General features: G+C 69.7%; 53 protein-coding genes and 1 pseudogene (2 of these 54 running past the window's edge). 37 read left to right on the forward strand and 17 right to left on the reverse strand.

Annotated features, from left to right (window positions below):
- Window positions 1–813, forward strand: the 3' portion of a protein-coding gene (gene otsA, locus E8D38_RS18645) for an alpha,alpha-trehalose-phosphate synthase (UDP-forming) (RefSeq protein WP_140634284.1). 585 nt of this gene lie to the left of the window's left edge; only the last 813 of its 1,398 coding nucleotides appear in the window; the start codon falls outside the window, past its left edge; the stop codon is at window positions 811–813.
- Between the two features lie 12 nt (window positions 814–825).
- On the opposite strand, the gene E8D38_RS18650 is transcribed toward otsA, so the two are convergent.
- Window positions 826–2,355 carry a DUF4832 domain-containing protein gene (locus E8D38_RS18650; protein WP_140634286.1) on the reverse strand — a complete coding sequence of 510 codons (1,530 nt, stop codon included), beginning with the start codon at window positions 2,353–2,355 and terminating at the stop codon, window positions 826–828.
- A 316-nt stretch (window positions 2,356–2,671) separates the two neighbouring features.
- Between E8D38_RS18650 and E8D38_RS18655 the strand changes: the two genes are divergently transcribed.
- The 4 genes from E8D38_RS18655 (at window position 2,672) to E8D38_RS18670 (ending at window position 6,144) form a co-directional block, all read left to right on the forward strand.
- A complete protein-coding gene (locus E8D38_RS18655; RefSeq protein WP_140634288.1) occupies window positions 2,672–4,075 on the forward strand; it encodes a DEAD/DEAH box helicase in 1,404 nt (467 codons plus the stop codon).
- Window positions 4,076–4,196: 121 nt separating this feature from the next.
- A complete protein-coding gene (locus tag E8D38_RS18660; protein WP_140634290.1) occupies window positions 4,197–4,439 on the forward strand; it encodes a hypothetical protein in 243 nt (80 codons plus the stop codon).
- Window positions 4,440–4,643: 204 nt separating this feature from the next.
- On the forward strand, window positions 4,644–5,564 hold the full coding sequence (locus E8D38_RS18665) for a ParA family protein (protein ID WP_140634292.1): 921 nt from the start codon (window positions 4,644–4,646) through the stop codon (window positions 5,562–5,564).
- A 13-nt stretch (window positions 5,565–5,577) separates the two neighbouring features.
- Complete coding sequence (locus E8D38_RS18670) at window positions 5,578–6,144, forward strand: peroxiredoxin (protein ID WP_140634294.1); 567 nt, start codon at window positions 5,578–5,580, stop codon at window positions 6,142–6,144.
- A 10-nt stretch (window positions 6,145–6,154) separates the two neighbouring features.
- On the opposite strand, the gene E8D38_RS18675 is transcribed toward E8D38_RS18670, so the two are convergent.
- The 3 genes from E8D38_RS18675 to E8D38_RS18685 all read right to left on the reverse strand — a co-directional run bounded on the left by E8D38_RS18675 (window position 6,155) and on the right by E8D38_RS18685 (window position 7,274).
- Window positions 6,155–6,487: a hypothetical protein gene (locus E8D38_RS18675; protein WP_140634296.1), complete on the reverse strand. Its 333-nt coding sequence runs from the start codon at window positions 6,485–6,487 to the stop codon at window positions 6,155–6,157.
- Window positions 6,488–6,573: 86 nt separating this feature from the next.
- The gene (locus tag E8D38_RS18680; RefSeq protein ID WP_140634298.1) at window positions 6,574–6,783 is read right to left on the reverse strand and encodes an oxidoreductase-like domain-containing protein; all 210 of its coding nucleotides are present in this window, start codon (window positions 6,781–6,783) and stop codon (window positions 6,574–6,576) included.
- Between the two features lie 50 nt (window positions 6,784–6,833).
- A complete protein-coding gene (locus tag E8D38_RS18685; RefSeq protein WP_425462792.1) occupies window positions 6,834–7,274 on the reverse strand; it encodes a cupin domain-containing protein in 441 nt (146 codons plus the stop codon).
- A 130-nt stretch (window positions 7,275–7,404) separates the two neighbouring features.
- Between E8D38_RS18685 and E8D38_RS18690 the strand changes: the two genes are divergently transcribed.
- The 3 genes from E8D38_RS18690 (at window position 7,405) to E8D38_RS18700 (ending at window position 9,169) form a co-directional block, all read left to right on the forward strand.
- The gene (locus tag E8D38_RS18690) at window positions 7,405–7,878 is read left to right on the forward strand and encodes a hypothetical protein (RefSeq protein WP_140634300.1); all 474 of its coding nucleotides are present in this window, start codon (window positions 7,405–7,407) and stop codon (window positions 7,876–7,878) included.
- A 129-nt stretch (window positions 7,879–8,007) separates the two neighbouring features.
- Window positions 8,008–8,421 carry an MmcQ/YjbR family DNA-binding protein gene (locus tag E8D38_RS18695; RefSeq protein ID WP_140634302.1) on the forward strand — a complete coding sequence of 138 codons (414 nt, stop codon included), beginning with the start codon at window positions 8,008–8,010 and terminating at the stop codon, window positions 8,419–8,421.
- 103 nt (window positions 8,422–8,524) lie between these two features.
- Window positions 8,525–9,169, forward strand: a complete 645-nt coding sequence (locus tag E8D38_RS18700) for an SDR family oxidoreductase (protein WP_246099560.1) — start codon at window positions 8,525–8,527, stop codon at window positions 9,167–9,169.
- Window positions 9,170–9,200: 31 nt separating this feature from the next.
- Here E8D38_RS18700 and E8D38_RS18705 read toward each other — a convergent pair whose 3' ends face one another.
- The 3 genes from E8D38_RS18705 to E8D38_RS18715 form a co-directional block, all read right to left on the reverse strand.
- On the reverse strand, window positions 9,201–9,566 hold the full coding sequence (locus tag E8D38_RS18705) for a PspC domain-containing protein (protein ID WP_140634305.1): 366 nt from the start codon (window positions 9,564–9,566) through the stop codon (window positions 9,201–9,203).
- 45 nt (window positions 9,567–9,611) lie between these two features.
- Window positions 9,612–9,797, reverse strand: a complete 186-nt coding sequence (locus tag E8D38_RS18710) for a hypothetical protein (RefSeq protein WP_140634307.1) — start codon at window positions 9,795–9,797, stop codon at window positions 9,612–9,614.
- 143 nt (window positions 9,798–9,940) lie between these two features.
- Window positions 9,941–11,038 carry a substrate-binding domain-containing protein gene (locus E8D38_RS18715; protein WP_140634309.1) on the reverse strand — a complete coding sequence of 366 codons (1,098 nt, stop codon included), beginning with the start codon at window positions 11,036–11,038 and terminating at the stop codon, window positions 9,941–9,943.
- 141 nt (window positions 11,039–11,179) lie between these two features.
- On the opposite strand from E8D38_RS18715, the gene E8D38_RS18720 reads away from it, so the two are divergent.
- From E8D38_RS18720 to E8D38_RS18745, 6 genes and pseudogenes are all read left to right on the forward strand, one after another.
- Window positions 11,180–11,656: a formate dehydrogenase subunit gamma gene (locus E8D38_RS18720; protein WP_140634311.1), complete on the forward strand. Its 477-nt coding sequence runs from the start codon at window positions 11,180–11,182 to the stop codon at window positions 11,654–11,656.
- Window positions 11,656–13,188, forward strand: coding sequence for a formate dehydrogenase beta subunit (locus E8D38_RS18725; protein WP_140634313.1), 1,533 nt, complete (start codon window positions 11,656–11,658; stop codon window positions 13,186–13,188). Before E8D38_RS18720 ends, E8D38_RS18725 begins: the two co-directional genes overlap by 1 nt.
- A pseudogene (gene fdhF, locus E8D38_RS18730) lies at window positions 13,185–16,111 on the forward strand (formate dehydrogenase subunit alpha). The gene E8D38_RS18725 and the pseudogene fdhF overlap by 4 nt, the downstream one beginning before the upstream one ends.
- On the forward strand, window positions 16,108–16,932 hold the full coding sequence (fdhD, locus tag E8D38_RS18735; protein WP_246099561.1) for a formate dehydrogenase accessory sulfurtransferase FdhD: 825 nt from the start codon (window positions 16,108–16,110) through the stop codon (window positions 16,930–16,932). Before fdhF ends, fdhD begins: the two are co-directional and overlap by 4 nt.
- A gap of 13 nt (window positions 16,933–16,945) precedes the next feature.
- A complete protein-coding gene (locus tag E8D38_RS18740; protein WP_140634317.1) occupies window positions 16,946–17,191 on the forward strand; it encodes a formate dehydrogenase subunit delta in 246 nt (81 codons plus the stop codon).
- A 100-nt stretch (window positions 17,192–17,291) separates the two neighbouring features.
- Window positions 17,292–18,509, forward strand: coding sequence for a DUF805 domain-containing protein (locus E8D38_RS18745; protein ID WP_140634319.1), 1,218 nt, complete (start codon window positions 17,292–17,294; stop codon window positions 18,507–18,509).
- Window positions 18,510–18,512: 3 nt separating this feature from the next.
- On the opposite strand, the gene E8D38_RS18750 is transcribed toward E8D38_RS18745, so the two are convergent.
- Window positions 18,513–20,933, reverse strand: a complete 2,421-nt coding sequence (locus E8D38_RS18750; protein WP_140634321.1) for a proprotein convertase P-domain-containing protein — start codon at window positions 20,931–20,933, stop codon at window positions 18,513–18,515.
- Window positions 20,934–21,076: 143 nt separating this feature from the next.
- Here E8D38_RS18750 and E8D38_RS18755 point away from each other — a divergent pair, with 143 nt between their 5' ends.
- On the forward strand, window positions 21,077–21,931 hold the full coding sequence (locus E8D38_RS18755; protein ID WP_140634323.1) for a formate/nitrite transporter family protein: 855 nt from the start codon (window positions 21,077–21,079) through the stop codon (window positions 21,929–21,931).
- A 73-nt stretch (window positions 21,932–22,004) separates the two neighbouring features.
- Window positions 22,005–22,463, forward strand: a complete 459-nt coding sequence (locus E8D38_RS18760; protein ID WP_140634325.1) for a universal stress protein — start codon at window positions 22,005–22,007, stop codon at window positions 22,461–22,463.
- Between the two features lie 43 nt (window positions 22,464–22,506).
- Here E8D38_RS18760 and E8D38_RS18765 read toward each other — a convergent pair whose 3' ends face one another.
- Both E8D38_RS18765 and E8D38_RS18770 read right to left on the reverse strand, forming a co-directional pair.
- Window positions 22,507–23,373, reverse strand: a complete 867-nt coding sequence (locus E8D38_RS18765; RefSeq protein ID WP_140634327.1) for an amidohydrolase family protein — start codon at window positions 23,371–23,373, stop codon at window positions 22,507–22,509.
- Window positions 23,370–25,082: a tannase/feruloyl esterase family alpha/beta hydrolase gene (locus E8D38_RS18770; RefSeq protein WP_140634329.1), complete on the reverse strand. Its 1,713-nt coding sequence runs from the start codon at window positions 25,080–25,082 to the stop codon at window positions 23,370–23,372. The genes E8D38_RS18765 and E8D38_RS18770 overlap by 4 nt, the downstream gene beginning before the upstream one ends.
- Before the next feature lie 229 nt (window positions 25,083–25,311).
- Here E8D38_RS18770 and E8D38_RS18775 point away from each other — a divergent pair, with 229 nt between their 5' ends.
- From E8D38_RS18775 to E8D38_RS18820, 9 genes are all read left to right on the forward strand, one after another.
- Complete coding sequence (locus E8D38_RS18775) at window positions 25,312–26,121, forward strand: crotonase/enoyl-CoA hydratase family protein (protein WP_140634331.1); 810 nt, start codon at window positions 25,312–25,314, stop codon at window positions 26,119–26,121.
- Window positions 26,122–26,126: 5 nt separating this feature from the next.
- Window positions 26,127–27,980: a feruloyl-CoA synthase gene (locus tag E8D38_RS18780; protein WP_140634333.1), complete on the forward strand. Its 1,854-nt coding sequence runs from the start codon at window positions 26,127–26,129 to the stop codon at window positions 27,978–27,980.
- Between the two features lie 16 nt (window positions 27,981–27,996).
- Window positions 27,997–28,761 carry an SDR family NAD(P)-dependent oxidoreductase gene (locus tag E8D38_RS18785; protein WP_140634336.1) on the forward strand — a complete coding sequence of 255 codons (765 nt, stop codon included), beginning with the start codon at window positions 27,997–27,999 and terminating at the stop codon, window positions 28,759–28,761.
- A gap of 67 nt (window positions 28,762–28,828) precedes the next feature.
- Complete coding sequence (locus E8D38_RS18790; protein ID WP_140634338.1) at window positions 28,829–29,821, forward strand: Bug family tripartite tricarboxylate transporter substrate binding protein; 993 nt, start codon at window positions 28,829–28,831, stop codon at window positions 29,819–29,821.
- A 6-nt stretch (window positions 29,822–29,827) separates the two neighbouring features.
- The gene (locus E8D38_RS18795; protein ID WP_140634340.1) at window positions 29,828–31,561 is read left to right on the forward strand and encodes an acyl-CoA dehydrogenase family protein; all 1,734 of its coding nucleotides are present in this window, start codon (window positions 29,828–29,830) and stop codon (window positions 31,559–31,561) included.
- A 229-nt stretch (window positions 31,562–31,790) separates the two neighbouring features.
- Window positions 31,791–32,264 (forward strand): MarR family winged helix-turn-helix transcriptional regulator, encoded by a 474-nt coding sequence (locus E8D38_RS18800; protein ID WP_140634342.1) that lies wholly within the window; start codon window positions 31,791–31,793, stop codon window positions 32,262–32,264.
- A gap of 8 nt (window positions 32,265–32,272) precedes the next feature.
- Window positions 32,273–32,737 carry a hypothetical protein gene (locus E8D38_RS18805; protein ID WP_140634344.1) on the forward strand — a complete coding sequence of 155 codons (465 nt, stop codon included), beginning with the start codon at window positions 32,273–32,275 and terminating at the stop codon, window positions 32,735–32,737.
- Window positions 32,738–32,830: 93 nt separating this feature from the next.
- Entirely contained in the window at window positions 32,831–33,865 is a 1,035-nt protein-coding gene (locus E8D38_RS18810) for an endonuclease/exonuclease/phosphatase family protein (RefSeq protein WP_140634346.1), read from the forward strand.
- A 445-nt stretch (window positions 33,866–34,310) separates the two neighbouring features.
- Complete coding sequence (locus E8D38_RS18820; protein ID WP_219851794.1) at window positions 34,311–35,051, forward strand: CE1 family esterase; 741 nt, start codon at window positions 34,311–34,313, stop codon at window positions 35,049–35,051.
- An 8-nt stretch (window positions 35,052–35,059) separates the two neighbouring features.
- On the opposite strand, the gene E8D38_RS18825 is transcribed toward E8D38_RS18820, so the two are convergent.
- The 4 genes from E8D38_RS18825 to E8D38_RS18840 form a co-directional block, all read right to left on the reverse strand.
- Entirely contained in the window at window positions 35,060–35,911 is an 852-nt protein-coding gene (locus E8D38_RS18825; protein WP_140634348.1) for a ParB N-terminal domain-containing protein, read from the reverse strand.
- Window positions 35,912–35,989: 78 nt separating this feature from the next.
- Window positions 35,990–36,286, reverse strand: coding sequence for a hypothetical protein (locus E8D38_RS18830; RefSeq protein WP_140634350.1), 297 nt, complete (start codon window positions 36,284–36,286; stop codon window positions 35,990–35,992).
- A gap of 10 nt (window positions 36,287–36,296) precedes the next feature.
- Window positions 36,297–37,547: a XopAJ/AvrRxo1 family type III secretion system effector zeta toxin gene (xopAJ, locus tag E8D38_RS18835; RefSeq protein WP_246099562.1), complete on the reverse strand. Its 1,251-nt coding sequence runs from the start codon at window positions 37,545–37,547 to the stop codon at window positions 36,297–36,299.
- A 148-nt stretch (window positions 37,548–37,695) separates the two neighbouring features.
- Complete coding sequence (locus tag E8D38_RS18840; protein WP_140634352.1) at window positions 37,696–39,519, reverse strand: sigma-54-dependent Fis family transcriptional regulator; 1,824 nt, start codon at window positions 39,517–39,519, stop codon at window positions 37,696–37,698.
- Window positions 39,520–39,791: 272 nt separating this feature from the next.
- Here E8D38_RS18840 and E8D38_RS18845 point away from each other — a divergent pair, with 272 nt between their 5' ends.
- The 3 genes from E8D38_RS18845 to E8D38_RS18855 all read left to right on the forward strand — a co-directional run bounded on the left by E8D38_RS18845 (window position 39,792) and on the right by E8D38_RS18855 (window position 43,116).
- Complete coding sequence (locus E8D38_RS18845) at window positions 39,792–41,270, forward strand: benzaldehyde dehydrogenase (protein ID WP_140634354.1); 1,479 nt, start codon at window positions 39,792–39,794, stop codon at window positions 41,268–41,270.
- Between the two features lie 22 nt (window positions 41,271–41,292).
- Entirely contained in the window at window positions 41,293–42,060 is a 768-nt protein-coding gene (locus E8D38_RS18850) for a coniferyl-alcohol dehydrogenase (protein WP_140634357.1), read from the forward strand.
- A gap of 105 nt (window positions 42,061–42,165) precedes the next feature.
- Window positions 42,166–43,116 carry an alpha/beta hydrolase gene (locus E8D38_RS18855; RefSeq protein WP_140634359.1) on the forward strand — a complete coding sequence of 317 codons (951 nt, stop codon included), beginning with the start codon at window positions 42,166–42,168 and terminating at the stop codon, window positions 43,114–43,116.
- Window positions 43,117–43,334: 218 nt separating this feature from the next.
- Here E8D38_RS18855 and E8D38_RS18860 read toward each other — a convergent pair whose 3' ends face one another.
- Complete coding sequence (locus tag E8D38_RS18860) at window positions 43,335–44,228, reverse strand: TauD/TfdA dioxygenase family protein (protein ID WP_140634361.1); 894 nt, start codon at window positions 44,226–44,228, stop codon at window positions 43,335–43,337.
- A gap of 14 nt (window positions 44,229–44,242) precedes the next feature.
- Entirely contained in the window at window positions 44,243–45,223 is a 981-nt protein-coding gene (locus tag E8D38_RS18865; protein WP_140634363.1) for a tripartite tricarboxylate transporter substrate binding protein, read from the reverse strand.
- Window positions 45,224–45,418: 195 nt separating this feature from the next.
- Here E8D38_RS18865 and E8D38_RS18870 point away from each other — a divergent pair, with 195 nt between their 5' ends.
- The 7 genes from E8D38_RS18870 to E8D38_RS18900 all read left to right on the forward strand — a co-directional run bounded on the left by E8D38_RS18870 (window position 45,419) and on the right by E8D38_RS18900 (window position 53,253).
- Window positions 45,419–46,852 carry an FAD-dependent oxidoreductase gene (locus tag E8D38_RS18870; RefSeq protein ID WP_140634365.1) on the forward strand — a complete coding sequence of 478 codons (1,434 nt, stop codon included), beginning with the start codon at window positions 45,419–45,421 and terminating at the stop codon, window positions 46,850–46,852.
- A 70-nt stretch (window positions 46,853–46,922) separates the two neighbouring features.
- A complete protein-coding gene (locus E8D38_RS18875; protein WP_140634367.1) occupies window positions 46,923–47,729 on the forward strand; it encodes an IclR family transcriptional regulator in 807 nt (268 codons plus the stop codon).
- A 25-nt stretch (window positions 47,730–47,754) separates the two neighbouring features.
- Window positions 47,755–49,050 carry an aconitase X gene (locus tag E8D38_RS18880; protein ID WP_140634369.1) on the forward strand — a complete coding sequence of 432 codons (1,296 nt, stop codon included), beginning with the start codon at window positions 47,755–47,757 and terminating at the stop codon, window positions 49,048–49,050.
- A 71-nt stretch (window positions 49,051–49,121) separates the two neighbouring features.
- Complete coding sequence (locus E8D38_RS18885; protein ID WP_342779579.1) at window positions 49,122–49,532, forward strand: aconitase X swivel domain-containing protein; 411 nt, start codon at window positions 49,122–49,124, stop codon at window positions 49,530–49,532.
- Between the two features lie 60 nt (window positions 49,533–49,592).
- Window positions 49,593–50,558, forward strand: a complete 966-nt coding sequence (locus E8D38_RS18890) for a Bug family tripartite tricarboxylate transporter substrate binding protein (RefSeq protein WP_140634373.1) — start codon at window positions 49,593–49,595, stop codon at window positions 50,556–50,558.
- Between the two features lie 19 nt (window positions 50,559–50,577).
- Complete coding sequence (ilvD, locus tag E8D38_RS18895) at window positions 50,578–52,275, forward strand: dihydroxy-acid dehydratase (protein WP_140634375.1); 1,698 nt, start codon at window positions 50,578–50,580, stop codon at window positions 52,273–52,275.
- Window positions 52,276–52,281: 6 nt separating this feature from the next.
- Window positions 52,282–53,253, forward strand: coding sequence for a Bug family tripartite tricarboxylate transporter substrate binding protein (locus tag E8D38_RS18900; protein WP_140634377.1), 972 nt, complete (start codon window positions 52,282–52,284; stop codon window positions 53,251–53,253).
- Window positions 53,254–53,327: 74 nt separating this feature from the next.
- Here E8D38_RS18900 and E8D38_RS18905 read toward each other — a convergent pair whose 3' ends face one another.
- Window positions 53,328–53,807, reverse strand: a complete 480-nt coding sequence (locus tag E8D38_RS18905) for a VOC family protein (protein ID WP_140634379.1) — start codon at window positions 53,805–53,807, stop codon at window positions 53,328–53,330.
- Window positions 53,808–54,072: 265 nt separating this feature from the next.
- On the opposite strand from E8D38_RS18905, the gene E8D38_RS18910 reads away from it, so the two are divergent.
- Both E8D38_RS18910 and E8D38_RS18915 read left to right on the forward strand, forming a co-directional pair.
- Window positions 54,073–54,942 carry an endo alpha-1,4 polygalactosaminidase gene (locus E8D38_RS18910; RefSeq protein WP_140634381.1) on the forward strand — a complete coding sequence of 290 codons (870 nt, stop codon included), beginning with the start codon at window positions 54,073–54,075 and terminating at the stop codon, window positions 54,940–54,942.
- A 360-nt stretch (window positions 54,943–55,302) separates the two neighbouring features.
- Window positions 55,303–55,426 carry the beginning of a helix-turn-helix transcriptional regulator gene (locus E8D38_RS18915; protein ID WP_140634384.1) on the forward strand. Its footprint extends 554 nt past the window's final position, so 124 of the gene's 678 nt are visible here — the first part of the coding sequence; its start codon is at window positions 55,303–55,305; its stop codon lies off the right edge, out of view.

Genomic DNA, 55,426 nt, shown 5'->3' on the forward strand with positions numbered 1-55,426 from the left:
GACCTGGCGCACTTCTCGCGCTACGTGCAGAACGAAGGCGGGGCACGGCCGCTCGGCGACGACCTCTACCTCGCGTTCAACCGCACGCTGCGCGCCCGCGCCGTGCCCATCGGCATCGACGTGGGCGAGTTCGAACGCCTGGCCCAGAGCCGCGACTCGCGCGAGACCTTCGAGCACATGCGCCAGGAATATGCGCAGCGCCGGCTGCTGCTGGGCGTGGACCGGCTCGACTATTCCAAGGGCCTGCCGCAGCGCATCCGCGCCTTCAAGGAACTGCTGGTCAACTACCCCGAGCACCGCAAGAGCGCCACGCTGATCCAGATCGCGTCGCCCTCGCGCGAGGACGTGGACGCCTACACCGACATCCGTCGCGAGCTCGAAGGGCTGTGCGGCGAGATCAACGGCGACTACGGCGAGCTCGACTGGATGCCGGTGCGCTACATCCACCGCACGGTCGCGCGCAAGCGCCTGCCGGGCCTGTGCCGCGTGAGCAGCGTGGCCCTGGTGACGCCGCTGCGCGACGGCATGAACCTGGTGGCCAAGGAATATGTGGCGGCACAGGACCCGGCCGACCCGGGCGTGCTGGTGCTGTCGCGCTTCGCCGGCGCCGCCGAGCAGTTGCGCGACGCGCTGCTGGTGAACCCGTACGACATCCAGGGCACCGCCCAGGCGATCCAGCGGGCGCTGCAGATGTCGCACGAGGAGCGCTGCAACCGGCATGCGGTGCTGCTCGACAACGTGCGCAAGTACGACGTGCACTGGTGGTGCACCACCTTCCTGCAGTACCTGCAGGAGGTGCCGCGGCACGCATAGGCTTCTAGGGCGCTAGGGCGCTCCCACGGTGATCGTGGTGCCCAGGCGAAACGCCCCGAGCGCAGCGTCCCAGCCCTGTCCGGCAGCCGGCACGTCGGCGTTGGCCGGGCGCACCGCGTAGCGCACGTCGCCGGCGAGGCTGGCCGCCGCATCCGGCATGGCGAGGTAGACGTCGTAGGTGCCGCTCGCCATGGCGGCGGGCAGGCTGACGTTGCCGCCGGTGGCGACGTCGGCACCGGGCAACCAGTCGCGCACGTCGACGCCGCCGACGGGCAGGCGAGACACCTGCGCGCTGCCGCGGTGGCGCAGCACCAGCACCACCGGCCTCGGGTTGTGGGCGCGGGCCCAGCCCACGTTGCGCACGGTGAAGCCGATGGAGCCGGTGGCACCCGCCGGCAGCGCGCTCGCATGCTGCACGCTCACCAGCTGCAGCCGATAGCCCATGCTGCGCCGGACCTCGGCCATGCACCCCTGGGCCTGCCAGTTGTTGTGGAAGGCGTCCCGGTAGTAGTCGTCGTTGAGGTAGGTGAGGCCGTAGGCGCGGCCCTCGCGCAGGATGTCGTCGCAGCTGGTGCGGGGCTGGGCGCCCTGCTCGTCGACCGGGTTGCAGGTTTCGCCGCCGAAGGGCGCCGTGCGCGACAGCTGCTGCACATAGGCGCGCTGGTTCTGCCGCGTGGCGGCGTCTTCGCTGTAGGTGCCGACGTCGGTGGCCGAGGCCAGGAAGCAGTCGTTGTGCATGCCGATGCGGGCGCTCGAGCCCGGCTGCGGCGACCAGTCCATCAGGATGCCCGGGTAGCGCACCTGCAGCGAGCGGGCCGGCGGCAGGGCGTCGAGCAACGCGTCGCGCACCGCCGCCATGCTGGCGGGGCTGGTGAGGTTGTTCGACGAGGTGTGCCACTCGCCCCAGGCGCCGATGAAGCCGGCCTGCAGGTAGGCCATGACATCGGCATTGGCCGAGAACACCGGCTTGAGCTGCGCGAGGTGCCCCTGCAGCACCGCAAGCGGCGCATCCTTCGCGTCGCGGTACTGGGTCTCGGTTTCGGGGTAGTTGTAGACGAAGCGCAGCACCACCTTGAGCCCCGCCTGCCTCACCGCCCCGAAGGCGGCCGACAGGTCGCTGATGACGCCGGCCGGCAAGCCGGCCGCCTTGTAGGCGTCGAGCCGGACCAGCCCGTAGACCAGCCGGTAGCCCCTGGCGTAGACGTCCTGTGCGTCGGCCGCGGTGATCTTCAGGAAGTCGTCACCGGCCCAGACGTAGAAGCCGCGCTCCGGGTTCGCCAGTTCGGCCGAGCTCGGCACGAAGGTCGCCTGGGCGACGGGTGCGGGGCTCGGTGCGGGCGTCGGTGCCGGCGTCGGTGCGGGCGTCGGCGTGGGCTGCGGCGTCGGCGTGGCAGTGGGCGCCGGAGTGGGCGTTGGCGCCCCCGCGCCGCCCTGCGCAGGCGGCGGCCCGTCCCCGGCACCACCGCAGGCGGCCAGGCCCACCGCGGCGGCCAGCAGCCAGCCCTGGAGGCACCAATCGGTGAGCTTCGTTCGTGATCGCATGATGACGGCGGGGCAGACGAGAGGCCGGCATTCTCGGAAGAGCCGCAGCGGCGCCGTGCAGCTGTGACCAACTGTTGCATTCAGGGCCGCGGACTGTGGATTTCAGGCCACTGGAGGCAACTTGTCGCGCAGACGCCGCCCTGCCGAGGCGCCCTGCCCCTACAATCCGCCGCGCAGCGTGCAGTTCCAGTCCATGCGCTGCAGTCGATTCCGACCTCTCCTCCCCCATCTGCCTCCACGACTGGCGCCCGTGAAAACCTCACGCGGCGGCAGGCCGATCTTGACGTCGCCGGCAAAGCCTGCGCGCCACACATCCATGTCATTCGATACCCTGGGACTCGCCGAGCCCCTCCTGAAAGCCTTGCGCGATCAAGGCTATGACCAGCCCACGCCCATCCAGCAGCAGGCCATTCCCGCCGTGCTGGCCGGCGGCGACCTGCTGGCCGGTGCGCAGACCGGCACCGGCAAGACGGCCGGCTTCACCCTGCCGCTGCTGCACAAGCTGGCCGGCTCCCACCCGCTGAAGGACAACCGCGGCCGCTACGCGATCCGCGCGCTGATCCTCACGCCCACGCGCGAGCTGGCCGCCCAGGTCGAGGAAAGCGTGCGCAACTACGGCAAGTACCTGAAGCTCAGCTCGATGGTCATGTTCGGCGGCGTCGGCATGCAGCCGCAGATCGACCGCCTGAAGCGCGGCGTCGACATCCTGGTGGCCACGCCCGGCCGCCTGCTCGACCACCACCAGCAGGGCACGCTCGACCTGTCGCACGTGCAGTACTTCGTGCTCGACGAAGCCGACCGCATGCTGGACATGGGCTTCATCCACGACATCAAGAAGGTGCTGGCGGTGCTGCCGCCCAAGAAGCAGAGCCTGCTGTTCTCGGCCACCTTCAGCGACGAGATCAAGGCCCTGGCCGAGCGGCTGCTCAACAAGCCGGCCGTCATCGAGGTGGCCCGCCGCAACGCCACGGCCGACACCATCGCGCAGAAGGTCCACCCGGTGGACCGCGAGGCCAAGAAGGACCTGCTCACCCACCTCATCAAGTCGCAGGACTGGCACCAGGTGCTGGTGTTCACCCGCATGAAGCACGGCGCCAACCGGCTGACCGAACACCTGGTGAAAAGCGGCATCACCGCCATGGCGATCCATGGCAACAAGAGCCAGGGCGCCCGCACCAAGGCGCTGGCCGACTTCAAGAGCGGCGAGCTGCAGGTGCTGGTGGCCACCGACATCGCCGCCCGCGGCATCGACATCGACCAGCTGCCGCACGTGGTGAACTACGAGCTGCCCAACGTGCCCGAGGACTACGTGCACCGCATCGGCCGCACCGGCCGCGCCGGCGCCCAGGGCGAGGCGGTGTCGCTGGTGTGCGTGGACGAGCTGGCCTTCCTGCGCGACATCGAGAAGCTCATCAAGCGCCCGATCCCGAAGGAAGTGGTGGCCGGCTTCGAACCCGACCCGCATGCCAAGCCCGAGCCGATCCAGATCGGCCGGCGCACGCTCAACGGCGGCCTGGGCCGCTCGGGGGGCGGCGGTGGCGGCGGTGGCGGCAACCGTCCGCCCCGGCCTGCGGGCCAGGGCAAGCCGCAGCAGCATGCACGCGGCGGCGCCAACGGCCAGCAGCAACCCAGGCCCCGTTCCGGCGGCCAGGGTGGCGCGGCCAAGCCGGCCCGTACCGGCGGCGCGCCGCGGTCCGCCGGCTCGCGCGGCGGCCGCTGAACCGGCCCGACGCAAACCCCTTGCCTCGCGAGGGGCCGCCATTTGGCGGACCATGACGCCTCCCCGGCCCGGGCTGCCTGCCCGGGCCGTTGTTCCTTCCGAGTCAACGCAGGAGGCATGCATGGACACCCGGCTGCATCTGCTCGAGAGCTTCAGGGCGCGCGGCAGCGACGGCGCGACCTACAAGGTCATGGCCTATGAGCACCTGGCCCGCGACCCCAGCCTCACCACCCTGGCCGAAGCCCATTGGGAGCCCACCGGCCAATCCGAATACCGCCTCGAAAGCGGCGAATGGGTGGACGTGAGGGGTGACGGATCGATGGAGATCGCGGCCACCCACGTGGAGCTGCAGCGCGACGCCTGACCGTCGCGGCCGTGCGTTTTCGCACCGGCTGCACACATCCGCTCACACTTGTGCGGCGCACCAACGACGCGGCGCGAGGCTGCGCGTGTAGCCTTGCCTGTCGTCAAAGAGCAACGATGGCGCGCCGTATCCACGGCGCGCTTCGCCTGGACGACCGAGAATTCGGCACCTCCTCGCCCGCGGCGCCCGGCAGTCAAGACCTCCATGCCCGTTATCGCAGTCGTCAATCGCAAAGGTGGAAGCGGCAAGAGCACGCTGGCCACACACCTTGCCGCCTTCTGCGCCAACGCGGGACTGCCGGTCATGCTGGGCGACGTGGACCGCCAGCAGTCCACCCAGGCCTGGCTCAAGCTGCGCCACACACAGGCGCTGCCCTCGACCTGCGCGCCCATCGTGGGCTGGGCCATCGACCCGAAGAACGTGCTGCGGCCGCCTGCCGGCATCCGCCACGTGGTGCTGGACACCCCCGGTGGCCTGCGCGACTTCGACCTCGCCCGTGTGGTCGCATTTGCCGACGCCATCCTGATGCCGGTCTGTAATTCGGTGTTCGACCGCGAGTCGGCGGCCGAGTGTCTGGCCGAACTGAAGGCACTGCCGCGCATCGCCGGCGGGCGCTGCAAGGTCGCCGCGGTGGGCATGCGGCTGGATGCGCGCACCAAGGCCGACGAGGTGCTGCAGGCCTGGGCAGCGAAGCAGGACGTGCCCTTCCTGGGCGTGCTGCGCGAGACCCAGGCTTACGTTCGCAGTGTCGAGCGGGGCCTCACGCTGTTCGACCTGCCCGCTTCGCAGACGCAGGTCGACATGGCCCAGTGGAAGCCCATCCTCGAATGGCTGGAGCCGGTGCTGTACCAGGCGCCGGTGGCCGTCGAGGAAAAAAGCCGCCCGGTGGTCCAGCCGGCGGCACGCCCGGCGGTGTCGCTGGCATCCAGGCCGGTCGCAGTGTCCGCGCCCGCCGCGGCGGCTTCCACGCCGGCCATGGTGCGGCCTTCGCAGCCGGTGTCGCGACCGCGCCCGCGTGTGCAGCCCACCTTGCTGGAGCCTGCCGTCGCGCCCGGGCTGGGTGCCCGGGTCGGCCGCTTCCTCGAGGCCCTGTCGATTCCCCGTTTCTTCACGCGCCAGCCTTGACCGGAGGGACGCCATGCGCCTGACTGCCGACCTGCGCCGCCGCACCGCGCTTTCGCTCGGCCTCGCCGTGATCGCCTGCACCTTGCCCGTTCCGGCTGCCGCGGCGCTGGCCGTGGGCCAGAACGCGCCCGACTTCACCGTGCCCGTCGCGCTGGGCGGCAAGACCTCCACCTTTTCGCTGGCCGAGGCGCTGAAGAAGGGGCCGGTGGTGCTGTACTTCTATCCGAAGGCCTTCACCAGCGGCTGCACCATCGAAGCCAACGCCTTTGCCGAGGCCACACCGAAGTTCGAGGCACTGGGTGCCACGGTGATCGGCATGTCGAACGACGACATCGAGACGCTGAAGAAGTTTTCCGTCGAGGCCTGCCGCAACAGGTTCGCGGTGGCCGCCGATGCGGGCGCCCGCATCACGGCGCAGTACGACGCCGCCTTGTGGGTCAAGCGCGACATGGCCGACCGCATTTCGTACGTGATCAGCCCCGAGGGCAAGATCGCCTACGTGCACTCGAGCATGAGCCCGGAGGGGCACGTGACGAGCACCCTGAAGGCCGTGGAGGAATGGAAGCGCGCTCGTCGATGAGCGCCTGCTCCTACTGGTAGGAAACCACCGGCGGCTGCAGCACCAGCGGCTCGACCGCCTGCGCTTCCTCGCCCGCTCCCACCTGCACGCGCTGGCGCAGGCGCGTGTCGAACAGCATGACCAGCAGTTCGGCCGAGGTGTCCTCGACCGCGATGCCCTGCTCCTCGGCAGTAACGCGGCGCAGCAGCCGGCCGATCGCACAGGCGCCGCCGGCTGCTGCCGCGAGTTCTCCCTCCGTCATGTGCCATTGGGCCGCCAGCTGCGCGAGCAGCAAGGTGAACTCGCGCACGCGCTCGTGCTGCGTGGTCGCCGGTAACGCTTGTTGTTGGTTGGAGCAGTCCATCGCCATCCCGCTTGATGCCGGCATTGTTGGCGAGCGTGCTCAAACGGTGTGCCTGACCGGCACGTAACGAAGCTTGCAGGGCGGGATTACTTCTCGGAATCCCGCGCCGTTGCAATTGGCGCGGCACCGGCCTGGCGCTGCTCCCACTCGCGCATGGCGACACGATGGCGTTCGCGCGCTTCGTAGTAGAGGTCGTAGACGCAGGGGTCGCAGCCGCTGCCGCAGCACTCGCCGTCCTGCGGCGGCTCGGGCGCCACGGGCGGCGGGTCGTTTTCGGCGAAGGACAGCGGGGACATCACGACAGGCATGCAGGCAGCGGCAGGCTGCCGATGATATCGGCCCGCACTCACAGCACCGGCGGCTGGTAGGGCAACACCTTGTCCTGCTCCGCAGGGTCGTTGCGCGCCACGATGGCGCGCGCCGGTTCGGTGTCGCTCAGGTTGAGGGCCTCGTGCGGCACGTCGGGCGGTATGAACAGGAAGTCGCCCGCCTCGCTGACCACCGAGTGCTCGAGCTGCCGGCCCCAGCGCGTGCGCACCCGGCCCTCGAGCACATAGATGCCGGTTTCGTAGCCCTGGTGCGAATGCGGCTCGGAACGCCCGCCGGGCGGGATGACCACCAGGTGCATCGACAGGCCCGATGAAGCCACGGTGCTGCCCGAGATGCCGACGAAATACGGCAGCCTCTGCCGGGTGAGCACCTCGCGTTCGGGACGCACCGCCTGCACTTGCGCCATGTCTGCCTCCAGCACCCGACGACGGGCCGCCGCATCGTAATCCGGCCGCATGGCGTGCTTCACGCAGCTTTACATGGCGTTTGCACAACCCGGTGAACAGCCGCCGTGCCCGCCTCGTTGTCGGTGTACGGCCGCGCCCACTTCACCTGGAGGTGCCGGCCGCACCCAAGGAGATGAGTTCATGAGCAAGAGCAAGCTTCTGATCACCGCGGCCCTGGCCTCGACCGGCGCGCTCGGCACCGGCATGGCGCAAGCCCAGGGCGCAGACGTGCAGTGGTCCGTCACGATCGGCACGCCAGCGCCCGTGGTGCGGCACTACCCGCAGCCGGCGGTGGTGGTGGCACCGCAGCCGGTGCTCGTGCACGATGAGCCGCACTATCGCCATCGCGACGAATACGACGACCGCCGCGATTACCGCCGCGACTACCGCCACGACTACCGCCGCGGATACCACCACGGCTACTACCATCCGACCCGCTGGGACAGCGACGGCGATGGCATCCCGAACCACCACGACCGCCTCTACAACCCGCGCTGGGACCGCGACGGCGACGGCATCCCGAACCATCACGACCGCTACGACAACCGCCGCCACGACCGCGACGGCGACGGCGTGCCGAACTGGCACGACAGCCGCGACGGCCGACGCGGCTGAGCGCCGGCCACCGCCTTGCAGGACGCCACGCGAACGCGTGGCGTTTTTGCTGGTGGCGTGTGAGGCTCCAAATAGCGTTAACAGGCCCTAGACTGCCGCGCTGCACACCACCAGCGAGCGAAGGCGTCCATGAACCCATCGAAGCGACTGGAAGTCCCCGCCCTCGTCCTCGCGAGGTTGCGCGAGGCCTGCCTCGGCCTGCCGGACGCGCGCGAGGAAGCCGCATGGGTCGGTACGCGCTGGCGCATCAGGCAACAGACATTTGCCCACGTGCTGATGGTCAACGAGGCCTGGCCGCCGGCGTATGCGCAGGCGGCCGGCTCCAACGGGCCGCTGTGCGTGCTGACCTTCCGCTCGCCGCTGCCGCAGTTCGACCTGCACGCCTACACCTGGGCGCCGTTCTTCCGCCCGGTCTGGTTTCCGGACATCGTGGGCATGCGCCTGGACGAGGCCGACACCGACTGGGACGAGGTGAGCGGCCTGCTGCGCGCGAGCTACCGGCACCTCGCCCCGAAGGCACTGGCGGCGTTGCTGGATGCCTGAGCGACTCAGCTGGCACCATGCTCGAGGACTGCATCGCCATCGTCACCGGCGCCAGCCGTGGAGCCGGCCGAGGAATCGCCGTGGAGCTGGGCGCGGCATCGCGGTGCGCTGCGACCACACCAGCGAACCGGAGGTGGCGGCGCTGTTCGAACGCATCTCGCGCGAGCAGCAGGGCCGCCTCGACCTGCTGGTGAACAACGCCTGGGGCGGGCAAGAGACCTTCGACGGCGTGTTCGACGCGCCCTTCTGGCAGCACCCGCTCTCGCACTGGGACTCGTTCTTCGACCGCGGCGTGCGCAACCACCTGCTGGCCAGCCGGTTCGCCGCGCCGATGATGGTCCGGCGCAAGCGCGGCCTCATCGTCACCACGACCTTCTGGGACCGCGACCGCTACATGCGCGGCAACCTGTTCTACGACCTGGCGAAGGCCACCATGACCCGCCTGGCGTTCGGCATGGCGCAGGAACTCAGGCCCCACGGAGTGGCGTCGCTCGCGGTGTCGCCCGGGTGGATGCGCACCGAGCTCGTGCTGGCCGGCCACAAGACCGACGAGACGCATTGGCGGGAGGCGCCTGCGCTGGCCCGCACCGAGTCGCCGCGCTATCTGGGCCGTGCGGTGGCCGCGCTGGCGGCCGATGCAAAGGTGATGGACAGGACGGGCGGCGTGTACCGGGTGGGCGACCTCGCCCGCGAATACGGCTTCACCGACATCGACGGCCGACAGGTGCCGCCGTTCGAGATGGAGTGAGGCGGCCGCGGCAGGCGCGACCGCCGGCGGCTCACTGGTGAGCCTCTTCCTGGCGTACGCCTGCAGATGGCACCGGCGGTGCCTCGGGCACGAAGATCCACAGCAGCAGGTAGGCCACGACGCTCGCGCCGGCACAGAACACCGCCAGCACGAACAGCAGCCGCCAGATCCAGCTGGCGACGCCGGTGGTGGCGGCCAGGCCGCCGCATACGCCGCCGAGCCAGCGGTCGTCGCGGCTGCGGACCAGGCCGTTGACGGCCGACACCGCAGACGGCGTGCTGCGCGGTGCCGGCTCACCGGCCAGCACCCGGGCCTTGGCCCGTGCGTATTCGTCGTCGGACAGCGCGCCGCGCTGATGCAGCTCTTCGAGCTTGGCCAGTTCGTCTGGAAGTGACATGGTGCCGGGGCTCCGCAATGTCGTCGTGTCGTGCGACCTTGCCGCTCAACCCTGGGCTTGCGGCAGTCGCTTGGCAGAGATCTCGACGCGCGGCAGTTCGACGGTGCGCACGACCTTCACCGGCGTCTCGACCGCAGCGGCCTGATCTTGGCTCACTTCGAAGGCGAAGGCCAGCGACGCGGTGGCGAACACGGCGAAGGTGGCGGCGAAGGCGGTAAGGCGGCTGATCATGTCGGGCTCCTGCGGGTTGCTTGTCTGCTTGCGATGGAGCGAACTCTAGGCAGCGGGTGGGCCGCCTCCAACCGGCTTGCGACGAGTTGCAGCGGAACCGGGACGAACTGCAGGCGAGCCGGATGGACCGTCCGCCCAGGCGGTCAGCGGGGCCCGCCGCGCCGCGGCCTGTAGGCCGGGAACGCCTGCCGCAGCGTCTCGATCTGCCCGCATTTGTGGGCCTGGTAGCCCGGCAGGCTGTTCACCGCACGCTGGAAGGCCTCGCTGCGCAGGATGTCGAGCGTGGCCTGGATTCCCGGCTTGGCGAGCGACAGCTCGTGGCACAGCAGGAAGTAGCACTCGGTGGCGATCGGCAGGAAGTCGAGCTTGAAGTGCCGCGCCGGCGTTTCCACGCCCAGGCCCACATCGGCCATGCCGCTGGCCACGTAGGCGGCCACCGCGGCATGCGTGAGCTCGCCCTGTTCGAAGCCGGCGATGCGGGAGGCATCCACGCCGTCGCGCTCGAGCAGGCAGTCGAGCAGGAAACGCGTGCCCGAGCCCCGCTGCCGGTTGATGAAGCGCACGCCGGCTCGCGCGAGGTCCCCCACGTCGTAGATCTTCTTCGGGTTGCCCGGCGCCACCATCAGGCCCTGGCGGCGGGTCGCGATGTGGATCACCCGGCTCGCGCGGAAATCGAACCAGCGCGCGTAGTGGGCGACCGCCCTCTCCTCGAATTCGCCCAGCGGGATGGGCAGGCCGGCCAGGTCGCAGGCGCCGTCGTGCAGCGAGGCGGCCGCCTCCTGGCTGCCCACGTACTTGCGCTCCACCGCCACCTGCGCCTGCGCGAGCGCGTCGAGCAGCTTCTCGATCGAGAAGCCGTGGCTGGCATGCACCCGCACCATGGCCGGCTGGCCGGCGCCGATCACCCGCTCGATCTCGACCTCGAGCTCGGAGGCCAGCGTGTCCAGCACCGGCGACAGCCGCGCGACGATGCGGTGGCCGGCCCACACCAGCTTTTCGCCCAGCGGCGTGAGCCTGGAACCCTTGCCGCGCTCCATGTGCAGCAGCGGCACGCCCAGCTGCTGTTCGCCCTGGCGCACCAGGTCCCAGGCGTGGCGATAGGAGGCCCCGGTGTGCTGGCAGGCCGCCGACAGGCTGCCGAACTCCTGCACCTGCGCGAGCAGTTCGAGCAGGCGCGGCGACAACTGGTGGCCGCTCGGCTGGCGGATGGTCCACTGCGGCTGGATCGAAACCTTGTGCATCTACGGGTTGGCCCTTTAGGCGGCCGACAGCATAAGGCACATGCGGCCGGGCGCCATATTGCGTCTGCTGCCCGGTGCTCGTAGATTGGCGTGCGAGGCCCGGGCACTTTATGCCCGTCCCACATAACTGCACACCCATCGATGAACACCGAAACCCCCTGGCTCGACGACGTGGTCGAGCCCCTGGTCGGCCGCTTCCGGCAAGTGCCGGGCGGCCTGCTGCCGCTGCTGCACGCGGTGCAGGAGGCGCTCGGCCACATCCCGCCCGACGCAGTGCCCGCCATCGCCGCCGGCATGAACCTTTCGCGCGCCGAGGTGCACGGGGTCATCAGCTACTACCACCACTTCCGCAGCGAGCCGCCCGGGCGCACGGTGGTGCAAGTGTGCAAGGCCGAGTCGTGCAAGGCCTGCGGCGCCGACGCGCTGCTCGCCCATGCGGAGCGCACGCTGCACTGCCAGGAGCACCACACCCGCGGCGACGGCGCCTACACGCTGGAGCCGGTGTACTGCCTGGGGCTGTGCGCCGTGTCGCCGGCGGTGATGGTGGGCGACCGGCTGCATGCCCTGATGACGCCGGCGAAGTTCGACCGCGTGATCGCGGCGCTGGAGCAGCCCTGATGAACACCCGCGTCCATGTTCCTCGCGATGCCACCGCCCTGGCCCTGGGCGCCGACGCGGTGGCCGACATGCTGCAGGCCGAATGCGCCCGGCGGGGTCTGGCGGTCGAGCTGGTACGCAACGGGTCGCGCGGCCTGTTCTGGCTGGAGCCGCTGGTGGAGGTGGACACGCCCGCCGGCCGCATCGCCTACGGGCCCGTCGCGCCCGAGGACGTGCCGGCGCTGCTCGATGCCGGGCTGTTGCAGGGCGGCGCACATGCCCTGTGCCACGGCCCCACCGAGGCCATCCCCTACCTCGCCCGGCAGCAGCGCCACGTGTTCAGGCGCATGGGCGTGACCGATCCGCTGTCGCTGGCCGACTTCGAAGCCCACGGGGGCTGGGCCGGCCTCCGGCGCGCCCTGGCCATGGAACCCTCGGCCATCGTGCAGGAGGTGTTCGACTCGGGCCTGCGCGGCCGGGGCGGTGCTGCCTTCCCGGCGGGCATCAAGTGGAAGACGGTGCTCAACACACCGGCCCCGCAGAAGTACGTGGTGTGCAACGCCGACGAAGGCGACTCGGGCACCTTCTCCGACCGCATGACGATGGAAGGCGACCCGTACATGCTGATCGAGGGCATGACGATCGCCGCCCTCGCGGTGGGTGCCACGCAGGGCTACGTCTATGTGCGCTCCGAATACCCGCATGCGGTGGCGACCCTGACCGAGGCCACGCGGCGCGCCGCCTCGGCGGGCTGGCTGGGCGACGACGTCGCGGGCTCCGGCCGCGCCTTCCATCTCGAGGTGCGCATGGGGGCCGGCTCCTACGTCTGCGGCGAAGAGACCGCCATGCTCGAAAGCCTGGAAGGCAAACGCGGCATGGTGCGGGCCAAGCCGCCGGTGCCGGCCATGGCCGGGCTCTTCGGGCAGCCCACGGTCGTCAACAACGTGATCACCTTCTCCAGCGTGCCGATGGTCATGGAGCACGGCGCCGCCGCCTACAAGGCGCTGGGCATGGGCCGCTCCACCGGCACCCTGCCCTTCCAGCTGGCCGGCAACATCCTCCGCGGCGGGCTGGTCGAGGTGCCCTTCGGCGTGACGCTGCGCGAGCTGCTGCACGACTTCGGCGGCGGCAGCCGCTCCGGCCGCCCGATCAAGGCGGTGCAGGTGGGCGGCCCGCTGGGCGCCTACGTGCCGCCCGACAAATGGGACGTGCCGCTCGACTACGAGGCCTATGCCGCGATGGGCGCGGTGCTCGGGCACGGCGGCATCGTCGTGCATGACGACACGGCCGACATGGCGCGGCTCGCGCGCCATGCGATGGAGTTCTGCGCGGTCGAGTCGTGCGGCAAGTGCACGCCCTGCCGCATCGGCTCCACCCGCGGCGTGGAGGTCATCGACCGCATCACGTCCGGCAGCCAGCGCACCCAGCAGGTGGCGCTGCTGCGCGAGCTGTGCGACACCATGGAACAGGGCAGCCTGTGCGCGATGGGCGGCATGACGCCCTACCCGGTGCGCTCGGCGCTCGACCACTACCCAGAGGACTTCGGGCTATGAACGAGATCGAGATCGACTACGGCACGCCCAGGAGCAGCTCCGAGCAGCAGGTGACGCTGCAGATCGACGGGCGCGAGATCACCGTGCCGGCCGGCACCTCGCTGATGCGCGCGGCCGCCGAGGCCGGCATCGGCGTGCCCAAGCTGTGCGCCACCGACAGCCTCAAGGCCTGGGGCTCCTGCCGCCTGTGCCTGGTGGAAATCGACGGCCGCCGCGGCTTCCCCGCCTCGTGCACGACGCCGGCCGAAGCCGGCATGGTGGTGCGCACCCACGGCGAAAAGCTCGACAAGCTGCGCCACAACGTGATGGAGCTGTACCTGTCGGACTTCCCGCCCGAGGCGCTGCAAGGCCCCGAGACGGAGATGCTCGACATGGTGAAGGCCACCGGCGTGGACACGGTGCGCTACGGCCTCGCCGGGCAGAACCACCTGCATGAAGCCAAGGACGAGTCCAACCCCTACTTCGTGCACGACCCGGCCAAGTGCATCGTGTGCAACCGCTGCGTGCGCGCCTGCGAGGAAACCCAGGGCACCTTCGCCCTCACGATCGAAGGCCGCGGCTTCGAGTCGCGCGTGGCGGCCAGCCAGCACGAGCCCTTCATCGACAGCGAATGCGTGAGCTGCGGCGCCTGCGTGCAGGCCTGCCCGACCGGCTCGCTGATCGAGAAGAACGTGGTCTCGCTCGGCATGCCCGAGCGCAGCGTGCTGACCACCTGTGCCTACTGCGGCGTGGGCTGCGGCTTCAAGGCCGAGCTCAAGGCCGGCCAGGTCGTGCGCATGACGCCCTGGAAGAACGGCAAGGCCAACGAAGGCCATGCCTGCGTGAAGGGCCGCTTCGCCTGGGGCTATGCCACCCACCAGGACCGCATCACCCGGCCCATGATCCGCCGGAAGATCAGCGACCCGTGGCAGGAGGTGAGCTGGGACGAAGCCATCACCTACGCCGCCGGCGAGTTCAAGCGGCTGCAGGCGAAGTACGGCCGCGACTCGATCGGCGGCATCACCTCGTCGCGCTGCACCAACGAAGAGACCTACCTGGTGCAGAAGCTGGTGCGCGCCGCCTTCGGCAACAACAACGTGGACACCTGCGCCCGCGTGTGCCACTCGCCCACCGGCTACGGCCTCAACCAGACCTTCGGCACCTCGGCCGGCACGCAGACCTTCAAGTCGGTCGAGCATGCCGACGTGATCATGGTGATCGGCGCCAACCCGAGCGACGCGCACCCGGTGTTCTCGTCGCGCATGAAGCGGCGCCTGCGCGAGGGCGCGAAGCTCATCGTGGTGGACCCGCGCCGGATCGACCTGGTGAGCGGCACGCACGTGAAGGCCGACTTCCACCTCGCACTGCGGCCCGGCACCAACGTGGCGGTCATCACCGCGATGGCGCACGTGATCGTGACCGAAGGCCTGGTCGACGAGGCCTACGTGGCCGAACGCTGCGATGCGAAGAGCTTCGGCGAATGGCGCGAGTTCGTGGCACGCGCGGAAAACTCGCCCGAAGCGCTGGAAGCGGCCACCGGCGTGCCCGCTGCGCTGGTGCGCGGCGCCGCGCGGCTGTACGCCGCCGGCAATGCCGAGGGCCACCTGGGCGACAGGCGTCCCAACGGCGCCATCTACTACGGCCTGGGCGTGACCGAGCATGCGCAGGGCTCCACCATGGTGATGGGCATCGCCAACCTGGCCATGGCCACCGGCAACGTCGGCCGCGAAGGCGTGGGCGTGAACCCGCTGCGCGGCCAGAACAACGTGCAGGGCTCCTGCGACGCCACATCTCGGACAGCACCGTGCGTGCGCAGTTCGACGCAGCCTGGGGCGTGACACTCAACCCCGAGCCGGGCCTGCGCATTCCCAACATGTTCGACGCCGCGCTCGACGGCAGCTTCAAGGGCCTGTACTGCCAGGGCGAGGACATCGTGCAGTCCGATCCCAACACACAGCATGTGACAGCAGCCCTCTCGGCCATGGAATGCCTGGTGGTGCAGGACATCTTCTTCAATGAGACGGCCAAGTACGCGCATGTGTTCCTGCCCGGCTCGTCCTTCCTCGAGAAGGACGGCACCTTCACCAATGCGGAGCGCCGCATCTCGCGGGTGCGCAAGGTGATGGAGCCGCTTTCGGGGGTGGGCGACTGGGAAGCGACGATGAAGCTGTCCAATGCGCTGGGCTACCCGATGGCCTACGAGCACCCGTCGCAGATCATGGACGAGATCGCCGCACTCACGCCCAGCTTCGCCGGCGTGAGCTTCGACAAGATCGACCGCCTGGGCAGCGTGCAGTGGCCCTGCAACGAAACCACCGTGGAAGCCGGCACCGCGGTCATGCACGTGGGCCGCTTCGTGCGCGGCAAGGGGCGCTTCTTCATCACGCAGTACGTGCCCAGCGAAGAGAAGGTCACCCGCAAGTACCCGCTGCTGCTGACCACCGGACGCATCCTGAGCCAGTACAACGTGGGCGCGCAGACGCGGCGCACCGCCAACAACCGCTGGCACGACGAGGACCGGCTGGAGATCCACCCGCACGACGCCGAGGACCGCGGCATCAGGACGGGCGACTGGGTCGGCATCGAAAGCCGCGCCGGGCAGACGGTGCTGCGCGCCGTGGTGAGCGAGCGCATGCAGCCGGGCGTGGTTTACACCACCTTCCACTTCCCCGAGTCGGGCGCCAACGTCATCACCACCGACAGCTCCGACTGGGCGACGAACTGCCCTGAGTACAAGGTGACGGCGGTGCAGGTCATGCCTGTCGCTCAACATTCGCAAGCCAGCGCAGGGCCGTCCCGAGCTGCCGGCACCCCCTCGGGGGGCGACCGGCGCGCAGTGCCGGTCTGGGGGCAGTCAGAATGGCAACGCAGCTACGACGCCTTCAACCACCAGCAGCTCGACCTGCTGGCCCGTGCCTCCAAGGAAGCGGTGGCCAACAAGTGACACCCATCGAGAACCAGCCGGCCGTCGTGCCGGCCGACGTGACCGCCTACCGCGACGGCAAGGCCCGCCGCGTGAGCGACCGGCTGGCCGAGGAGACGCCGGTGGCGCTGGTGTTCAACGGCATCTCGTTCGCGGTGATGCTGGCCTCGCCCGCCGACCTGGAGGACTTCGCACTCGGCTTTGCGCTCACCGAGGGGCTGCTGCAGCGGCCCTCCGAGCTGTATGGCGTGGAAGTGGAACCCACCGCCGAGGGCATTGCGCTGCAGCTGCAGGTTGCCAGCGCCTGCGAATTCCGCCTGAAGGAGCGGCGGCGCAACCTCGCCGGCCGCACCGGCTGCGGCCTGTGCGGCGCTGAAAGCCTGGAGCAGGTGCAGCGAACGCTGCCCTCGCCGGTGAATGCCGGGGTCGAGGTCCAGCCGGGCGCGGTGCGGCAGGCCCTGGGCTCGCTGGGTGATGCACAGGCGCTGCAGCAGGCGACCGGCGCAGTGCATGCGGCCGCCTGGTGCAGCCCAACGGGTGACGTGCAACTGATGCGCGAGGACATCGGCCGCCACAACGCGCTCGACAAGCTGGTGGGCGCCATGGTGCGGGCCGAGGTCGATGCGGCCCGGGGCTTCTTCTGCATCACCAGCCGCGCCAGCTTCGAGATGGTGCAGAAGGCCGCGATGGCCGGCGCCTCCATGCTGGTGGCGGTCTCGGCCCCCACCGCGCTGGCGGTGAACACCGCACGCTGCGCGGGCCTCGCGCTCGCCGGCTTCGCCCGCGGCCAGGATTTCGTGGCCTATACCTTCCCCGAACGTTTCGGGCTCCCATCGGCATGACCCGCCTGATCTCATGGACGTGAACAACCTCGTGCACATGGCCAACCGCATCGGCGAGTTCTTCCAGGCCATGCCGGACCGCCAGGAGGCCATGCAAGGCGTCGCCACCCACATCCGGAAGTTCTGGGACCCCCGCATGCGCCGGCAGCTGCTGGCGCACGTGGAGCAGCAGCGCGGCGAGGGCCTGTCCGAGCTGGTGCTCGCGGCGCTGCAGGAGCACCGCGCCACGCTGCAGGAGGCCGGCCACATTCCGCGGTGATATTTCTCGTTCGGACGGGGATCCCCCCCCACCTTCCGGGGGGCCTTCGTCGCCAGGGCGGCCGGGATAATCCGCCGCCATCGCGACCGGCCCCCATCCCATGAACGACACCGTGCAGCTCGTCTTCTTCGGCGAGATCCTCCAGGGCTTCCAGCGTGACGAGGTGCAGCGCCGCCTGGGCGAACTGCTGCGGCTCGACGAGACGAAACACGCCCACCTGTTCTCCGGCGAGCGCCGGGTGCTCAAGCGCTCGGTGACGCGTGCCGAGGCCGAGCGTTACGTGCAGCACCTGGCGCAGCTGGGGGCCAGGCTGCATGTGGAGCCCGAGGCGGCGCCGGCACCGGTACCGACGCAGGCACCGGCACCGGCCGAAGAAGAGATCGTCTGCCCCAACTGCGGCGAGCGGCAGTCCAGGCGGATCATGTGCCGCGCCTGCGCCACCAACATGCCCATGGGCATCGCGGCCAAGGAAGAGGCCGAGCGCGAGGCCCGGGAGGCCCGGCGTGCGGAGTGGCGAGCGAGAAGAGGTCTCGCCCCGGCGGGTGACATGGCAGCCGGCAGCACCGGCGCGAGCGGGGAATCGGCCGCCACCTGGGGCCTCGGCCTCGCAGGCCGCATCGGACGGCGGCGCTACATGACGGCCGGGTTCGTGCTGTTCACGGTCATGGTGATGCTCGCCCAGCTGCTGATGAAACACACGAGCATCGGCGGCTTCCTGTTCTTCGGCGCCGGCATGCTGGGTGTGCTGTTCATGTCGATGCGCCTGGCCGTGCTGCGCCTGCACGACTTCAACCGCAGCGGATGGTGGAGCCTGGTCATGCTCGTGCCCTACCTGGGCGGCGTGGCAAGCCTGGTGGTGGCCCTGCTGCCGGGCACCGAGGGTTCGAACGAACATGGCGACGTGCCGCGCAAGGGCAGCTGGGTGCGCCTGGGCCTGTCCGTGGTGGTGTTCTGCCTGGCGCTCGGCTACACGCTGCAGTCCTTCCTCGCCTTCTACAGCGCCAGCGACGGCCTCGGTGGCCTCGGCGACAACCCGGCGCTGCCGCAAGGGCAGGCGCCGGCAGCGGCCATGGCAGCCGCCATGCTGCCTTCAGGCGATGCCCGGGCGGCATTCGAGGCGCAGTACCAGGCGGCAGCGGCGAACAAGGTGTTCGCCGTTTCGTCGCACGGCGGCTGGGGGCTGGCCGTGGGCAAGCCTTCGCTCGAGGACGCTCTGGAGGGCGCCCTTTCGGACTGCGAGTCGCGCCGCCCGCCCTACACGCCGGAATGCCGCCCGGTCAACGTCAATGGGCAATGGGGCAGGTTCGAGGAGCAGTGATGCTCAGTTCAGGACCAGCCGCAGCGCCCAGCGGTTGAGCTTGCCCTCGTCCACCGCCTCGGCGTCCACGACCCGAAGCTTCCACGTCCCCTGTGCCGGGAGGCCGCGCAAGGCCTGCAGTGCCGGCTGCGTGGCCGAGCCGTAGCGCATCACGAGGTTGTCGCTGCCGCCGCCCGCGCGGTCGTGCAGCAGCACTTCGGCGCCGCCGGGCGCCACCAGCGCGATGCGCAGGTCGCCGACGTAGGTATGCGTGATGTCGAGCGCGACCTCGACGTCGGCAACGCGCCCGGCAGCATTCACCGCCAGCGTGCGTTCGATGCCGGCCGGCTGGTTGTCGGGAATGCGCGTCCCCGGCGACTCCTCGACCTCCACGACGCCGCCGGAACGCGGCACGAGTTCCAGGCTCCAGCGCCTGAGCACGCCTTCATCGACCGGCGCGAGATCCTGCACCACCAGCACCCAGCGTCCGCGCATGTTCTGCCCTGCCAGCGCCGCGAGGCCCGGCGTGCTGCTCGCGTCCCAGCTGCGCTGCAGGTTGTCGGCGTCGCCGCCTTGCCGCTGGTGCAGCACCACCGTGCTGCCCGACGGCGCAGTGAGCGAAACCACCAGGTCCCCGATGAAGCTGTGCGCGATGTCGACCGCCACGGTCACCGACACCAGGGTCGCGTCGTCCGGCACGTCGATCTCGTGCCGCACGCCGGCGCTCGCGTTGTCGGGGATGGCCAGCCCGGGCTCGGCGCTGCGCCGCACCACCTCGCCGGTGCTGCCGCCCTTGCGGCGCACCGCCTCGGCCACCGCCGCCGCGGCGTTGATGCGGCCGAAACCGAACCATGGCGAATGGCCGCGCCCGTCGTAGGCGCCCAGGCGCGTGCCGAGCTGCGCATCGGTGCTGCCGTCCTCGATCCGGTCGGCGGTGGACTGCAGCACCTCGCGCACCTCCTGCGCCGTGAGCGCGGGGTTGGCACTGATGACCAGCCCCGCGGCGCCCGCCACCGTCGGGCAGGCGCTGGAGGTGCCTCCGAAGTCGCGGGTGTAGTCGCTGGCGTGGTAGCCGCTCGGGCCCACCCGGTCGGTGGTCACGATGCCGCGGCCCGGTACCGGCGACGTGATGCGGGGGTAGGTGCGCGGCCGCACGTTGTTGCTGGGCGCGCACACCGATATCTCGGCGCCCCAGTTGCTGTAGGCCGACTTGGTGGCGAGGCTGCTGCAGGCGGCCACCGCCATCACGTCGGGGTGAGCCGCGAAGCCGTTGTGCCATGCCGTGGGTCCGCTGGGCTGGTTGTTGGGCCAGCCGGTTTCGTCGACCGTGCCGTTGACGGGCCGGTTCTCGTTGCCCGCGGCAAACACCAGCACACACCCCTTGCCGCCGCGCCCTACCGTGGCCGCGCGGTGCAGCGCCTCGCGCATGCGCAGGGTGAGCGGGAAGCGCCGCGCCGCGGCCGACCAGCTGCACGACAGCACCGCGGCGCCATGCTCGATCACCCAGTCGCACAGGTCCTCGATGGAGCCGTCGTCGATGAAGCCGCTGGTGCGTATGGGCATCAGCGCGCAGCCCGGCGCCACGCCCACCGTGCCGGTGCCGGTTTCCTCGGCCACCGCCACCCCGCAGCAGGCGGTGCCGTGGTTGTCGTCCGCCAGCTCGGGCAGCGGGTCGAAGTCCTGCCCTGCGAAGTCGCGCGGGAAGACGATCTTGCCGGGGCCCTGGAAGTCGACGTGGCCGGTGTCGCAGGAGTCGTCGGCCACCGCGACGACCACCGAACGGTCGCCGCGCGTCACGTCCCATGCCTGGGCTGCCCGGATGTGCGAGGCGGCCGACAGCTGCGGCCCGCCGGTGTTGAACAGGTGCCACTGCTCCGGGTAGAGCGTGTCGGTTGGCGTGTACAGACGCTGGGAGGCCACTGCCATGTTGGGCTCGCTGCTGAGCACGTCCGCCGATTCGAGCGCCAGGCGGTTGGCGATCTTGATCGGGTTCTCGCGCGCCTGCGGGCCGACGCGGAACACGAAGGCGCGCGGCACGCCGCGCACTTCCTTCTCGAGCAGCAGGCCGTGCTCGGCCATCAGCTGTTCGATGCGCGCATCGCTCACCTCGGGCCTGAACTGCACCGTGATCTGGTCGGTGAGGTAGAGCTTGCTGCCCGGCTCATCGGCCGGCGCATACACGTGCGAGGCGAACTCGGTATCGGCACGGCTGCGCACCGCGGCCATCACCGCGTCGCGCTCCGACGAATCGACCGAGAACTCGTCGAGGTCGAGCCGCCTCAGGTGCCGCTCGTGTGCGCTGCCGTGGCTGCGTGCCACACGCTCCGGCGGGCTGCCCCGCTTCATTCGCACCGTGAAGTGATCGGGCGTTTCGACGATCGCCACCTTGCTGCCGCCGCGCCAGAAATAGGCGCCGAGGTCGGGGGTGTTGCTGGTGCTGGCCATGGGATCTCCTGACTGAGGGGGCAGTCCCAGTTATAGGAGCTGCGGCCCGGTTGCGTATCCACCAAGCTAGGGAGCCACGGCGGCAGAGCCGGCTTTGATGCCGGTCAAGCAGCCGCCGCACCGGGCAGTGCACCCTGCGCTTCATGACACAGCCCGGCACCCCGACCACCGACGCCTACGCGCCTCGGGAGGTGGCGCGCCGGGTGGAAGAGTTCTGCATCGTCAAGGCCCGCATGCCGCTGCTGCCGCTGGCCATGCTGGGCGTGCTGGCCGGCGCCTTCATCGGCCTGGGCGCCATGCTCTACACGCTGGTGGCCGCCGACGCACGCCTCGGCTTTGCATCCTCCCGGCTGCTGGGCGGCCTGTGCTTTTCGCTCGGGCTGGTGCTGGTCACGGTGGCGGGGGCGGAGCTGTTCACCGGCAACAACCTGCTGGCCATGGCCTGGGCCGACGGCTGCGTGACCCTGCGCGAGGTGCTGCGCAACTGGGCCGTGGTGTGCACCGCGAACTTCGTCGGCGCGGTCGGCCTGGCGCTGCTGGTGTGGTGGTCCGGCCAGGCCGGCCTGCACGACGGGCAGGTGGGAACGGCCGCGATGCGCGTCGCCCTCGCCAAGGCACGGCTCGCGCCCGGCGAGGCCTTCTTCCGGGGCGTGTTGTGCAACCTGCTGGTGTGCATGGCGGTGTGGATGGCGATGGCCGGCCGCAGCGTGGTCGACAAGGTGGTGGCCATCGTGTTTCCCGTCACCGCCTTCGTGGCCGCCGGCTTCGAGCATTCGATCGCCAACATGTACTTCATGCCGCTGGGCATGCTGCTGGGCGCGCCGCTGGGGCCGGCCGACCTGCTGCGCAACCTGCTGCCGGTGATCGCCGGCAACCTGGTGGGCGGCAGCGTGCTGGTGGCGCTCGTCTACTACGTGATCTACGTGCGCACGCCGGCCACCCAGGCGCCAGCCGCCGCGCGGCCGGCCGACACCGCCGGCCCGACGGGCCCTGGTTGATCCGCATCAAGCCCCTGCGCCGCCGCCTTGCCTACGCTGCACATCGCACGCACAACAGACCACGGAGCAGCGCATGTACAGCAAGATCCTCGTGCCGGTGGACGGCAGCCCCACTTCCAATCTCGGGCTCGCGGAAGCCTGCAAGCTGGCCAGGCTCGCCGGCTCGCGCCTGCGGCTGCTGCATGTGGTGGACATGATGTCGGTGACCATGTCCGTCGAGTCGAGCATGGCCGCCACCCCCACGGTCTTCGAGATGCTGCGCGAAGGGGGCCAGGCGATCCTCGAGAAGGCCAGGTCCCTGGCAGACGCCGCCGGCGTCCCTGCCGAGACGTCGCTGCTCGAGTCGATGGCCGGTCGCGTCTGCGACGTGGTCGCCGAAGAGGCTCGCCGCTGGGGCGCCGAACTGGTGGTCATCGGCACGCATGGCCGGCGCGGCGCGGGCCGCGTGCTGATGGGCAGCGATGCGGAGCTGATCGCCCGCGTGTCACCCGTGCCGGTGCTGCTGGTGCGCAGCCCGGCCGACCGGCGATAGCAGGGCAGGACCGAAGACCCTGGGGCAGCGCCCGGCGTGTGCGTCAGGTCTCCAGCTTCAGCAGCCGCATCGCGTTGTTCTTCAGGATCCCCGGCTTCACCTCGTCGCGAAAGCCGGCCTCCTCGAAGTCCTTCATCCAGCGGTCGGGGGTGATGAGCGGGTAGTCGCTGCCGAACAGCACGCGGTCCTTGAGCAGGGTGTTGGCGTACTGCACCAGCTGCTGCGGAAAGTACTTCGGGCTCCAGCCTGAAAGGTCGATCCAGACGTTGGGCTTGTGCATGGCCACGCTCAGCGCCTCGTCCTGCCAGGGCCAGCTCGGGTGGGCGATGACGATCTGCATGTCGGGGAAGTCGATCGCCACGTCGTCGAGATGGATCGGGTTCGAATACTCGAGCCGCAGGCCGCCGCCGCAGCGCATGCCGGAGCCGATGCCCGAATGCCCGCTGTGGAAGATGGCCGGCAGGTTGTGCTCGGCGATCACCTCGTAGATCGGCCAGGCCATCTTGTCCTGCGGGTAGAAGCCCTGCACCGTCGGGTGGAACTTGAAGCCCTTGACGCCGTGTTCCTCGATGAGCCGGCGGGCCTCGCGCGCGCCCATCTTGCCCTTGTGCGGGTCGATCGAGGCGAAGGCGATCATCACGTCGGGGTTCTTGGCCGCGGCTTCGGCGATCTCCTCGTTGGGGATGCGGCGACGCCCGAGGTTGGCCTCGGCGTCGACCATGAACATCACCAGGCCGATCTTGCGTTCACGGTAGTAGTCGATCGACTCCTGGATGGTGGGCCTGCGGCTCGAGCGGAAGTACTTGTCGGCCGCGCGGTCGTATTCCTCGCCGTACTTGTCGAAGGGGTTCCAGCAGGACACCTCGGCATGGGTGTGGATGTCGATGGCAATGAGTTCGTTGGCGTTCACGGTTTCGGCTCTCGGCAAGTGAAGTTGTCGGCGCTTTCGATGTCGCCGCTGCCCTTGTAGGCGGCGACCTGGGGGTAAGGGCACAGGGGCCGGGTGCGGGCAGGCGACCAGTGGGCCGGCAGCTCATTGTTCACCCCGCCGGGGTTGCCCGGGCCACGCACGCCGGCAACGACCGCATCGGGTGCCCGGCCTTGTTCGACCCAGCCCACCAGCGCGCCCAGCATGTCGAACTGGTCGGTGGCCGGGCCGCCGCGGCAATGGTTCATGCCGGGCACCGGGAAGTAGCGGGCGAAGCCCGCGGCGCTGCCGCCGTGGCGCCGGGCCAGTGCGTCGTACCAGGCGGCAGTGTCGTCGGACGAGAACACCGCGTCGCTCGTGCCGTGATAGACGAGCAGCTTGGCGCCGCGGTTCTTCAGCGCCGACAGGTCGGTCGCATCCGGCGGCGTCATGAAGGCCATCGACGACTCGGTGAAGGTCTTGTCGCTGGCGAATATCTTCGGCCCGTCGCGCCCGATGTCGAAGGCCAGGGCGAATGCCTTGGGGTCCTGGGCGGCGCTGGCATCGGCCGGCGGCGTCTGGAAGACGTAGGCCACCGCCACCGGGTCGCGGTTGGTCACCGAATACACGAACTCCCAGTTCGCCCAGTCGGTGCCGGTGATGCCCGCATCAAAGGGGAAGCTCGCATACAAGGGCTGCCCGGCCGCATTGCGCATGCCGCCGAACACGCGTGCCAGCACCTGCTTCTGGCCGGCCGACAGGCAGCTGCCGTCGCGGCCGCCCGCACAGGTGGGCACGTCGCGGGCGAGGTCGAAGGCGCGCTGGCAGGCGGCGCCTGCGGCGACGATGCCGTCGGGCGCGCCGTCCAGCGCGTCGCACCGGGCCAGCACCGCATCGGCCACCAGCTTGCGCTCGGCCGGTGAGAAGGCGGTGGCGAGGTCGGGCCCGGTGGCCAGCGTGGCGTACTGCTGCGCGCCGTAGAGCTGCGCCACCGCGGCCTTGGGCAGGTTGAAGCCGGGGTTGCCGGCCAGCACGCCGTCGTACTGGTCGGCAAGACGCGAAGCGGCCACCATCGCATGGCGTCCGCCGTTGGAGCAGCCGCCGATGTACGACCGGTCGGGGGCCTTGGCATAGGCTGCCCGGATCAGCGACTTCGCCATCGGCGTGAGCTTGCCCACCGCCTGGTAGCCGTAGTCGAGCCGCGCCTGCGGGTCGAGGCCGAACAGCGGCAGCTGGCTCACGTTGTGGCCGGCGTCCGAGCTCAGCACCGCAAAGCCCTGGTGCAGCGCATGCGTGAGCGGGCCGCCGCCGCTCACCGCGCCGACGGCAGGCTGCACGAAGCCGTCGAGCCCGCCGTTGCCCTGGTGGAAGAAGCGGCCGTTCCACTCGCGCGGCAACCGCATCTCGAAGCCGGTCGCATAGGTCTTGCCGTCCACCGGGCTGGTGCGCTCGAACATGCGGCCGGTGACGAGGCAATGCTCGGCCACGTCGCGCCCGCCCACTTTCTGTGCTCCAGCCGGCACGACCGAAGCCGCGGTGAGGGTGGTGTGGGCGAAGCTGAACTGCGACGGCAGTTCGGTGCAGGCGCGCAGCGTGGCCGGGGTGGCGGGTGCAAGCTGCGGAGCTTGCTGGCGCGAGGGCGTGCCGCAGGCGGCCAGCAGCCAGGCGACGGCCAGGATGAGCCCCAGGCCTGCACTACGTCGTATCGTCATGTCCGTCTCCTCGGCCTGGTGTTGCCCCGGGTGTCGTTCGCACCAGGTTGTTTAAGTTAGTTAATCAAAATGATGTCGACTTTCCGGGGTTTCCCTGAGTGGACCACCCCGCCGTGCGATCCACGAATCTCCTCTAAGTGCACAGCCTGATCGATGCGGGTTTACCCGCAAAGCACACCCCACCCAATTGATTAGCATTGTTAACCAATTGAAGACTGAGCTCGTTCACATGACTTCCGCTTCCGCCCCCAACTCGCTTCTTTCCGCGCTCGACCTGCTGAAGATCGAACTCGACGGCGCCATCGCCCACGTGCGGCTCAACCGCCCGGTCAAGCGCAACGCGGTGAACGACACGCTGGTCACCCAGCTGCACACCTGCTTCATCAACCTGCCCGAGGCCGTGCGAGCGGTGGTGCTCTCGGGCGAAGGCGAACACTTCTGCGCCGGGCTCGACCTGTCGGAGCTCGGCGAACGCAGCGTGTTCGAAGGCGTGGCGCATTCGCGCATGTGGCATGCGGCGCTCGACCAGGCGCAGTTCGGCCGCGTGCCGGTGGTGGCGGTGCTGCATGGCGCGGTGGTGGGCGGCGGGCTCGAGATCGCGAGCGCCTGCCACATCCGCGTGGCCGAATCGAGCACCTTCTACGGCCTGCCCGAAGGCCAGCGCGGCCTGTTCGTGGGCGGCGGCGGTTCGGCCCGGGTGCCCCGCCTCATTGGCGCCTCGCGCATGGCCGACATGATGCTGACCGGCCGCGTGCTCGACGCCGAGGAAGGCCAGGCGGTCGGCCTGTCGCACTACCGCGTGGCCGACGGCGCCGGCGTCGCCAAGGGCATCGAGCTGGCCCGCAAGATCGCCACCAATGCGCCGCTGTCCAACTTCGCGGTGATGCAGGCGCTGCCGCGCATCGCCGACCTGTCGCAGCCCGACGGGCTGTTCGTCGAATCGCTCATGGCCGCCATTGCCCAGGGCGATGACGCCGCCAAGCAGCGCATGCGCGACTTCCTCGAAAAGCGCGCGGGCAAGGTAGCCAAGCAGGGATGAACGCGATGGCCGCTCCGAAATACCGTGGGTCGCGTGTTGGCGGCTGTGTAGGCGCCACGCTGGAAGAACGACCCGGCGGGGTGCAGGTGCTGCGCTCCACCGAACCGCTGGGAGCCTACCCCCAGCGCCTGACCGACAAGCTGGTGCACTGGGCCGCCGAAGCACCCGACCGCACCTTCGTGGCCAAGCGCCGCAACGGCGGCGACTGGGAACGCATCAGCTATGCGCAGATGCTGGAGCGCGCCCGTGCGGTGGGCCAGGCGCTGGTGCAGCGCGGGTTGTCGGTCGAGCGGCCGATCGCGATCCTGTCCGACAACGACCTGGAACACCTCACGCTGGCCCTCGGCGCCATGTGGGCCGGCGTGCCCTATGTGCCGGTGTCTCCCGCCTATTCGCTGGTGTCGCAGGACTACGGCAAGCTGAAGCACATCGTGGCCACGGTGACGCCGGGGCTGGTGTTCGCCAGCGGCCCGGCCTACGGCAAGGCCATCGCGGCGGCGGTGGCGAACGACGTGGAAGTGGTGCTGACCCTGGGCTCTCTCGAAGGGCGCGAGGCCACGCCATTCGCCGCCCTGCTCGACACCGAGCCCGGCCCGCAGGTCGATGCGGCGCAGGCGCAGGTCGGCCCGGACACCATCGTCAAGTTCCTGTTCACCTCCGGCTCGACCAAGGCGCCCAAGGGCGTGATCAACACCCAGCGCATGATCTGCGCCAACCAGCAGATGCTGCGCCAGAGCATGGCCTTCCTGGCCGACGAGCCGCCGGTGCTGGTGGACTGGCTGCCGTGGAACCACACCTTCGGCGGCAACCACAACGTGGGCATCACGCTCTACAACGGCGGCACGCTCTACATCGACGAGGGCAAGCCCACCGCCACCGGCATGGCCGAGACGCTGCGCAACCTGCGCGAGATCTCGCCCACCGTGTACTTCAACGTGCCCAAGGGTTTCGAGGAACTCGCCGCCGCGATGGAAACCGACGACGTGCTGCGCGAGTCGCTGTTCCGCCGCGTGCAGGCCTTCATGTTCGCCGGCGCCGGCCTTTCGCAGGCGGTGTGGGACCAGCTCGACCGGCTGGGCGAACGCACCATCGGCGCCCGCGTGCCGGTGATCACCGGCCTGGGCATGACCGAAACCGCGCCCTCGTGCATGTTCGCGCTCAAGGGCAGCGAGGTGCGCTCGGGCCACATCGGCCTGCCCTGCCCCGGCGTGGACGTGAAGCTGGTGCCGGTGGACGGCAAGGTGGAAGTGCGCTTCCGCGGCCCCAATGTCATGCCGGGCTACTGGCGCCAGAGCGAGCTCACCGCCGAGGCCTTCGACGAGGAGGGGTACTACCGCACCGGCGACGCGGTGAAGTACGTGGACCCGACCGATCCGCAGAAGGGCCTGCTGTTCGATGGCCGCATCGCGGAAGACTTCAAGCTTGCCACCGGCACCTTCGTGAGCGTGGGCCCGCTGCGCGCCAGGATCATTGCGGCCGGCGCCCCGTGCGTGCAGGACGCGGTGATCACCGGACTCAACCGCAACGAGCTCGGCATGCTGGTGTTCCCGCGGCTCGACGAATGCCGCAAGCTGGCCGGCCTGCCGGCCTCGACACCCGCGCCGGAGGTGCTGCACCACCCGAAGGTGCGCGAGTTCTTCCAGCAGCTCACCGACGAGCTGTGGCGCACCGGCACCGGCAGCGCCAACCGCGTGGCGCGCGCCCACGTGCTGGCCGAGCCGCCTTCCATCGACAAGGGCGAGGTCACCGACAAGGGCTCCATCAACCAGCGCGCGGTGCTCACCCATCGCGCCTCGCTGGTCGAGGCGCTGTACGAGGGCGCGGGCAGCGACCCCTATGTGATCCTGGCTCGCAAGTGAAAGAAGGAACGCATCCATGAAGATCCAGGGCAAGGCCGTCATCGTGACCGGCGGCGGCTCCGGGCTCGGCGCCGAAACCGCACGCGAGCTGGCACGGCAGGGCGCCAAGGTGGCGGTGCTCGACGTCAATGCCGAAGGGGCCCAGGCGGTCGCGCAGGAGATCGGCGGGCTCGGCCTGCGCTGCGACATCACCGATTCGGCCAGCGTGGAGCAGGCCATCGCCGCGACCCGCGAAGCCTTCGGGCCGGTGCGCGCCCTCATGAACGTGGCCGGCATCGGCGGCGCCAGGCGGGTGGTCGGCAAGGACGGCAGTGCCATGCCGCTCGAGGACTTCAAGCGCGTGATCGACGTGAACCTCGTCGGCACCTTCAACGCCATCCGCCTCGCCGCTGCCGAAATGGCGAAGAACGAGCCGCTCGAAGACGGCGAACGCGGCGTGATCGTGAACACCGCGTCCGTGGCCGCTTTCGACGGCCAGGTGGGCCAGGAAGCCTATGCCGCCTCGAAGGGCGGGCTGGTGTCGCTGACGCTGCCGCTGGCGCGCGACCTGGCGCAGCATGGGGTGCGGGTGTGCACCATCGCACCGGGGCTGTTCCTCACGCCGCTGCTCCACAAGCTGCCCGAGGACGTGCAGCAGTCGCTGGCGTCCAGCATCCCGTTCCCCAAGCGGCTGGGCAAGCCGGAAGAGTTTGCGCAGCTGGCCGCCCACATCGTGGCCAATGCATCATTGAACGGAGAAGTCGTCCGCCTGGACGGCGCCCTGCGCCTGCCCCCGAGGTAGTGACCAGTCACTGGTCACTGGTCACTGGTCACTCGTCACTGGTCACAACCCAAAAAAGGAGACAAGCATGTGGAATCGCAGACAGTTCATCAACACGGTGGCCACGGGCGCGGCCGCGAGCGCACTGCCGCTGCGCGCGGTCGCACAGGCATCGCCGACGCTGGAGCTTGCCAAGCTGGTGGTCGGCTTCCCGGCCGGCGGCACCACCGACGCGGTGACGCGCCGCATCGCTGAAAAGATGCGCGGCGTGTATGCGAAGAGCGTCATCGTCGAGAACAAGCCCGGCGCCGGCGGCCGCATCGCGGCCGAGATGGTGAAGAACACGCCGCCGGACGGCAGCACCTTCCTGCTCACGCCCGCGTCGATCATCACGCTGTATCCGCACGTCTACCAGAAGCTCGCCTACAACAGCTTCGAAGACTTCATCCCCGTCTCGACCGCCTGCACCATCGCCTTCGGCTTCGGCGTGGGCCCGGCCGTGCCAGAAAGCGTGAAGACCATGAAGGACTTCCTCGCCTGGGCCAAGGCCAACCCGAAGGACGCGAACTACGGCTCGCCGGCCACCGGCTCGCCGCCGCACTTCCTGGGCGCGCTGCTGTCGAAGGAAAGCGAGATCGACCTGAAGCATGTGCCCTATCGCGGCTCCGCCCCCGGCATCCAGGACCTGCTGGGCGGCCAGATCGCGTCGATGTCCTCGCCCATCGGCGACTACCTGCCGCACCTTGCTTCGGGCAAGCTGCGCCTGCTGGCCACCTCGGGCCCCAAGCGCTCGCGCTTCGCGCCCGACGTGCCCACCTACTCGGAGCTCGGCTACAAGGACATGAGCATCACCGAGTGGTACGGCTTCTTCGCGCCGGCCAGGACGCCCGCCGAACACATCAACCGCGCGGCGGCGGCCATCAAGGCCGCCTCGCAGGCGCAGGACGTGATCGACGGCTTCCTGCAGCTGGGCCTCGAAGCGGGCGCCAACACGCCGGCGCAGCTGTCGGCGTCGGTGAAGTCCGAGAACCAGGCCTGGGGGCCGATCGTCAAGCGGGTGGGCTTCACGCCGGAGGCCTGACCGGCGATGTGGCACTACCGGCCGCCGCTGGCCGACATGCGGTTCGTGATCGAGCAGGTGCTGGACGCGCCGGCTCGATGGGCGGCCGGCGACAGCGGGCTCGATGCCGACACCGCCGCCCAGGTGCTCGAGGAAGCCGGCCGCTTTGCCGCCCAGGTGCTGCAGCCGGTGAATGCCGAGGGCGACACCTGCGGCTGCCGCTGGGACGCGGGCCGGGTGAGCCTGCCGGCCGGCTATCGCCACGCGTATCGCCAGTTCGCCGAAGGCGGCTGGCCCGCCCTGGCCTGCGACCCCGAGTGGGGCGGCCAGGGCCTGCCCCAGCTCGTGAACATGGCGCTGTACGAGATGCTCAACAGCGCCTGCCATGCCTGGACCATGTACCCCGGCCTGGCCCATGGGGCCTACGAATGCCTCAAGGCGCACGGCACGCCCCTGCTGCAGCAGCGCTACCTGAAAAGGATCGTGAGCGGCGAGTGGCTCGCGACCATGTGCCTCACCGAGGCCCATGCGGGCAGCGACCTGGGCCTGCTGCGCACCCGCGCCGAACCGCAGCCCGATGGCAGCGTCCGCGTGTCTGGCACCAAGATCTTCATCTCCGGCGGCGAGCACGACCTCACCGACAACATCCTCCATCTCGTGTTGTGCCGCCTGCCCGATGCACCGCCCGGCAGCAAGGGCCTGTCGCTCGCGCTGGTGCCCCGCCTGCTGCCCGACGGCAGCGCCAACGGCGTGCGCTGCGACGGCATCGAAAGGAAGATGGGCATCAAGGGCAGCGCCACCTGCACCCTGAGCTTCGAGGCGGCCACCGGCTGGCTCGTCGGCGAGCCGCACCGCGGCCTGGCCGCGATGTTCGTGATGATGAATGCCGCGCGGCTGCAGGTCGCGATGCAGGGGCTGGGGCACCTGGAGATGGCCACACAGAACGCGCTGCGCTATGCGTTCGAGCGATTGCAGATGCGGGCGGCGCGCCGTCCGGAAGGCTCACGCACCGGCCCGGCCGACCCGATTGCGCTGCACCCGGCGATGCGCCGCACGCTGTGGAAGCTGCAGGCGCACACCGAGGGCTCGCGGGTGCTCGCCTACTGGTGCGCGATGCTGCTCGACGAGCCGGCGGCGCAGGGCCATGTGGCCCTGCTCACGCCGGTGCTGAAGTCGCTGCTCACACGACTGGGCTTCGAAGGCGCCAGCGACGCGCAGCAGGTGTGGGGCGGCCATGGCTACCTGCACGACTGGGGCATCGAGCAGAGCGTGCGCGACGCACGCATCGCGCTCATCTACGAAGGCACCAACGAGATCCAGGCGGTGGACCTGCTGCAGCGCAAGGTGCTGGGCGACGGCGGCGCCGCGCTCGGTGCGCTGCTCGACGAGCTGGCGCAGGAAGCGGCGTTGTGCGCCGAGCACCCGGCCACCGCCGCGGCCGGCACGGCGCTGCTCCAGCAGCTCGAAGCCGTGCGTCAGGCGACCGCGGCGCTGGTCGAAGGCCATGCCGACGACACCGAATGGCCGCAGCGCGTGGCCGGCGACTACCTGAACGGCGTGGGCCTCGCGCTGCTCGCCTGGGCCTGGGCCCGCAGCGCCCGGGTGGCGCTGGCACAACCGGACGAGCGCCTGCGCGAGCACAAGCTCGCCATCGCACGCTACGGCCGGGAATGGCTGCTACCCGAAGCAAGCGCCTGCTGGCAACGCGTGCTGGCGCGCCATGCCGCCCTGCCCTGGCTCGACGAGGCGGCCGTGTCATGAGACACCCTGTGTCGACCTGGATTTCGCTGGCCGCTCCCAAGCCGGCCCGCATCCCCGTGGGGGATCGGCCGGCGTACCCGCCGGACGAGGGGCAGACATCCCCGCGGGCCGAGCGCCGGGCCGCCCCCAAGCCGGCCCGCATCCCCGTGGGGGATCGGCCGGCGTACCCGCCGGACGAGGGGCAAACATGAGCTCCCGCGAGCGCGACGATGCATACACTGGCGACGCCATGCCGGATTCAGACGCCAACAAGCACGAGCACGGCGGCCTCGACCAGAGCGCGCTCGCCCACGTGATGGGCTACAACCTCGCGCAGGCCGACATCCCCGCCCGCAAGATCTTCTTCAAGCACATCGGCCAGCCGCTCAAGCTGCGGCCGGTGGAGTTCACCATCCTGCTGCTGCTGATGTCGAACAAGGACGTGACGCAGAAGCAGCTGTGCCAGACCCTCGCGGTGACCGCCCCCAACGTGACCATCCTGCTCGACCGCATGCAGGAACGCGGTCTCGTCACGCGGGTGCGCAACGAAACCGACCGGCGCTCGCAGCACATCCTGCTCACGGAACAAGGCGCTGCGCTCGCCAGGCAGGCGCACGAGACGTCGCTCACCATGGAGAACGAGCCGCTGCGCCACCTGAGCGCGGCGGAGCGGGCGATGCTGATCGAGCTGCTGCAGAAGGTGGCGAGGCACCGGAGGGTGTGAGTTCCCCCATGAACCCGGCCCTCGACCGACTCGCCGCCGACCTTTCGCTGGACGATGCCGCCAACGAGCGCCTGCGGCTCGAATTCGGGCATGCCTGCGCATCGAGGGTCCGGCACCTGCTCGAAGAGCCCTCCGTCCTCGCCTGCCTCGATGGGCTCGGCCGGTACCTCGCAGGCTCGATCGACCGGCCTGAACTCGAGCGCCTGGCCTCTCAGGCTTCGCAGCTGGCCAACCGGCACCAGGGTTCGAGATCGCTCGACGGCGCGGGCCATGCGGCGGTGTCGGCCAGCTATGCGGTGGCCAATGCGCTGGCCGGCAAGGCGCGCCAGGCCGCTGACTACGCGGCCTATGCCGCCGTGTATGGCCAGGGCGGTTACGGCGCCGTGGCCGAGCGTGAGTCGTTCGAGCCGGAGTACCGCTGGCAGCTGGATTGCCTCGCTGCGCTCGCGCAGCGCTCGCTTCCACCGACCTAGGGATGCCCATTTCCCGCGGCCTCCACCAAATTCCGCGGAGGTCTTTTCGTTCGCGGGCACACCCGCGCCGCGGCAACCCAGGGAGAAGCGGCCATGAAGCTCAAGACACTCGACATCGCGACCTTCAATCTCTACAACCTGAACGAGCCGGGCCTGCCGCTCTACACCGACCGCGACGGCTGGACGGCCGAGGAGTACGCGCGCAAGATCAAGTGGACCTCGGAGCAGCTCGCGTGGCTCAAGGCCGACGTGATCGGCTTCCAGGAGCTGTGGCACAGGGTCTCGTTGATGGCCGTAGCCGAGGCTGGCGGGCTGGTGGACGAATACGACGTCGTGGCGCCGGACGGTGCGATCGGCCAGGGCATCGTGTGTGCGGCCATGGTGCGCAAGGGGCTGCTCAGTTCGCAGCCGGAATGGATCGCCGACTTTCCCGCCGGCTTCAGGCTCGCCTCACGCGGTGACGACCCGCAGACGCCCGAGATCGCTGTGAACATCAAGGGCTTCTCGCGGCCGGTGCTGCACTTCACCATCCGGCCGCGGGAAGACGAACCCGACATGCACATGTTCGTCTGCCACTTCAAGTCGAAGCAGCCCACACGGATCCACACCGAGCCCTGGTACACCAAGGACCCCTACTCCAGACACGCCAAGGCGCTGGGCTCGGCCCTCTCGACCATCCGGCGCACGGCCGAGGCCGCCGCGCTGCGCTTCATGCTGAACGACCTGATGAAGGGCAACGACACTGCGGTCGTCGTGATGGGCGACATCAACGACGGCCAGATGAGCAACACGGCGAACATCCTCACCGACCAGCCGGCCTACCTGGTGGGCGACTCGGTGGGCGGCGGCGACGTGGCGCTCTACACCGCCCAGACGCTGCAGGAGTACCGCGACTCGCGAGACGTCTACTACACCCACGTGCACCAGGACTTCCGCGAATCGCTCGACCACATCCTGGTGAGCGAGCAGCTCTACGACAACAGCAAGCGGCGCCGCTGGCTGTTCGACGGGCTGATCGTGAACAACGACCACCTCAACTTCGAAGACCACAAGGCCACCGGCAGCAACGACCACGGCATCATCCGGGCCACCTTCAAGTACCGGCCGATCAAGGCGGACATCGAGTAGGGCCTGGAGTCGATGCCGCAAGGGCGGCGGCCCGCGGATCAGTTGCAGACAGTTGCAAGCCTTGCCGCGGCAGGGGTGTGTCGTCAGCGAACGGTCATGACTGCGCGAGACAGCGCCTCCTAGACTCGTTCAGCTCCCCTCCTTGCACATGAAGACACCCCATCGAGACCTCCGCCGCCTCTGCGGCATGTTCGCGCTGACGCTCATGCTTGGCGCCTGTGGCGCCGGTGACGAGCCCGCTGCCAGCACCGACGCCGGCAGCGGCCAACCGACGCCCACGGCCGCTCCGTCGCCTACACCGACCCCCGCGCCGACGTCCGCGCCCACACCCTCCCCCACACCCGCGCCGACGCCGACGCCTTCGCCATCGCCTTCACCGACCCCGGGTCCCACGAGCACCCCCACGCCGACCCCGCGTCCGACGGCCACCCCCACACCGACTCCTGTGCCCTCGGCCAGTGCCGGGTGCGGCAGCGCCGCCCAGTTCGCCGACGGCAGGTACACCCTCACTTCGGACGGCCAGACACGCGAGTTCTGGGTCGACGTCCCCTCCAACTACGACCCGAGCAAGCCCCTGCCGCTGATCGTCGGGCTGCACTGGCGGGGCGGCCAGGCCACCGACGTCTACGGCACCGGGGACGGCGCCTTCTACGGTTTGAAGAAGCTCTATGGCGATTCCGCCCTCTTCGTGGCACCCAACGGCCTCGACCAGGGATGGGCCAACACGAACGGCCGCGACGAGCGCTTCATCCGCGCCATGGTCGATCGCCTCAAGAGCGGCCTGTGCGTCGATGTGACCCGGGTCCATGCAACCGGGTTCAGCTTCGGCGGCATGATGTCGAACGCCCTGGGCTGCCACGCCGGCGACGTCTTCCGTGCCGTGGCTCCCATTGCCGGTTCGCTGTGGAGCGGTTGCGAGGACTCGCCGAACACGGTGGCCGCAATCCTGATCCATTCGCAGGCCGACTCAGTGGTCGGCTACCAGTTCGGCGAAGAGGCACGCAACAAGTACATCGCCAAGAACCAGTGCAGCAGCACCGTGCGCAGCATCGGCACCAACGGCTGCGTCGAATACCAGGGGTGCAGTGCCGGCCATCCGGTCGTGTGGTGCGGCTTCCCCGACGGCGGGCACTGGCCTCCGGAATTCGCCCCCCGCGAGATCAAGAGCTTCTTCGATCGCTTCTGACGGCGCGGTCAGGCGCCGGCCGCAACCCCTGCCGCGAGCTGCTCACGCAACGCCACCACCTCTTGGCGCAGGGCGGCGTTTTCCGCCGTCAGCGCAGCGACACGCTGGCGCAGTGACTCCAGCGTTTCGCCGGCTTCTGCGCCGGCCGCGGGGCTGGGGTCCAGCGTCGGCGCGGCCACCGCGTCGCCACCCTCCCCGCGCGGCTTCTTCTTCGAATCGCGCACGCGCTTGGCGACCTGCCTGAGTTCCTCCTTGCCGGCGGCCGCGGCGGCGGCCTGTTCTTCGGCGGGCAGCGTGGCCACGGCAGCCGCCGCATTGATGGAGATCTCGCCGGCCTTCACCGCCGCCACCAACTCCGGCGCGGCCTGCTTGTGGATCTTCTCGATCATCAGGACCTGGCTGCTGCTCAGGCGTGCCGCCTTGGCCACGGCTTCGCGGCTGTTGAGCGGCTCGGGCGCGGCAGCGGGCTGCGGGGGCGGTGCATCGCCCGCAGGGGCCTCCTGAACCGGCGCCGCCGCCGGCGTCTCACGCGAGCGCCGCTCGGCCAGGATCTCGCGCTTGCGCAGGGCCAGCACGCCGCGCTGGAAGGTGGACACGCTGCGCCGCCCCAGGTGGTGGTCGATCATCCACAGGTACACGTCTTCGATGGACCCGAAGCGCGCGTGCTGCACCGTCTGGAACGGCAGGCCGTGCTTGCGGCAGATCTCATAGCGGTTGTGCCCGTCCACCAGCACATTGCCCCACAGCACCAGCGCATCGCGGCAGCCTTCGGCCAGCAGGCTGCGTTCGAGGGCTTCGTATTCCTCAGGCGTCAACGGGTCGATGTAGGCCTTGAGTTCTTCGTTGACGACGATGTCCATGAGTGCGGTTGCGCGACGGCTGCAAAGGGCGCGCATTGTAGGCAGGCGGCCCTGCCCGCCTCGCTGGCCGCCGCCGCTTCATTCCCAGGAGGTCAACTGCGTCACGATGCGCGCGAACTCCTGCAGCGTGCGAACCTCCCCGCACTCCACGTAGTACAGGTACTCGTAGTGCGCCTGGCGTTCCGGCACGTCGGCCCGGCCCATGGCCCGCCCGGTATCGCACAGGGCCTCGAGCCTGCGCAGCTCGAAGTCTTCCTTGCCCTGCTGCCGTGCGGCAGCCCGGGCCGCGGCCAGGTCGGCGGCCCGCTGCGTCGCGTTGCGCTCCTTCAGCCGGCGATGCAGTGCCAGGGCAGCGTCGCCCTTCAGTGTGGCCATGGGCGTCCTGTCATTTCGAACGGGCGCAGTGGGCATCCACCGCCTGCGCCCAGGTCATGCCTTCATAACGTTGCAAGGCGGCACGCAGGCCGTCCGCACGCTGCGGGTCGTCGATGCCGCCGGCCATCCGCTCGATCAGCGCAGCATCGATGACCCGGTCGCCGACGAAGCCCACCACCCCGCTTTCCGGCGCGGTGATGCGTTCGTACAGCTGCGGCTCGTGGATGGAAAGCTCGCCGTTCTCGACACTCGCCACCTTGACCTTGCTGCCGTCCTCGGCGGTGCCGAAGAGCTGGTAGCTGCCGAGACCGGGCTTGTCGAGCAGCTTGTCGATCACGTCGAGGCGGTTGCCTCGCACGCCGGTGAAACCATGGGCCACCGCGAGGTAGGGCGGCACCGCGTCGTCGCCTTCGGGGGTGCGCATCAGCACCCCCGCCAGCGAACGTTCGAGCGGCGCATCGATGTCGCACAGTTCGACCCTGCGGCCGGTCTGCTCGGCCATCTCGAGATAGGCGCTGATCTCCCCGGGCCGCGCCAGCCGCTTGTCCACCAGCACGCTCGCCGGCGCCCCGCTGGGCGTCTTCATGGGTTTGAGCTCTTCCTCCAGGCGATCGGCGAGCACGCACGACTCGCCATGCACCCGCTCCGAACTCGGCCGCATCGGGCCCGAGTTGTCGCGCAGGGCAGGCTTGAAGAGGTCCGGGTTGATCACACCGGCGCCGCCGCTGGCCTTCAGTGCATCAGACAGCACCGGGTGCGACCTCTTGGCCATGTAGGTCTTGCCGGCCGCGGTGTTGCCCCTCAGTGCAAACAGCGTCGGCGGCTGCCGGGCCCGCTCCACCGCCTCGGCGAACTTGAGCGCGCCGGTGGTGGCTTCGCCGATGAGCCGGTCGTGCAGCTGCAGGCGCTCGGCCTGCCAGTGAGCCGCCACGGCAAGATGCGCCCATCGCAGCGGCCCGCGCGGCGGTATCGGGCCTCGGGTGTAGATCTCTGTAGTGGGCCTGCTGTCACCGCCGGACCGCGTCGGCGCACCGTTGGCGGCCTCGGCCGCTGCCGGCCCGACCGCCGACAGCCTGGCCCGCACTGGAGACACCGGAGCCTGCACGTCTTCCGCACCCTCCGCTCGGCCGTTGCCGCGGGGCTGGAGCGGCCCGTCGTCCGGGCCGCTGGAGGCGCGCCTGGTCGTCGCGCCGGTGGGCTCGGTGCGCGCCACGACAGGAGTGGAGTGCTGCTTCAGCAGCCGGTTGAGCGTCGAGAACACGGCCAGCGTCCGCCATGGTTGCGTTGCGCACCATGCTGAAGCGCGAGCGCCAGCCAACCGTCAGGCAAGCGAAACGAGCGACGGCGGCGCGAAGAGACCGCGCACCACCAAGGAGCGCCGCGGCCTACTGTGAAGCCGCCGCGATCTACTACGCCTCGCGCCGCGCCTTCAGCCGGTAGGCCAGCTGCGCCCGGGTGAGCCCGAGCAGCCGCGCGGCTGCCGACAGATTGCCCTGCGCTTTTTCCACCGCCTCGTCGATGAGGCGGTGCTCCACGGCCTGCAGCGACACGCCGGCCTGCCCCGGCTCGCACAGCCGGTCCAGCAGCAGGCCGGGCGCTGCCCCCGAGGTGGTGGACTCCTGCCCTGCCTCGGCCGCCGCGGCCAGCACACCGGCCGCGCCCAGCGAATACAGGCCTTCGTCGAGCTGCTCGCGGCGCAGCAGGTGCGGCAGGTCCACCACGCCGTCGTCGTCGGCGCTGATCACGCCGCGCTCCACGATGTTCTGCAGCTCGCGCACGTTGCCCGGGAAGGCGTAGTTCAGCAGCGCCTTCACCGCGCGGGGCGTGTAGCCGCGCACGCTGCGGCCGTGCAGGCGGCTGTAGCGGTGCAGGAAGAAGTTCATGAGCAGCGGGATGTCCTCGCGGCGCTCGCGCAGCGGCGGCAGGTGGATCGGAAACACCGCGAGGCGGAAGTACAGGTCTTCGCGAAAGCGCCCGGCCTTCACCTCGGCCTGCAGGTCCACGTTGGTGGCCGCCACCACCCGCACGTCGACCTTGATGGCCTGCGTGCCGCCCACCCGCTCGATCTCGCCTTCCTGCAGCGCGCGCAGCAGCTTGCCCTGGCCGGTGGGGCTCAGGCTGCCGATCTCGTCGAGGAACAGCGTGCCGCCGTCGGCCCGCTCGAAGCGGCCCGGCCGCGACGTGGCGGCCCCGGTATAGGCGCCGCGCTCCACGCCGAAGAGCTCCGACTCCATCAGCGTGTCGGGAATGGCGGCGCAGTTGAGCGCGATGAAAGGCTCGGCCTTGCGCGGGCTGATGCGGTGGAGCATCGAGGCGAACAGCTCCTTGCCCACGCCGGACTCGCCGGTGAACAGCACCGTGGCGCGTGTGGTCGCCACGCGGGACAGCATGTGGCAGGCCGACTTGAAGGCCGACGACACGCCGACCATGTCGTGGCCGCCTTCACCCGCACCGGACGCCGCGGCCGCCAGCTGCACGCCGCCCAGCACCGCCGGCTGCGCCGGGCCGAAGGCGCGCGCGCTGAGGAACTCCTTGGCGTTGAGGTAGCGCAGGTCCTCGCTCACGTCGCCCCAGGCGTCGGCCGTCTTGCCGATCACGCGGCACACGGCCGCGCCGGTGGAGCGGCACTCCACCTCGCGAAAGATCACCGGCAGGCCGAGCATGCCGGTCACGTAGCCCATCGCGTAGCCCAGCTGCGTCCAGCACGCCGGCTCGGTGCCCAGCCCGTAGGCCTTGATGTGTTCGTCGTCCTCGCTGGAGTGGTGCCAGAGGAACTCGCCGTGGTAGGTGCCGCGCGTCACGTCGAACTCGAACTCCACCGGCTCGACCTTCACCACCCCTTCGAGCGCATGCAGGCGCGGGCCGGCCATGAAGCTGGCGCGCGCATCGGCGTCGGGCCAGCGCTGGCGCACCAGCTGTGCATCGCGGGCGCCCGACTCGTAGCCGGCGCGGGTGAGCAGGCCGCGCGCGCGCTCCAGGCCCACGCTGTCGATCAGCTCGCGGCGCAGCGTGCCAAGGGACGAGGTGTGCATCAGCACCATGCGCTGGTCGTTGAGCCAGATGCGGCCGTCGCCCGGCGAGAAGAACAGGCACTCGGTCAGGTCGGCCAGGCGGGGGTGGTCGGTGTGGTCCAGCGGCGACGGCTCGCCGCGGCGCATCAGCGCGCCGCTGCTGCCGCCGGCACGCGACATCTCGGCCAGGGAAACGCGCGAGGCGGAAGGTGGGGTCGACATCTGCGGTGGCCTTGCGGTTTTGAGACAGCGGGTGCCCCGCAGTGTGGCTTGTGCTTGCTCAAAACATCAAGGCGACCTCAGGCAAACACCAAGGCCTCGTGTGCGGTGTGCGGACGGCTGCCCCCTCGGGAAAACACCCGGTTTCCCTGGGCAGGAGGGCCCGTGCCCGCTCGTGCGCCGCAGGTCGCGGCATGCCTGTTGCGCTCCTTGCGGCACAGCCCGCGAAGGCTGACGTTTTGATGAACCACTCGCCACGAGCAAGGAGACCACCGATGGGCGCACCCGAACACAAGACGCTGCTGCAACCCGCCGCCTGGAAGGGGCGCATCTACGACAGCGGCGAATGGACCACGCCGCGCGGCGGCTCGCGCGAGGTGCTGGAGCCGGCCACCGGAGAAACGCTGTGCAGCGTGGGCATCGCCACCGCCGACGACATGGCCGGCGCCATCGGCCGCGCGCAGGCGGCGCAGCCGGCCTGGGCTGCGCTGGGGCCGCGCGAGCGGGCCGCCGTGTTCCATCGCGCCGCCGCGGTGCTGCAGCAGCACTTCGACGAACTCGCGCTGGCCATCGCCCGCGAGACCGGCGCCATCATCCCCAAGGGCCAGCACGAGGTGCGCGAGGCCATCACGCTGTGCCAGCTGGCCGCGGCGCTGCCGCTGCAAGCGCAGGGCCAGGTGCTGCCCAGCGTGCCGGGGCGGCTGTCCATCGCCCGGCGCGTGCCGCATGGCGTGGTCGGCGTGATTTCGCCGTTCAACTTTCCGCTGATCCTCGGCCTGCGCTCGGTGGCACCGGCGCTCGCACTGGGCAATGCGGTGGTGCTCAAGCCCGATCCGCGTACGCCGGTGTCGGGCGGCTTCCTGATGGCGCGCCTGTTCGAAGCCGCGGGTCTGCCTGCCGGCCTGCTGCAGGTGCTGCCGGGGGATGCCGCCGCCGGTGAAGCACTGGTGAGCGACACGCGCGTGCCCATGATCGCCTTCACCGGCTCGCCCGCGGTGGGGCGGCGCATCGGCGAGCTGGCCGGCCGCCACCTGAAGAAGGTGTCGCTCGAGCTGGGCGGTGCCAACGCGCTGGTCGTGCTCGACGACGCCGACCTCGACGCGGCGGCCAGCGCCGCCGCCTTCGGCGCATGGTTCCACCAGGGCCAGATCTGCATGGCCTCCAACCGCATCCTGGTGCACGAGTCGGTGTACGAAGCCTTCAAGCAGCGCATGGTGGGCAAGGCCACCCACCTGCCGGTGGGCGACGGCGCGAGCGGCCAGGTCGCGCTCGGGCCTCTGATCGACGCGAAGCAGCTGCAGCGCTTCGACGCCATCGTGAAGGACAGCGTGAAGGCCGGCGCCAGGCTCGAAGCGGGCGGCACCCACGAGGGCCTGTTCTACAAGCCCACCGTGCTGTCGAACGTGCGGCCCGGCATGCGCTGCTTCGACGAGGAGTGTTTCGGCCCGGTGGCCAACCTCATCGTCTTCCGCACCGACGACGAAGCCGTCGAGCTGGCCAACGACAGCCAGGGCGGCCTGGCCGCGGCGGTGATCGGCAAGTCGGTCGGCCGCGCCATGGCCATCGGCCAGCGGCTGCGCGCCGGCATGGTCCACATCAACGACCAGACGGTGAACGACGAATGCACCAACCCGTTCGGCGGCCCCGGCATCGGCGGCAACGGCGGCTCGGTGGGCGGCCCGGCGGACATCGAGGAGTACACGCAGTGGCAGTGGATCACCGTCAAGGACACGCCGCCTGCGTTCCCGTTCTGATCACTTCGACAGGAGACAAGACATGAGCCTCAACAACAAGACCATCGTCGTCACCGGCTGCTGCTCCGGCATCGGCGCCGACTTCGCCAAGCTCGCACGTCTGCAGGGCGCGCGCGTGATCGGCATCGACCGCAACGACCCCACGCTGTCCGTCGATGGTTTCGTGAAGGCCGATCTCGGCGATCCGAAATCCATCGACACCGCCGTACAGCAGCTGCCGGCCAGGGTGGATGCGCTGGCCAACATCGCCGGCGTGCCCGGCACGGCGCCCGCGGACCTGGTGGGGCGGGTGAACTACCTGGGCCTGCGGCACCTCACCCATCGCGTGCTCGACCGCATGGGCGAAGGTGGTTCGGTGGTCAACATCTCGTCCATCCTGGGAGCCGAATGGCCGCTGCGGCTGGAGCTGCACCGCGAGCTGGCCGCCACGCGCAGCTTCGACGAAGGCGCGCAATGGCTGCGCGACCACCCGGTGCCGCAGGCCACCTGCTACCAGTACTTCAAGGAAGCGCTGATCGTCTGGACCCATACCCAGTCGCAGGCCGTCTTCCTGCAGCGCGGCGTGCGCATGAACTGCGTGGCCCCGGGGCCGGTGTTCACGCCCATCCTCGGCGACTTCGTGTCGATGCTGGGCGAAGAGCGGGTGCAGAAGGACGCGCACCGCATGAAGCGCCCGGCCTTCAGCGACGAAGTGGCCCCGGTGGTGGCCTTCCTGTGCGACGACGCGTCGCGTTGGGTGAGCGGCATCAACCTGCCGGTCGATGGAGGGCTGGCGTCGACCTACGTCTGAACGCCCCGCCGATCCACAACACCGAACACAGTGCTGGCGCGCGGTGCTGGCCGCGGTGCCTGACCCACGCCTTCCCTTCAGTCGAGATTCGAAAGGACGTTTCCCGTGCTCGACCTGCAACTCGCCCGCATGGTGGCCCAGGCCCAGGCGGCCGGCCTGCCCGACCTGTGCGACCTGCCGCCTCAGGCGGCGCGCGGCCTGTACCGCGAGATCCTGGCCGCGGCCGACGTGCCGCCGGCCGACGTGCAGGTGCGCGACCTGCGCATGCCGCGCCCGGCGGCCGAGGGCGGCGGCACCATCGGCCTGCGGGTGTACCGGCCGCACGCAGCGGCCGAAACGCTGCCGCTGGTCGTGTACTACCACGGCGGCGGTTTCGTGCTCGGCGACCTCGACGGCTATGACCGGGTGTGCCGCCGCCTCTGCGAAGACGCGCAGGTGGTGGTCGCCTCGGTGGACTACCGGCTCGCCCCGGAGCACCCCTTCCCCGCGGCGGTGGACGACGCCTGGACCGCGCTGCGCTGGCTGGCCGAACACGCCGTCGAACTGGGCGCCAGCCCCGACCGCCTGGCGGTGGCCGGCGACAGCGCCGGCGGCACGCTGGCCGCGGTGGTGGCGCTGATGGCGCGCGACGCCGGCGGGCCGCGCATCGCCTTCCAGGCGCTGGTGTACCCGGCCACCGCGGCGGGCGTGGAAGGCCCCTACCCTTCGCGCGAGCGGCATGCCCTGGGCCCCACGCTCACGCTGCGCACCATGGGGTACTTCATGGCGCACTACTTCGGCCCGGAAGGCCGCGCGCCGGATTTCCGCGGCGCCCCCGTCCTGGCCGCCGACCTGTCGCGGCTGCCGCCGGCGCTGCTGCAGGTGGCTGCGCACGACCCGCTACGCGACGAGATCCTCGACTACGCGAGCCGGCTGATGGCGGCAGGCACCGAAGCGACGGTGGTCGAGTACCACGGGCTCGCACACGGCTTCATCAGCATGGGCGGTGCGATCGGTGCGGCGCGGCTGGCGCAGCTGCAGCTGGCGGCGGCGCTGCGGGGGGCTTTGGGATCGTGAGCCGTTCGCCGCGGAGGTCCGCAGAGAAGACCCCTATTCCTCCGCGAATCTCCACGCCCTCACTCGCGAGCAACGCCCCCCGTTCGCCCTGAGGTATCGAAGGGCCGCAGCGGTCGGTGCAGGGCTTCGATACCTCAGCCCGAACGGAGGTTGGCTGTGTGCCATCACTTGAACCCCCATCGAAGGGCCGGAACCCATCCGCGCTGCCTGCCGGTTGCTCAGGCCGCCAGCTCCAACGCCTGCGCCTCCACCGACGTGGTCACCTCCTCGGTGGTGGCACGCCGCAGCTCGCGGCGTTGGGCGAAGTCGTAGTGGCGGCCGCGGTGCAGCGTGGCGGTGTTGTCCCACATCACCAGGTCGCCCACCTGCCAGCGGTGGCGGTACACGAACTCGCGCTGGGTGGCATGTTCCAGCAGGTCCATCAGCAGCATGCGGCCCTCGGGCACCGTCATGCCCAGCACCTCGCAGGCATGGGCGCCCACGAACAGGATCCTGCGGCCCGAGCGCGGATCGGTCTGCACCAGCGGCCAGTGCGCCGGCTCGATGGCGCGGCGCTGGGCTTCGGTGTATTCGGTGTCGCCCAGCAGGAAGCGCGAATGCAGCGCGTAGTGCACTGCCACCCGTTGTTCGAGCTGCTGGCGGCGCCACGCCGGCAGCGCGTCGTACGCCATGCGCAGGTCGGCATATTCGGTGTCGCCGCCTTCAGCCGGCACCACCACCGCCGACAGCATGGAGTACTTCGCACGCGGGCGCTGGAACGAGCTGTCGCTGTGCCACAGCTGGTTGGCGAGGTTGCTCACGATCTTGGCGTGGGCGCGGTCGGCCAGTTCGCCGTCGACCTTGACGTTCGAGATGTCGGCCAGCTCCGCATGCCTGAAGCGGCGCGGCCCGGTCTTCACCTTGTGCAGGCCCATGTCGAGCGGGCCGAAGTTCCTGGCAAACGCGATCTGCTGGTCTTCGGTGAGCGGCTGGCCGCGGAACACCAGCACGGCATGCCGGTCCATCGCGGCTTCGACCTCGCGCACCTGCGCGGGCGAAAGAGGCTGCGACAGATCGATGCCGCTGGCTTCGGCGGCAAACGGATGCAATGGCTCGAGTTGCAGCGTCGTCATGTGCGGAGCTCCGTTCAGTCAGCCGTGGCGCCGGAAGCCTTCACCACCTTGGCCCATTTGTCGATCTCGGTGCGGATGAACGCATCGAACTCCTCCGGTGAATTGCCCACCGGCGTGAGGCCGATGTCGGACATGCGGGCCTTCACCTCGGGCGACTGCAGCGCCTTCGCCATGTCGGCGCTGATCTTCTTCACCACCTCGCGCGGCGTGCCGCTGGGCACCACCGCGCCGAACATGCTCTGCACGCTGAAGCCGGGCAGCGTCTCGGCCACCGTGGGCACGTCCGGCGCGATGGGCGAGCGCTGCGGACTCATGATGGCGATCGGCTTCATCTTGCCGGCCTTGATGTGCGGCAGCGACGAGAACAGCGGGTCGATGAGCAGGTCCACCCGGCCGGCGAACACGTCGGGGTAGGCCCCGCCGCTGCCCTTGTAGGGCGCATGCAGCATGTCGATGCCGGCCATCGTCTTGAGCAGCTCGCCGCCCAGGTGCATGGAGCTGCCGCTGCCGGGCGATGCGTAGGTGAGCTTGCCCGGCTCCTTTTTCGCCAGCGCGATCAGCTCCTTCACGTTGCCGGCCGAGAGGTTCGGCGAGGCCGAGATCAGCACCGGCGAGGTGGCCAGCATGGTGACGCCGGACAGGTCCTTCAGCGTGTCGAACGGCAGGTTCTTGCGCAGGCTCGGGTTGATGACGTGCGAGGTGACCACCAGGCAGATGGTGTGGCCGTCGGGCGCGGACTTGGCCACGAAGTCGGTGCCGATCACCGTGCCGGCGCCGGCCTTGTAGGTCACCAGCACCGGCTGCTTCCAGATCTCGCCGAGGTTCTTTTCGAGCAGGCGGGCCAGGATGTCCACCGCACCGCCCGGCGCATTGGGCACCACGATGGTCACCGGCTTGGCGGGGAAGCCGGCGCCTTGCGCGACGGACGGCACAGGGGCGGCGGCCAAGGCGGCAGCCAGGGCGGAGGAAGCGAGCAGGAAGGTACGGCGGATCATGCAGGTCTCCAGAGAAGTGATCGCAATAATGATCTTTGCGACCATAAATATCAATCATTGCGGGGATGCTTTGCTGGAAAACCCTAGACAACAGCCGCAATACTGGTCGTTGCGTCCAAAATACTCTTGAACAATTCGAGCGCAGCGTCCAGAATCCACTCATCGACACCAGCCGACCGACCGGAGACGAAGCCGATGAAGACCGTTGAGCGCACCGATGAACGCATCCTGTCGTCGGACATCTTCGAGCGCGAACGCGGCTCTTCGAGGCCCGACCTGGGCCGCTGGTTCGAGCCCGGGCGCGACATCCCGGTCTATCACCGCTGCGACGTGCTGGTGGTGGGGGGCGGACCCTCGGGCACTGCAGCCGCTGCCGCCGCCGCGAAACAAGGCGCCGACGTGGCCCTGCTCGAGCGCTACAACCACCTGGGCGGGCTTTCCACCGGCGGCCTCGTGATCTGGATCGACCGCATGACCGACTGGTCGGGCGAACTGGTGATCCGCGGCTTTGCCGAGGAGCTGTTCGACCGCCTGCCCGCCGACGCGGTGGCTGGCCCCTCGCGTGCCGAATGGGGTTCGCGCGACGCGGCCCGCGCCGGCTACTGGAGCCACCGCACCGCCGCCTATCACGGCGTGGTGACCTGGTCGCCCACCATCGACCCCGAGCGCCTGAAGCTGCTGAGCCAGGACATCGTGCTCGAGCGCAAGGTCAAGCTCATCTACCACTCGTGGGGTTCGTGGCCCATCGTCGAGAACGGCCAGGTCAGAGGCGTGGTGTTCGAAAGCAAGGAAGGCCGCATGGCCGTGATGGCCCGGGTGGTGGTCGATGCGACCGGCGACGGCGACATGTTCGCCCGCGCCGGCGCCGCCTACGACAACGACATCGAGGAAGCCGACGTGCACCACTGCATGAACACCTCGTGGCTCTTCGGCGGCGTGGACATGAAGCGCTGGATCGACTTCAAGACCGGCGAGCCCGAGAAGCATGCGGCCTTCATGCAGGGCGGGCGCGAGCAGCTCGGGCTCTTCGAGCGGCCCTTCGTGAGCTGGCGCAACGACGTCGCGCTGTTCATGGGGCCGCGCCAGTCGGGTTATTCGGCGCTGAACGTCGACGACCTCACCGAGGTGGAGGTGAAGTCGCACCGGGCGATGGCGGCCCACCTCGAATACTTCCGCCGGCATGCGCCCGGCTTCGAGAACGCCTACATGATGCTAAGCGCCCCGCAGATCGGCGTGCGCCATGCGCGGCGGCTCAGGGGCGTGGGCGCGGTGCTGCGCACCCAGTGGCCCGACGGCATTGCGCTGCCCGACGAGGTGGGCGTGAGCCCGGCGGTCTCGCCCAAGTTCCCGAACATCTCCATCCCCTACGGCGCGCTGGTGCCCGAGCGGCTGGACGGCCTGCTGGCCTGCGGGCGCCACATCTCGTGCGACAAGAACTCGCACGGCTTCATGCGCGAGATCCCGCAGTGCTGGATCACCGGCCAGGCCGCCGGCGCCGCCGCTGCGCTGGCGGTGGCGCGCAACGTTGAGCCGCGCGCGGTGGACGTGCGCGAGCTGCAGGCCGCCCTGCTGGCGCAGGGTGTTTTCCTGCGACCCAGCGAAGAAGCCGTGCAGGCGCGGGCCGCCTGAGTCCCCCATGCAAGGCGCCACTACAGTCCCACCCACGGCCGCGCAGGAGCGGCTGCCGAGGACTGCCGACATGGCCGACAACAGCAACACCAACACCAACGAATCCCGTCCCGACACCGTGAGCGCGCTCGAGCGCGGCATCGCGGTGCTGCGCTGCTTCGACGAAGACCGGCGCGTGCTGTCGCCCACCGAGCTGGCGCGGCTCACCGGCATTCCGCGCCCCACCGTCACCCGGCTGGCCACCACGCTGGTGACCCTGGGGCTCATGAAGCAGGAGCACGGCAGCGAGCGGTTCATGCTCGGCCCCGGCGTGGTGTCGCTGGCGCGGGTGTTCCTCGCCGGGCTCGACGTCCGCGCGGTGGCCCGGCCGCACATGCAGCAGCTGGCCGAGACCATGGGCGGCTCGGTGTACCTGGCCGTGCGCGACGGGCTGGAGATGGTGCTGATCGAGGCCTGCCGGCCGCGGTCTTCGATGCTGGCCGCGCGGCTGGACGTGGGTTCGCGTGCGCCCATGGCCAACTCGGCCCTCGGCCGCGCCTATCTCGCGGCCCTGCCCCCCAACGAGCGCGATGCGCTCGTCGAGACCCTGCGGCTGGCGCGCGGCAGCGACTGGTCGGCCCAGAGCGGCGGCCTGCAGCGGGCGCTCGACGATGCGCACCGGTTCGGCTACTGCATCTCGGCCGGCGAGTTCCACCGCGAGATCAACTCGGTGTCGGTACCCATCGTGGGCCCCACCGGCGAGGTGATGGCGCTCAACTGCGGCAGCGCCGCCTTCGTGTTCACCGAAGACAAGCTGCGCGCCGAGATCGCACCGGCGCTGATCGAGATGGCCAAGACCCTGGCTCGGGAGATCGGCGGCCACGTGCCGCACGTCTGAGCCTGCCTGAGGAAGAAGCACCGCGATGCGCCTGAACGACGACGAACAAGCCATGCTCGACGGACGCGACGGCCCGGCGGTGCGGCGCGCGATGGACTTGCTCGTGCGCTACGGCGAGGCGCTGGGCGCCGAGCGGCTGGTGGACACGAACAACGTGACCGGCACCTTTGCCGCCACCAGCCCGCTGATGGTGGCCTTTGCCGAAAAGCACGGCGGCATGGACGCGGTGTTCTCCGAATTCAACCTCGACAGCCCCGAGATCGTGCAGGTGCCGCCGGCCCGGGTGTTCACCTCGCACCTGCAGCTCACGCTCGACCCGCAGCATGCCGAGCGCATGCACGTGCCGCAGGACGTGGTGCGCTTCTATCCGAAGAGCGAGGCCTACACCGCCGGCCGCGGCATCCAGCTCACCCACACCTGCACGCCCTACCAGGTGGGCAACGTGCCCACCCGCGGCGAGCACTGCGCCTGGATGGAGTCGTCGGCCGTCATCTACTGCAACTCGGTGCTGGGCGCGCGCACCAATGCCGAGGGCCGGGAAAGCGCGGGCGCTGCCATGCTCACCGGCAAGATCCCCTACTGGGGCTACCACCTCGACGAGAACCGCCTGGGCACCCACCTCGTGCAGCTCGACATCGAGGTCGAGACCACCTCCGACTGGGGCCTGCTCGGCTACTTCATCGGCGACTGGGTGCAGGAGCGCGTGCCGGTCGTGCGTGCCCGCAACGGCAGGTTCGCCAGCGTGCCCAACCTGGCGCGGCTCAAGCACTTCGGCGCGGCGGCGGCCTCTTCGGGCGGCGTGGAGATGTACCACCTGGTGGGCGTGACGCCCGAGGCGCTGACGCTCGAGCAGGCCTTCGGCCGCAACACGCCGGTGGACACGGTGCACTACGGCCAGGCCGAGCGCCGCAGGACCTGGGAGCAGCTCAACGCGACCGCCGGCGATTCGAAGGTCGACTACGTGATGCTCGGCTGCCCGCACTACACGCTCGAGCAGATCTGGGAAGCCTGCCAGCTGCTCGAAGGCCGCAAGGTGCATGCCCACTGCGAACTGTGGATCTTCACGCCGCGCGCCATCAAGGCACTGGCCGACCAGAACGGCTACACGAAGATCATCGAAGACGCGGGCGGCCGTCTCATGAGCGACAGCTGCTCGGCCATGAGCCGCGGCGTGCCCACCGGCACCCGGGTGGTGGCGCTGGACTCGGCCAAGCATGCGCACTACCTGCCGGCCATTGCCGGCGTGCAGGCCTGGTACGGCAGCACGGCCGACTGCATCAATGCGGCCTGCACCGGGCGATGGGAAGGGAGGTTCGCATGAGCCGGGCAGGACCCTCACCCCACCCCTCTCCCGCAAGCGGGAGAGGGAGTGCGACCCGTGGCGAGGGGGCCATCGTGCTGCACGGCCGCAAGGTGGTGGGCGGCGTGGTCGAGGGCGAGGCCCTGGTCACACGCGACCACATCTCCGGCTGGGGCGGCATCGACCCGCGCACCGGCAGCGTGATCGAAGTGCGCCACGAGCTGCGCGGCCAGAGCTTCGCCGGCAAGGTGCTGGTGTTCCCGGGGGCCAAGGGCTCGTCGGGCTGGTCGGCGATGTTCCATTCCACCCGGCTGCATGGCAAGGCGCCGGCGGCCATGCTGTTCAACGAGATGACCACCAAGGTCGCGCTCGGTGCGGTGGTCACCCATGCGCCGGCGATGACCGATTTCGACAGCGACCCGCTCGAATGCATCGAGACGGGCGACTGGGTCAGGGTCGATGCCGACGCCGGCATCGTCGAAGTGACGAAGAAGGGCCGCTGATCACAGCCAAGGCCCCGCGTTGCCTTTCCACGTTTCAACGGTTCACAGGAGACAAGACCGATGAACAAGCTTTTCAAGGGGCTGGCGGCGGCCACCGTTTCGCTGTGCGCGCTGGCGCTGGCACCTGCCGGCGCGCAGCCCAGGTATCCCACGCAACCGGTGCGGCTGGTGGTGCCCTTCCCGCCCGGCGGGCCCACCGATGCGCTGGCCCGGCTGATCGGCGAGAAGCTTTCGGCGCGCTGGAAGCAGGCGGTCGTCATCGAGAACAAGCCGGGCGCCAACACCACGCTCGGCACCGACGTCGTGGCGAAGTCGGCGCCCGACGGCCACACGCTGGGCATCGTGACCGGCTCCCACGTGATCAACCCGCTGCTCACTTCCAAGCTGCCCTACGACACGCAGAAGGACCTGACCGGGGTGATGCTGCTCACCGGCTTCCACATGGCCTTGTGGGCGCACCCGTCGCTGCCGGCCGGCAACCCGGCCGAGCTGCTGGCACTGGCCCGGCGCGAGAAGGTGAGCTATGCCTCGGCCACCACGCAGTCGTACCTTGCGATGGAACTGCTCAACTCGATGGCCAAGGTCAGGATGGAATACGTGCCCTACAAGGGCAGCGCCCAGGCCATGAACGACCTGATGGGCGGCCATGTGCAGCTGATGATCGACCCGGTGTCGCACACGCTGCTCGAGCAGGCCCGGGCCGGCAAGATCAAGCTCATCGGCACGCTGGGCGCGCGGCCCGCGGAGCTGGCCCCCAATGCACCGAGCTTCGCGACCGCCGTGCCCGGCTACGACTTTTCCGGCGCCTTCGGCCTGGTGGCGCGGGCCGGCACACCGCCCGAGCTGGTGCGCTTCATCCGCGACGAGTTCGCCAGCGTGATGAAGCTGCCGGAGGTGACCGAGCGCATCGCGTCCATCGGCCAGGAGCCGCTCATGTCCAGCCCCGAGGACTACAACGCCTACATCGGCCGCGAGACCACCAAGTGGGCGCCGGTGGTGAAGAGCACGGGCGCCACGCTGCAATGAGTTGAACGGGGGCGCCTTCATGACCTCACGAAAACTGCGCAGCAACTTCCCCCGTGGTTCCTATCTCTGGGCCGTGCGCAATGCGCAATGGCAGGCGATGGGCATTCCTGAAGAAGACTGCGAGAAACCCAAGATCGCCGTGGTGAACAGCAGCAGCGAACTCGCCGCCTGCTACAGCCACCTCGACCAGGTGGCCGCCGAGGTGAAGCAGGCCATCCGGGCTGCGGGCGGCGTGCCCTTCGAGGTGCGCACCGCCGCGCCGAGCGACTTCGTCACCGGCGCGGGCGCCCGCGGCGCCTACATGCTGGCCGCACGCGACCTCGTCACCAACGACATCGAGGTGGCGGTGGAAGGCGCGCAGCTCGACGGCATGGTGTGCCTCACCTCCTGCGACAAGACGGTGCCCGGCCAGCTGATGGCCGCCGCGCGGCTGAACGTGCCGACGCTGCTCGTGCCCTGCGGCTACCAGGCCAGCGGCGAATACAAGGGCCGGCACGTGGACATCGAGGAGGTGTTCATCCACTCGATGCATGCGCTCACCGGCCACACGCCGGTGGACGACGTGATCGGCATGAGCCGCTGCGCGATCCGCTCGCCGGGCGTGTGTTCAGGCCTGGGCACGGCGAACTCGATGCACATCGTGTGCGAGGCGCTCGGCCTGGCGCTGCCCGGCAGCGCGCCGGTGGCGGCGCTGTCGCCCAAGATGTTCGACGACGCGCGCGCGGCGGGCGAGCGCATCGTCGACATGGTGTGGAAGGACCTGAAGCCGCGCGACATCCTGTCGCCCGGCGCGTTTGCCAATGCGGTGCGGGCGGTGCTCGCCATCGGCGGCTCGCTCAACACGGTGAAGCACCTGCAGGCGGTGGCCACGGAGGCCGGCAGCGGGGTCGACGTGTACGGCCTGTTCGAGCGCCTGGGCCCCCAGACCCCGGTGCTCGCGGGCATCCGCCCGATCGGTGAGCGCTTCATCGAGGAGTTCGAGGCTGCAGGCGGCTGCCGTGCGCTGATGAAGCAGCTGGCACCGCTGCTGGACACCACCGCGCTCACCGTCACCGGGGCAAGCGTGGCCGACAACCTGCGCGAGGTGCAAGTGGGCGATGCCGAAGTCATCCGTCCCATCGAGCGCCCGGTGGCGCCGCGCCCGGCCATCGTGCTGCTGCGCGGCAACCTGGCGCCCGAAGGCGGCCTCATCAAGACCGGCATTGCCGAGCGCAAGACACGCCGCTTCAGCGGCCCGGCCATCTGCTTCGGCACCTCGGACCAAGCCCTGGCCGCGCTGAAGGACGGCAGCATCCGCCCCGGCCACGTGGTGGTAATGCGCGGCGCCGGTGCCTGCGGCGGCCCGGCAATGGGCGGTGGTGCCTCGCGCGTGGTGTTCGGCATCGACGGCGCCGGCCTGGGCGATCAGGTGGCGATGCTGACCGACGGTCACCTGTCGGGCCTGGTGTGCAAGGGCCTGGTGGTGGCCGAGGTGGCACCCGAGGCTGCACTGGGCGGGCCGCTCGCGCTGGTGGAAGACGGCGACACGGTGACCATCGACCTCGACACGCGGCGTGTCGACCTCGACGTGAGCGACGAAGTGCTCGAACAACGCCGCGCGCGCTGGCAAGCCCCGGCACCGATGTTCGACCGCGGCTGGCTGCAGATCTACCGCCGCAACGTGGGGCCGCTCTCCAAGGGCGCGGTGCTCGTGAAGGACGACAACCATCAGGAGTGAGACAGCATGAAGGTCAGGCAATGGGTCCTGGGTCTGGCGGCACTCGCCGCCTTGTGCGTGAGCCCGGCGCACGCACAGCAGCCAGCGGCTGCGTTTCCGAGCAAGCCGGTGCGCATGGTGGTGGGCTTTGCGCCCGGCGGCGCGGCCGACGTGATGGCCCGCATCATTGCGCAGCAGCTGGGCCGGCAGCTCGGCCAGCAGGTCATCGTGGAGAACAAGCCGGGGGCTGAAGGCATCCTTTCGGCGCAGGAAGTGCAGCGCGCCGCACCCGACGGACACACCATCCTGATGGGCACCAACACCGCGCTGGTGGCCGTGCCTTCGCTGCGGCCCAACCCGCCCTACGACCCGTTCAAGGCTTTCACACCCATCAGCTCGGCAGGGCAGTTCTCGATGTTCCTGGTGGTCAACAAGAACCTGCCGGCGAAGAACGTGAAGGAGCTGCTCGACCATGTGAGCGCCAACCCGGGCAAGTACAACTCGGCCTCGAGCAACAGCGCGGCCGAGCTCGCGATGCTGCAGCTGCTCGACGGCCGCAAGGTGGTGAACGCCCGCTACAAGGGCGACGTCGCAGCGCTCACCGATCTGGTGGGCGACAACATCCACATGATCTGGACCACCGGCACCTCTGCGCCTGCGTTCGTGAAGGACGGCCGCGCGCGGGCGCTGGTGACGCTGCAACCGCAACGCAGCCCGTTGCTGCCGGAGGTGCCCACGGCCGCCGAAGCAGGGCTGGGTGCCCTGACCATCAAGCCCTGGGCCGGCTTCTTCGGCCCGGCCGGCATGCCGGCGGAGCTGGTGAACCGGTTGAGCGCCGAACTGCGCGCGGCGCTGGAGAAGCCCGAAGTGCGAGAACAGCTGGTGCAGCAGGGCTTCGAGGCCTACGGCATGACGCCGCAGCAGTTCAGCGCGTTCTTCAGGCAGCAGTACGACGGGTTCAACCAGATCGTGCGGGAGAACAACGTGAAGTTCGATTGAAGCCGTGTGTTGCCGGCCCGGGTGCCGCAGGAGGCGCTCGGTCGTGGCGACGTGGTCGGGCCGGCAGGTGAACGTCAGCCGCGCCGGGCCGCCTCGATCGCCGCGATGTCGATCTTCCGCATCTCCATCATGGCGTTGAACGCGCGCTTGGCGGCCGCGGGATCCGGATCGCTGATCGCGGCCATCAGGGCGCGTGGCGTGATCTGCCACGAGATGCCCCACTTGTCCTTGCACCATCCGCACGCGCTTTCCTCACCGCCGTTCTTGATGATCGCGTTCCAAAAGCGGTCCGTCTCAGCCTGGTCATCGGTTGCGACCTGGAAAGAGAAAGACTCGTTGTGCTTGAACTGCGGGCCCCCGTTCAGGCCGAGGCACGGGATGCCCATCACGGTGAACTCCACCGTCAATACATTGCCCTCCTGGCCGGACGGGTAGTCCCCAGGCGCGCGATACACAGTGCCCACCGAGCTGTCAGGGAAGGTTGCTGCGTAGAACTTCGCGGCCTCCACGGCGCCGTTGTCATACCAGAGACAAATCGTGTTCTTGCTGGTCATTTGCTTCTCCTTGGTTGAACAGAAACAAGGCATGCGCCCAAGGCGCAACCCTTGCCGGTGAAGGACCGCCAACTGCACTGGACGGCTCGTTGAGGGTCTGATCACTGGGCACGACGATCGAGACAGACCCAAATCGACATTCCCGGATTCTTTTTTTGGGATCCGGGCATTCCACGCGCCGACTCGCGCTGCCACCGCGTGACCGCAGGCGCCCCGCCGCCCACCGCGAAAGTCTGACGTCAGCTCCGCAGAAACAATGCCCCGAATGAAACCGAATTCGAACGTGTGCCGAGCCTGGGTTGCCGGCGCGCTGGCGCTCCTGATGACCGCGTGCGGCGGCGGTGGAAACGAAGATGCTCCTGCCGGCGATACGGCGAGCCCGGCGGCGAGCCCCCAGCCGCCGGCGGCCGGGGCCTGGGCACCCGCGCTGGCCGACACCTGGCAATGGCAGTTGCACGGCACGGTGAACACGTCGTACGCCGTTGCGGTGTACGACGTGGACCTGTTCGACACGCCGCAGGCCACGATCGATGCGCTCAAGGCCGCCGGCCGCCGCGTGGTGTGCTACTTCTCGGCGGGCAGCTCGGAAGACTGGCGCAGCGATTTCTCGCGCTTCAACGCTGCCGACATGGGCAACCCGCTCGACCAGTGGCCGGGCGAGCGTTGGCTGGACACGCGCTCGGCCAATGTGCGCACCATCATGCAGGCGCGGCTGGACCTGGCCGTGACCAAGCGTTGCGACGGCGTCGAGCCCGACAACATGGACGGCTATGCCAACCAGCCGGGCTTTGCACTCACGGCCGACACGCAGCTGGACTACAACCGCTTCATCGCCAACCAGGCCCGCGCGCGGGGCCTGGCGGTGGGGCTGAAGAACGACGTGGACCAGCTGGCCGCGCTGGAGCCCTACTTCGACTTCGCCGTCAACGAGCAATGCCACCAGCACGGCGAGTGCAGCGGCTACTCGGTGTTCACCACCCGCGCCAAGCCCGTGTTCAACGCCGAGTACGCGAGCAACTGGGTCACCGACGCCACCGCGCGTGCCCAGCTGTGTGCCTCCGCGCGCGCCGCCGGCCTGCGCACGCTGGTGCTGGCCGAGGCGCTGGATGACAGCGTGCGCTTCAGTTGCGACTGAAGCGCCAAGGCTCACTGGCAAGCCGCAGCCAGCGGGCAATGAGCGGTCGGGCCCGACCAGGTATCGATCACTCGCGAACGTGATGACGGCCGAACACGCACACTGCTTGCGTTGACTCCGCCGTGATGTGAGCGCAATGGCACATGGGCACATCGTGGTGCCCCGGCATGCGCGCGCTCAGCTCAATCCACCACGATGTCCAGCCCCTGCAGGTGGAAGTGCCTGGCCGACATGGGCGGGCCGCTGCCGATTGCGCGAACGTGACTTCGTCGGCGTACACGCTCGATCTGGCACAGCACGACTGACAAGTTGCACATCAAAATGTGCATCTGCCGCACCAAATGTCTAGAATACTGGTCAATGAAGACAGACTCCCTGTCCGTTCTCGACCGCCAGTTGCTGCTCCAACTCGGCGACCGGCTCAAATTGCTGCGCAAGTCGCAGGGGCTCAGCGCGGTCGAATTGGCCAGCCGTGTCGGCATAT

Origin of the sequence: Methylibium rhizosphaerae, from assembly GCF_006386545.1 — a bacterium.
In the GTDB taxonomy this organism is placed as follows: Bacteria; Pseudomonadota; Gammaproteobacteria; order Burkholderiales; family Burkholderiaceae_C; genus Pseudorivibacter; species Pseudorivibacter rhizosphaerae.

Excerpts from the sequence above, each read along its gene's own strand:
- ilvD (WP_140634375.1), top strand. The coding sequence starts at position 50,578 with ATGACCTCACGAAAACTGCGCAGCAACTTCCCCCGTGGTTCCTATCTC.
- E8D38_RS18810 (WP_140634346.1), top strand. The coding sequence starts at position 32,831 with ATGAAGCTCAAGACACTCGACATCGCGACCTTCAATCTCTACAACCTG.
- E8D38_RS18795 (WP_140634340.1), top strand. The coding sequence starts at position 29,828 with ATGTGGCACTACCGGCCGCCGCTGGCCGACATGCGGTTCGTGATCGAG.
- E8D38_RS18760 (WP_140634325.1), top strand. The coding sequence starts at position 22,005 with ATGTACAGCAAGATCCTCGTGCCGGTGGACGGCAGCCCCACTTCCAAT.
- E8D38_RS18675 (WP_140634296.1), bottom strand. The coding sequence starts at position 6,487 with ATGGACTGCTCCAACCAACAACAAGCGTTACCGGCGACCACGCAGCAC.
- E8D38_RS18715 (WP_140634309.1), bottom strand. The coding sequence starts at position 11,038 with ATGCACAAGGTTTCGATCCAGCCGCAGTGGACCATCCGCCAGCCGAGC.
- E8D38_RS18870 (WP_140634365.1), top strand. The coding sequence starts at position 45,419 with ATGAAGACCGTTGAGCGCACCGATGAACGCATCCTGTCGTCGGACATC.
- E8D38_RS18825 (WP_140634348.1), bottom strand. The coding sequence starts at position 35,911 with ATGGACATCGTCGTCAACGAAGAACTCAAGGCCTACATCGACCCGTTG.
- E8D38_RS18745 (WP_140634319.1), top strand. The coding sequence starts at position 17,292 with ATGAACGACACCGTGCAGCTCGTCTTCTTCGGCGAGATCCTCCAGGGC.
- E8D38_RS18725 (WP_140634313.1), top strand. The coding sequence starts at position 11,656 with ATGAACACCCGCGTCCATGTTCCTCGCGATGCCACCGCCCTGGCCCTG.
- E8D38_RS18660 (WP_140634290.1), top strand. The coding sequence starts at position 4,197 with ATGGACACCCGGCTGCATCTGCTCGAGAGCTTCAGGGCGCGCGGCAGC.
- E8D38_RS18840 (WP_140634352.1), bottom strand. The coding sequence starts at position 39,519 with ATGTCGACCCCACCTTCCGCCTCGCGCGTTTCCCTGGCCGAGATGTCG.
- E8D38_RS18685 (WP_425462792.1), bottom strand. The coding sequence starts at position 7,274 with ATGCGGCCGGATTACGATGCGGCGGCCCGTCGTCGGGTGCTGGAGGCA.
- E8D38_RS18865 (WP_140634363.1), bottom strand. The coding sequence starts at position 45,223 with ATGATCCGCCGTACCTTCCTGCTCGCTTCCTCCGCCCTGGCTGCCGCC.
- E8D38_RS18890 (WP_140634373.1), top strand. The coding sequence starts at position 49,593 with ATGAACAAGCTTTTCAAGGGGCTGGCGGCGGCCACCGTTTCGCTGTGC.
- E8D38_RS18775 (WP_140634331.1), top strand. The coding sequence starts at position 25,312 with ATGACTTCCGCTTCCGCCCCCAACTCGCTTCTTTCCGCGCTCGACCTG.
- E8D38_RS18690 (WP_140634300.1), top strand. The coding sequence starts at position 7,405 with ATGAGCAAGAGCAAGCTTCTGATCACCGCGGCCCTGGCCTCGACCGGC.
- E8D38_RS18695 (WP_140634302.1), top strand. The coding sequence starts at position 8,008 with ATGAACCCATCGAAGCGACTGGAAGTCCCCGCCCTCGTCCTCGCGAGG.
- E8D38_RS18785 (WP_140634336.1), top strand. The coding sequence starts at position 27,997 with ATGAAGATCCAGGGCAAGGCCGTCATCGTGACCGGCGGCGGCTCCGGG.
- E8D38_RS18900 (WP_140634377.1), top strand. The coding sequence starts at position 52,282 with ATGAAGGTCAGGCAATGGGTCCTGGGTCTGGCGGCACTCGCCGCCTTG.
- E8D38_RS18650 (WP_140634286.1), bottom strand. The coding sequence starts at position 2,355 with ATGCGATCACGAACGAAGCTCACCGATTGGTGCCTCCAGGGCTGGCTG.
- E8D38_RS18705 (WP_140634305.1), bottom strand. The coding sequence starts at position 9,566 with ATGTCACTTCCAGACGAACTGGCCAAGCTCGAAGAGCTGCATCAGCGC.
- E8D38_RS18770 (WP_140634329.1), bottom strand. The coding sequence starts at position 25,082 with ATGACGATACGACGTAGTGCAGGCCTGGGGCTCATCCTGGCCGTCGCC.
- E8D38_RS18720 (WP_140634311.1), top strand. The coding sequence starts at position 11,180 with ATGAACACCGAAACCCCCTGGCTCGACGACGTGGTCGAGCCCCTGGTC.
- E8D38_RS18905 (WP_140634379.1), bottom strand. The coding sequence starts at position 53,807 with ATGACCAGCAAGAACACGATTTGTCTCTGGTATGACAACGGCGCCGTG.
- E8D38_RS18805 (WP_140634344.1), top strand. The coding sequence starts at position 32,273 with ATGAACCCGGCCCTCGACCGACTCGCCGCCGACCTTTCGCTGGACGAT.
- E8D38_RS18850 (WP_140634357.1), top strand. The coding sequence starts at position 41,293 with ATGAGCCTCAACAACAAGACCATCGTCGTCACCGGCTGCTGCTCCGGC.
- E8D38_RS18755 (WP_140634323.1), top strand. The coding sequence starts at position 21,077 with ATGACACAGCCCGGCACCCCGACCACCGACGCCTACGCGCCTCGGGAG.
- E8D38_RS18740 (WP_140634317.1), top strand. The coding sequence starts at position 16,946 with ATGGACGTGAACAACCTCGTGCACATGGCCAACCGCATCGGCGAGTTC.
- E8D38_RS18665 (WP_140634292.1), top strand. The coding sequence starts at position 4,644 with ATGCCCGTTATCGCAGTCGTCAATCGCAAAGGTGGAAGCGGCAAGAGC.
- E8D38_RS18680 (WP_140634298.1), bottom strand. The coding sequence starts at position 6,783 with ATGTCCCCGCTGTCCTTCGCCGAAAACGACCCGCCGCCCGTGGCGCCC.
- E8D38_RS18780 (WP_140634333.1), top strand. The coding sequence starts at position 26,127 with ATGGCCGCTCCGAAATACCGTGGGTCGCGTGTTGGCGGCTGTGTAGGC.
- E8D38_RS18875 (WP_140634367.1), top strand. The coding sequence starts at position 46,923 with ATGGCCGACAACAGCAACACCAACACCAACGAATCCCGTCCCGACACC.
- E8D38_RS18710 (WP_140634307.1), bottom strand. The coding sequence starts at position 9,797 with ATGATCAGCCGCCTTACCGCCTTCGCCGCCACCTTCGCCGTGTTCGCC.
- E8D38_RS18750 (WP_140634321.1), bottom strand. The coding sequence starts at position 20,933 with ATGGCCAGCACCAGCAACACCCCCGACCTCGGCGCCTATTTCTGGCGC.
- E8D38_RS18790 (WP_140634338.1), top strand. The coding sequence starts at position 28,829 with ATGTGGAATCGCAGACAGTTCATCAACACGGTGGCCACGGGCGCGGCC.
- E8D38_RS18670 (WP_140634294.1), top strand. The coding sequence starts at position 5,578 with ATGCGCCTGACTGCCGACCTGCGCCGCCGCACCGCGCTTTCGCTCGGC.
- E8D38_RS18830 (WP_140634350.1), bottom strand. The coding sequence starts at position 36,286 with ATGGCCACACTGAAGGGCGACGCTGCCCTGGCACTGCATCGCCGGCTG.
- E8D38_RS18860 (WP_140634361.1), bottom strand. The coding sequence starts at position 44,228 with ATGACGACGCTGCAACTCGAGCCATTGCATCCGTTTGCCGCCGAAGCC.
- E8D38_RS18845 (WP_140634354.1), top strand. The coding sequence starts at position 39,792 with ATGGGCGCACCCGAACACAAGACGCTGCTGCAACCCGCCGCCTGGAAG.
- E8D38_RS18910 (WP_140634381.1), top strand. The coding sequence starts at position 54,073 with ATGAAACCGAATTCGAACGTGTGCCGAGCCTGGGTTGCCGGCGCGCTG.
- E8D38_RS18800 (WP_140634342.1), top strand. The coding sequence starts at position 31,791 with ATGCCGGATTCAGACGCCAACAAGCACGAGCACGGCGGCCTCGACCAG.
- E8D38_RS18655 (WP_140634288.1), top strand. The coding sequence starts at position 2,672 with ATGTCATTCGATACCCTGGGACTCGCCGAGCCCCTCCTGAAAGCCTTG.
- E8D38_RS18880 (WP_140634369.1), top strand. The coding sequence starts at position 47,755 with ATGCGCCTGAACGACGACGAACAAGCCATGCTCGACGGACGCGACGGC.